Annotated in this window: 45 protein-coding genes, 1 tRNA gene and 1 pseudogene; 28 read left to right on the top strand and 19 right to left on the bottom strand. The window is 64.1% G+C overall.

The annotated features are described in order from the left end of the window. The 5 genes from ACS5Q1_RS04125 to ACS5Q1_RS04145 all read left to right on the top strand — a co-directional run. Window positions 1-351: nuclear transport factor 2 family protein (locus tag ACS5Q1_RS04125; RefSeq protein WP_473097009.1), on the top strand; the 351-nt coding region annotated here is incomplete at its 5' end. A gap of 201 nt (window positions 352-552) precedes the next feature. Further along, a complete protein-coding gene (locus ACS5Q1_RS04130) occupies window positions 553-1,098 on the top strand; it encodes a (2Fe-2S)-binding protein (protein ID WP_473097117.1) in 546 nt (181 codons plus the stop codon). A gap of 2 nt (window positions 1,099-1,100) precedes the next feature. After that, window positions 1,101-2,078, top strand: coding sequence for an FAD binding domain-containing protein (locus tag ACS5Q1_RS04135; RefSeq protein ID WP_473097010.1), 978 nt, complete (start codon window positions 1,101-1,103; stop codon window positions 2,076-2,078). Beyond that, on the top strand, window positions 2,075-4,309 hold the full coding sequence (locus ACS5Q1_RS04140) for a xanthine dehydrogenase family protein molybdopterin-binding subunit (protein ID WP_473097011.1): 2,235 nt from the start codon (window positions 2,075-2,077) through the stop codon (window positions 4,307-4,309). The genes ACS5Q1_RS04135 and ACS5Q1_RS04140 overlap by 4 nt, the downstream gene beginning before the upstream one ends. A gap of 14 nt (window positions 4,310-4,323) precedes the next feature. After that, window positions 4,324-5,412, top strand: a complete 1,089-nt coding sequence (locus ACS5Q1_RS04145) for an XdhC family protein (RefSeq protein WP_473097012.1) — start codon at window positions 4,324-4,326, stop codon at window positions 5,410-5,412. A gap of 39 nt (window positions 5,413-5,451) precedes the next feature. On the opposite strand, the gene ACS5Q1_RS04150 is transcribed toward ACS5Q1_RS04145, so the two are convergent. Both ACS5Q1_RS04150 and ACS5Q1_RS04155 read right to left on the bottom strand, forming a co-directional pair. Continuing rightward, on the bottom strand, window positions 5,452-6,045 hold the full coding sequence (locus ACS5Q1_RS04150) for a nucleotidyltransferase family protein (RefSeq protein ID WP_473097013.1): 594 nt from the start codon (window positions 6,043-6,045) through the stop codon (window positions 5,452-5,454). Window positions 6,046-6,261: 216 nt separating this feature from the next. After that, window positions 6,262-6,891, bottom strand: coding sequence for an FMN-dependent NADH-azoreductase (locus tag ACS5Q1_RS04155; RefSeq protein WP_473097014.1), 630 nt, complete (start codon window positions 6,889-6,891; stop codon window positions 6,262-6,264). 131 nt (window positions 6,892-7,022) lie between these two features. Between ACS5Q1_RS04155 and ACS5Q1_RS04160 the strand changes: the two genes are divergently transcribed. Next, window positions 7,023-7,928, top strand: coding sequence for a LysR family transcriptional regulator (locus ACS5Q1_RS04160; protein ID WP_473097015.1), 906 nt, complete (start codon window positions 7,023-7,025; stop codon window positions 7,926-7,928). Window positions 7,929-8,290: 362 nt separating this feature from the next. After that, the gene (locus ACS5Q1_RS04165) at window positions 8,291-9,610 is read left to right on the top strand and encodes a low temperature requirement protein A (RefSeq protein WP_473097016.1); all 1,320 of its coding nucleotides are present in this window, start codon (window positions 8,291-8,293) and stop codon (window positions 9,608-9,610) included. Between the two features lie 520 nt (window positions 9,611-10,130). On the opposite strand, the pseudogene ACS5Q1_RS04170 reads toward ACS5Q1_RS04165, so the two are convergent. Then, window positions 10,131-10,991: pseudogene (locus ACS5Q1_RS04170) on the bottom strand (YifB family Mg chelatase-like AAA ATPase); the annotation flags it as partial. Between the two features lie 284 nt (window positions 10,992-11,275). Here ACS5Q1_RS04170 and ACS5Q1_RS04175 point away from each other — a divergent pair. Then, window positions 11,276-12,376 carry a sensor histidine kinase gene (locus ACS5Q1_RS04175; RefSeq protein ID WP_473097017.1) on the top strand — a complete coding sequence of 367 codons (1,101 nt, stop codon included), beginning with the start codon at window positions 11,276-11,278 and terminating at the stop codon, window positions 12,374-12,376. Continuing rightward, window positions 12,369-12,821, top strand: coding sequence for a response regulator (locus ACS5Q1_RS04180; protein ID WP_473097018.1), 453 nt, complete (start codon window positions 12,369-12,371; stop codon window positions 12,819-12,821). Before ACS5Q1_RS04175 ends, ACS5Q1_RS04180 begins: the two co-directional genes overlap by 8 nt. Before the next feature lie 10 nt (window positions 12,822-12,831). Here the strand turns inward: ACS5Q1_RS04180 and mutS are convergent, their stop codons facing one another. Continuing rightward, window positions 12,832-15,558 (bottom strand): DNA mismatch repair protein MutS, encoded by a 2,727-nt coding sequence (gene mutS, locus ACS5Q1_RS04185; protein ID WP_473097019.1) that lies wholly within the window; start codon window positions 15,556-15,558, stop codon window positions 12,832-12,834. 149 nt (window positions 15,559-15,707) lie between these two features. Between mutS and ACS5Q1_RS04190 the strand changes: the two genes are divergently transcribed. From ACS5Q1_RS04190 to hrpB, 3 genes are all read left to right on the top strand, one after another. Beyond that, window positions 15,708-17,999, top strand: coding sequence for an NADP-dependent malic enzyme (locus ACS5Q1_RS04190; protein ID WP_203442709.1), 2,292 nt, complete (start codon window positions 15,708-15,710; stop codon window positions 17,997-17,999). A gap of 183 nt (window positions 18,000-18,182) precedes the next feature. Continuing rightward, window positions 18,183-18,794, top strand: coding sequence for an HAD family hydrolase (locus ACS5Q1_RS04195; RefSeq protein WP_473097020.1), 612 nt, complete (start codon window positions 18,183-18,185; stop codon window positions 18,792-18,794). A 189-nt stretch (window positions 18,795-18,983) separates the two neighbouring features. Further along, the gene (gene hrpB / locus ACS5Q1_RS04200) at window positions 18,984-21,449 is read left to right on the top strand and encodes an ATP-dependent helicase HrpB (RefSeq protein ID WP_473097021.1); all 2,466 of its coding nucleotides are present in this window, start codon (window positions 18,984-18,986) and stop codon (window positions 21,447-21,449) included. Between the two features lie 28 nt (window positions 21,450-21,477). Here the strand turns inward: hrpB and ACS5Q1_RS04205 are convergent, their stop codons facing one another. The 5 genes from ACS5Q1_RS04205 to aroA form a co-directional block, all read right to left on the bottom strand. Further along, window positions 21,478-21,984, bottom strand: a complete 507-nt coding sequence (locus ACS5Q1_RS04205) for a GNAT family N-acetyltransferase (RefSeq protein WP_473097022.1) — start codon at window positions 21,982-21,984, stop codon at window positions 21,478-21,480. 7 nt (window positions 21,985-21,991) lie between these two features. After that, the gene (locus tag ACS5Q1_RS04210; protein WP_203442713.1) at window positions 21,992-22,369 is read right to left on the bottom strand and encodes a methylglyoxal synthase; all 378 of its coding nucleotides are present in this window, start codon (window positions 22,367-22,369) and stop codon (window positions 21,992-21,994) included. Between the two features lie 12 nt (window positions 22,370-22,381). Further along, a complete protein-coding gene (locus ACS5Q1_RS04215; RefSeq protein ID WP_203442714.1) occupies window positions 22,382-23,185 on the bottom strand; it encodes a DUF1194 domain-containing protein in 804 nt (267 codons plus the stop codon). A gap of 86 nt (window positions 23,186-23,271) precedes the next feature. After that, complete coding sequence (gene cmk / locus ACS5Q1_RS04220; RefSeq protein ID WP_473097118.1) at window positions 23,272-23,898, bottom strand: (d)CMP kinase; 627 nt, start codon at window positions 23,896-23,898, stop codon at window positions 23,272-23,274. Window positions 23,899-23,906: 8 nt separating this feature from the next. Then, a complete protein-coding gene (gene aroA / locus ACS5Q1_RS04225; protein ID WP_473097023.1) occupies window positions 23,907-25,256 on the bottom strand; it encodes a 3-phosphoshikimate 1-carboxyvinyltransferase in 1,350 nt (449 codons plus the stop codon). A gap of 186 nt (window positions 25,257-25,442) precedes the next feature. On the opposite strand from aroA, the gene ACS5Q1_RS04230 reads away from it, so the two are divergent. The 3 genes from ACS5Q1_RS04230 to ACS5Q1_RS04240 all read left to right on the top strand — a co-directional run bounded on the left by ACS5Q1_RS04230 (window position 25,443) and on the right by ACS5Q1_RS04240 (window position 28,386). Further along, window positions 25,443-25,823, top strand: coding sequence for a TIGR02300 family protein (locus ACS5Q1_RS04230; protein ID WP_473097024.1), 381 nt, complete (start codon window positions 25,443-25,445; stop codon window positions 25,821-25,823). A gap of 80 nt (window positions 25,824-25,903) precedes the next feature. Continuing rightward, window positions 25,904-25,979: transfer RNA gene (locus tag ACS5Q1_RS04235), tRNA-Ala, on the top strand. 193 nt (window positions 25,980-26,172) lie between these two features. After that, window positions 26,173-28,386: a malate synthase G gene (locus tag ACS5Q1_RS04240; protein ID WP_473097025.1), complete on the top strand. Its 2,214-nt coding sequence runs from the start codon at window positions 26,173-26,175 to the stop codon at window positions 28,384-28,386. A gap of 188 nt (window positions 28,387-28,574) precedes the next feature. Here ACS5Q1_RS04240 and ACS5Q1_RS04245 read toward each other — a convergent pair whose 3' ends face one another. Together ACS5Q1_RS04245 and pxpB are read right to left on the bottom strand one after the other, a co-directional pair. After that, window positions 28,575-29,609, bottom strand: a complete 1,035-nt coding sequence (locus tag ACS5Q1_RS04245) for a 5-oxoprolinase subunit C family protein (protein ID WP_473097026.1) — start codon at window positions 29,607-29,609, stop codon at window positions 28,575-28,577. Next, on the bottom strand, window positions 29,606-30,325 hold the full coding sequence (pxpB, locus tag ACS5Q1_RS04250) for a 5-oxoprolinase subunit PxpB (RefSeq protein WP_473097027.1): 720 nt from the start codon (window positions 30,323-30,325) through the stop codon (window positions 29,606-29,608). Before pxpB ends, ACS5Q1_RS04245 begins: the two co-directional genes overlap by 4 nt. A 225-nt stretch (window positions 30,326-30,550) precedes the next feature. Between pxpB and ACS5Q1_RS04255 the strand changes: the two genes are divergently transcribed. Beyond that, window positions 30,551-31,336, top strand: coding sequence for a 3-hydroxybutyrate dehydrogenase (locus ACS5Q1_RS04255; RefSeq protein WP_473097119.1), 786 nt, complete (start codon window positions 30,551-30,553; stop codon window positions 31,334-31,336). A gap of 251 nt (window positions 31,337-31,587) precedes the next feature. Here ACS5Q1_RS04255 and pip read toward each other — a convergent pair whose 3' ends face one another. Further along, window positions 31,588-32,532 carry a prolyl aminopeptidase gene (gene pip / locus ACS5Q1_RS04260; protein WP_473097028.1) on the bottom strand — a complete coding sequence of 315 codons (945 nt, stop codon included), beginning with the start codon at window positions 32,530-32,532 and terminating at the stop codon, window positions 31,588-31,590. 171 nt (window positions 32,533-32,703) lie between these two features. Here pip and ACS5Q1_RS04265 point away from each other — a divergent pair, with 171 nt between their 5' ends. From ACS5Q1_RS04265 to ACS5Q1_RS04280, 4 genes are read left to right on the top strand one after another with little or no spacing between them, the layout of a single operon-like run. Beyond that, window positions 32,704-33,777, top strand: coding sequence for an extracellular solute-binding protein (locus ACS5Q1_RS04265; RefSeq protein ID WP_473097029.1), 1,074 nt, complete (start codon window positions 32,704-32,706; stop codon window positions 33,775-33,777). Between the two features lie 51 nt (window positions 33,778-33,828). Further along, window positions 33,829-34,926, top strand: coding sequence for an ABC transporter ATP-binding protein (locus ACS5Q1_RS04270; RefSeq protein ID WP_473097030.1), 1,098 nt, complete (start codon window positions 33,829-33,831; stop codon window positions 34,924-34,926). Beyond that, window positions 34,923-35,792 carry an ABC transporter permease gene (locus ACS5Q1_RS04275; protein WP_473097031.1) on the top strand — a complete coding sequence of 290 codons (870 nt, stop codon included), beginning with the start codon at window positions 34,923-34,925 and terminating at the stop codon, window positions 35,790-35,792. Before ACS5Q1_RS04270 ends, ACS5Q1_RS04275 begins: the two co-directional genes overlap by 4 nt. Window positions 35,793-35,796: 4 nt before the next feature. Beyond that, on the top strand, window positions 35,797-36,636 hold the full coding sequence (locus tag ACS5Q1_RS04280; protein WP_473097032.1) for an ABC transporter permease: 840 nt from the start codon (window positions 35,797-35,799) through the stop codon (window positions 36,634-36,636). 251 nt (window positions 36,637-36,887) lie between these two features. On the opposite strand, the gene ACS5Q1_RS04285 is transcribed toward ACS5Q1_RS04280, so the two are convergent. The 6 genes from ACS5Q1_RS04285 to ACS5Q1_RS04310 all read right to left on the bottom strand — a co-directional run bounded on the left by ACS5Q1_RS04285 (window position 36,888) and on the right by ACS5Q1_RS04310 (window position 43,215). Then, window positions 36,888-37,955, bottom strand: a complete 1,068-nt coding sequence (locus tag ACS5Q1_RS04285) for a dipeptidase (protein WP_473097033.1) — start codon at window positions 37,953-37,955, stop codon at window positions 36,888-36,890. A gap of 37 nt (window positions 37,956-37,992) precedes the next feature. Then, window positions 37,993-38,772 (bottom strand): ABC transporter ATP-binding protein, encoded by a 780-nt coding sequence (locus ACS5Q1_RS04290; protein ID WP_473097034.1) that lies wholly within the window; start codon window positions 38,770-38,772, stop codon window positions 37,993-37,995. Between the two features lie 16 nt (window positions 38,773-38,788). Beyond that, the gene (locus ACS5Q1_RS04295) at window positions 38,789-39,625 is read right to left on the bottom strand and encodes an ABC transporter ATP-binding protein (protein WP_473097035.1); all 837 of its coding nucleotides are present in this window, start codon (window positions 39,623-39,625) and stop codon (window positions 38,789-38,791) included. Continuing rightward, complete coding sequence (locus ACS5Q1_RS04300) at window positions 39,622-40,554, bottom strand: ABC transporter permease (protein WP_473097036.1); 933 nt, start codon at window positions 40,552-40,554, stop codon at window positions 39,622-39,624. Before ACS5Q1_RS04300 ends, ACS5Q1_RS04295 begins: the two co-directional genes overlap by 4 nt. Then, the gene (locus tag ACS5Q1_RS04305; RefSeq protein ID WP_473097120.1) at window positions 40,554-41,522 is read right to left on the bottom strand and encodes an ABC transporter permease; all 969 of its coding nucleotides are present in this window, start codon (window positions 41,520-41,522) and stop codon (window positions 40,554-40,556) included. Before ACS5Q1_RS04305 ends, ACS5Q1_RS04300 begins: the two co-directional genes overlap by 1 nt. Window positions 41,523-41,619: 97 nt before the next feature. After that, a complete protein-coding gene (locus ACS5Q1_RS04310) occupies window positions 41,620-43,215 on the bottom strand; it encodes an ABC transporter substrate-binding protein (RefSeq protein ID WP_473097037.1) in 1,596 nt (531 codons plus the stop codon). A gap of 206 nt (window positions 43,216-43,421) precedes the next feature. Between ACS5Q1_RS04310 and argH the strand changes: the two genes are divergently transcribed. From argH to ACS5Q1_RS04325, 3 genes are all read left to right on the top strand, one after another. Beyond that, window positions 43,422-44,822 (top strand): argininosuccinate lyase, encoded by a 1,401-nt coding sequence (gene argH, locus ACS5Q1_RS04315; protein ID WP_473097038.1) that lies wholly within the window; start codon window positions 43,422-43,424, stop codon window positions 44,820-44,822. Window positions 44,823-44,994: 172 nt separating this feature from the next. Next, the gene (locus tag ACS5Q1_RS04320; protein WP_203442731.1) at window positions 44,995-45,429 is read left to right on the top strand and encodes an Hsp20 family protein; all 435 of its coding nucleotides are present in this window, start codon (window positions 44,995-44,997) and stop codon (window positions 45,427-45,429) included. Between the two features lie 25 nt (window positions 45,430-45,454). Further along, the gene (locus ACS5Q1_RS04325) at window positions 45,455-45,721 is read left to right on the top strand and encodes a BQ00720 family protein (protein ID WP_473097039.1); all 267 of its coding nucleotides are present in this window, start codon (window positions 45,455-45,457) and stop codon (window positions 45,719-45,721) included. 22 nt (window positions 45,722-45,743) lie between these two features. On the opposite strand, the gene ACS5Q1_RS04330 is transcribed toward ACS5Q1_RS04325, so the two are convergent. Further along, on the bottom strand, window positions 45,744-46,499 hold the full coding sequence (locus ACS5Q1_RS04330) for an alpha/beta hydrolase (protein ID WP_473097040.1): 756 nt from the start codon (window positions 46,497-46,499) through the stop codon (window positions 45,744-45,746). Window positions 46,500-46,599: 100 nt separating this feature from the next. Here ACS5Q1_RS04330 and ACS5Q1_RS04335 point away from each other — a divergent pair, with 100 nt between their 5' ends. The 5 genes from ACS5Q1_RS04335 to pheS all read left to right on the top strand — a co-directional run bounded on the left by ACS5Q1_RS04335 (window position 46,600) and on the right by pheS (window position 50,557). After that, the gene (locus ACS5Q1_RS04335; RefSeq protein WP_203442734.1) at window positions 46,600-47,814 is read left to right on the top strand and encodes a glycosyltransferase family 4 protein; all 1,215 of its coding nucleotides are present in this window, start codon (window positions 46,600-46,602) and stop codon (window positions 47,812-47,814) included. Between the two features lie 136 nt (window positions 47,815-47,950). Beyond that, complete coding sequence (gene infC / locus ACS5Q1_RS04340; protein ID WP_246776758.1) at window positions 47,951-48,472, top strand: translation initiation factor IF-3; 522 nt, start codon at window positions 47,951-47,953, stop codon at window positions 48,470-48,472. A gap of 199 nt (window positions 48,473-48,671) precedes the next feature. Further along, the gene (gene rpmI / locus ACS5Q1_RS04345) at window positions 48,672-48,872 is read left to right on the top strand and encodes a 50S ribosomal protein L35 (RefSeq protein WP_009494553.1); all 201 of its coding nucleotides are present in this window, start codon (window positions 48,672-48,674) and stop codon (window positions 48,870-48,872) included. Between the two features lie 42 nt (window positions 48,873-48,914). Then, window positions 48,915-49,283 (top strand): 50S ribosomal protein L20, encoded by a 369-nt coding sequence (rplT, locus tag ACS5Q1_RS04350; protein ID WP_203442736.1) that lies wholly within the window; start codon window positions 48,915-48,917, stop codon window positions 49,281-49,283. A 191-nt stretch (window positions 49,284-49,474) separates the two neighbouring features. Continuing rightward, window positions 49,475-50,557 carry a phenylalanine--tRNA ligase subunit alpha gene (pheS, locus tag ACS5Q1_RS04355; RefSeq protein ID WP_473097041.1) on the top strand — a complete coding sequence of 361 codons (1,083 nt, stop codon included), beginning with the start codon at window positions 49,475-49,477 and terminating at the stop codon, window positions 50,555-50,557. Window positions 50,558-50,683 lie beyond the last annotated feature (126 nt).

Raw genomic sequence — 50,683 nt, forward strand, 5'->3', positions numbered from 1 at the left:
ACCGGCAGTCCCTACGATCTGCTCGCGGAGAATGTGAAGTGGACCATCACCGGGCATTCGTTGGCTTCGAAAACCTATGACAGTCGTGACGCCTTCATCGGCGAAGTCATCCGGCCCTTCAATGCGCGCATGAGCGTTGGTCTCAAGCCGACCATCCGCCGGATGTACGCGGACGGCGACACCGTGATCGTCTTCTTCGACGCGAGCGGCACGGCCAAGGACGGCGTCCCCTACGCCAATACCTATGCCTGGTTCCTCCAGTTGAGCGACGGAAAGATCATCAATGCGTCGGCCTTCTTCGACAGCATCGCGTTCAACGACCTGTGGAGGCGGGTAAGTCCCACCCAATAAGCCGTCCCTCTTCGGGCCGACCAAGGCCTTTCGTAGTTCTTCAGGTGTCGATGCGTCCGCGTCCGGGCATACCCGGCATACCAATTAGGAGCCCGCATGACCATGTCCGACCATGATGATGATGCCCCTCCGGGCAAGACACGCTCACCGTCAGGAACCACCGCCTCCCGGAGCGGACTGTCCCGCCGCTCGATCCTGCAAATGGCCGGAGGAGCGGCTTCCCTTGCCGCCACCCCCGGAGCGACCGCGCAACCCGCTTCACCGGACGGTCCGCCAGTCGTGCCGACGGCACGGGTCCGCCTGGTCGTCAACGGCAAGAAACAGCAACTCGAGATCGACCCCCGACAATCGGTACTCGACGTCCTCCGGGAGAGGATGGACCTCACGGGGACGAAGAAGGGCTGCAACCAGGGCGCCTGCGGGGCCTGCACCGTGCTCGTGAACGGAAGGCGCGTGACCTCGTGCCTGACGCTCGCCGTCATGCACGACGGCGCCGAGATCACCACGATCGAGGGCCTGGCGAAGAGTGATGAACTGCATCCGCTCCAGGCCGCCTTCATCGAGCACGACGGGTTTCAATGCGGATTCTGCACCCCCGGCCAGATCATGTCGGGCGTCGCGTGCATCGCCGAGGGGCACGCCACCTCGCCCGAGGAGATCCAGTTCTGGATGAGCGGCAATATCTGCCGCTGCGGCGCCTATCCCGGGATCGTCGCGGCAGTCGCCGATGCGGCAGGGAGGACCTGACGATGCTACCCTTCAGTTTCGAGAAGGTTCGGACCGAGCAGGACGCGATCCGCGCCGCCGCCGCAGGCGGACGGTACATCGCCGGCGGCACCACGCTCATCGACCTCATGCGCGAGGAGGTTGAGCGGCCCGAGCGTCTGGTCGACATCAACGCGCTTCCCTTAGCCGGCATCCGTGCGGAGGGTTCGGATCTCGTCATTGGCGCACTCGCGCGCATGAGCGATGTCGCGGCCCATCCGGAGACGAAGCGCCTTCAGCCCCTGATCGCCGAGTCGCTGATCGAGGGGGCCTCGCCGCAACTGCGCAACATGGCCTCGATGGGCGGCAACCTATTGCAGCGCGTGCGCTGCCCCTACTTCCGGATGTTGGACGCTGCCTGCAACAAGCGTGATCCGGGCTCGGGCTGTTCGGCGATCGACGGTCTCAACGCCGGGCATGCCATCCTCGGAACGAGCGATAATTGCGTCGCCACCCATCCGTCCGACGTTGCCGTCGCCTTGGTCGCGCTCGGCGCCACGATGCGGGTGCGAGGGCCAGGTGGCGAGCGCAGCTTCCCGGTCGAGGAGCTCTTTCGGCTCCCTGGCGACACGCCCCATCTCGAGCACACCCTGCGCCCCGGCGAGTTGATCGTCGAGATCTGGGTGCCGGGTGGGCCATACGCGCGTCAGGCCCGCTACCTCAAGGTGCGCGACCGTGCTTCCTACGAGTTCGCGCTCGTCTCTGCGGCCGTGGCGCTCGAGATGGAAGGCGGGGCCATCCGCCAGGCTCGCGTCGCAGTCGGCGGCGTCGGCACGCGCCCCTGGCGCATGCGCGCGGTGGAGGAGGCGCTGATCGGCAAGGCCCCAGACCGCCTTGCCTTCGAAGCGGCGGCGCAACTTTCCCTCGAGGGAACTCGGCCGTTGTCGCACAATCACTACAAGGTCGAGCTGCTGCCGCGGACCATTGTCCGGGCTCTCGAAATGGCAGGGGAAGTCGCATGACCACGAACGTGATCGGAAGACCTTTGACCCGTGTGGACGGGCCGGCGAAAGTCACAGGCGCTGCCCGCTATGCGGCCGACTTCAACCAGCACGCTCAGCTCTATGCGGTGATCGTCAGTGCGACCGTCGGTCTCGGCCGAGTGACGGGGATCGACCGGGACGCAGTTCTGCGAATGCCCGGAGTCGTCGAGGTCATCAGCCACCTCAACGCTCCGCGCTTGGCCTATCAGCCTCACAAGGCTTCGATTGATCCGGCCGTTGGGGAGCGGCTCCATGTCCTCCAGGACGATCAGGTTCGGTTCTACGGCCAGCCGGTTGCGGTCGTCGTGGCCGACACGATTGACCACGCGGAACGAGCCGCCAATGCACTCCGTATCACCTATGCGGCTGCTCAGCCAGTGGTCACCCCCTCCGATCCAAACGCGAAGGCGATCATCCCAGAGGCTGCCACGCGCCCCGGCACACGTATCCACGCGGACACCGCACGTGGCGATCCGGAAAAGGCGATCGCGGACGCATCTGTAAGGATTGAGGCCACCTTCGATATTGCTCGGGAGAACCATAACCCGATGGAGCCGCATGCGGTCGTCGCCGCGTGGGATGGCGACAGACTGACCCTGTGGAGCAAGAGCCAGTTCGTCGTGAACGAGCAGGCCGAGATCGCGGCGATCTTCGGCATGCCGGTCCAGAACGTGCAGGTGATCTGCCCCTTCATCGGCGGAGCTTTCGGAACGTCCCTGCGCACATGGCCACACGTGACCCTCGCGGCTATGGCGGCCCGGCAGGTCGGGAGTCCCGTCAAGCTCGTGCTGACCCGCAAGCAGATGTTCTTCACCACCGGTCATCGCCCGCGTACCCTGCAACGCGTGGCTCTCGGCGCGACCCGTGACGGCAAGATCACGGCCATCATCCATGAAGGCACCGGCGAAACAAGCCGCTACGAGCAATTCATGGAGGCCCTGCTTTCGGCGACGGAGTACATGTACTCCTGCCCTAACGTGCGCACGAACTATCGCTTGACGCCGCTCGATACCGGCACTCCCAACCACATGCGTGGCCCGGGTGAAGCGAGCGGGATCTTCGCCCTCGAATCGGCGATCGACGAACTCTCCTACGCGCTGGGTATCGACCCGATCGAGCTGCGCCGCCGCAACGAGCCGCAGATCGACGAGGGCGAGAACAAGCCCTTCTCCAGCCGCTCCCTGATACAATGCTATGACCTCGGCGCCGAGCGCTTCGGCTGGTCTCGGCGCACTCCGGCACCGCGTTCGATGCGCGACGGGCGACTGCTGATTGGCATGGGCGTCGCCTCCGCTACCTATCCAGTCCTATTTGGCGCCGCGAGCGCACGTGTGCGGCTGTATGCGGACGGCGCCGTCGCGGTCGAGGTCGCAGCTAGCGACATGGGGCCGGGCACCTACACCTCGATGACGCAGGTGGCGGCCGAGACCCTCGGCATCCCCGTTGAACAGGTTCGCGTGAGCATCGGACGCTCTGACTTCCCGCCCGCGCCCCCGCATGGCGGCTCTATGACGATGGCCTCGGTCGGATCGGCGGTCCGCGCCGCCTGCCTGGCAGCTCGGGATGAGGTCACGCGGCGTGCGATCGCCGACCAGCGCTCACCCGTGTTCGGCGCAGCCCTGGAGGGCGTCGAGTGGGTCGGCGGAAGCGTACGCCGGCTTGGGGACTCCTCCACAGGACACTCCTATCGCGACATCCTTGCGGGCAGCAGTCAGCCGATCGAGGCGCACGCCTCGAACCACCGCGATCCCGAGGTCGCCCAGCGCTACTCCATGCACTCGTTCGGAGCCGTGTTCGCGGAGGTGGCGATCGACCCGGACGTCGGCACGATCCGGGTGAGGCGGGCCCTCGGTGCCTATGGGGCGGGCCGCATCGTCAACCCGTTCCTGGCCTCGAGCCAGTGCACCGGCGGCATGATCGGCGGGATCGGAATGGCCCTGATGGAGCAGACGGCCCTCGATGCGCGGGACGGACGTCCGGTCAACGCCCACCTGGCCGATTACCTCATGCCGGTGAGCCTCGATATCGGGCAACTTGAGGTGCTGTTCGTCGACGAGGACGATCCGCACGTCAACGCGCTCGGGGTGAAGGGCCTGGGTGAGATTGCCCTCGTTGGAACGGCTCCCGCGATCGCCAATGCGATCCACCATGCGACGGGCAAACGTGTGCGTCACCTGCCGATCCGCATCGAAGACGTCCTGACCGCCTAACGCGGAAAGGCTCAATGCGTAGTCGAAGGATCCAGGATCGAGCCGGCTTGATCGTGGGATTGGGACGAACCATGCTTCAATGTGCTCCTGCCATTCGAGTCGATGATCTGCCCGACAGGGTCCCCGGGCCGTTTGCGGTCGCCGACACCGCGAGCCCGCTCGATGTCCTGCGGTTCGTCCTGGAGGCGGGACAGCGCGGTCAGCAGGTTGCCCTGGTGACGATCACCGGCCTGACCGGTTCATCATCCCGTTCGATCGGGGCGCTGATGGGGGTGTCTGCGGATGGTGTTTTTGCCGGCTCGCTCTCGGGCGGCTGCATCGAGGCAGCCGTCGTTGCCGAAGCCCAGGAGGCGATCCGGGACGGGCGGCCCCGGCAGGTTCGCTACGGTGCAGGTTCCCCTTACATCGACATCCGGCTTCCATGCGGCGGCGGGGTGGATCTGCTGTTCCAACCCAATCCTGATCCGGGTGAGATCCGTGAGGCCGTTGTCTGTCTTGAGCGGCGGCAGCCGCTGGTTCTCGCGCAGGGCAGGGCAGGCGGAATATGCATCCTCCCTAGCCTAGCCCGGCAGGTGCCTGGCTGGCAGATGCCAGGCTGGCGGGGAGAGACGTTCATCTCCTGGTATGCGCCTCCGCTGGGGCTTGTTGTCATCGGGCATGGAGCGGAAAGCCTCGCCTTGCTTCGGCTGGGTCTGACCCATGGCACCGAAATGAGGCTGTTCTCGCCCGATGAGCGGATCGTAACGGTTGCCGAGACGCTTGGTGCCCGTGCGGAAGCCCTCACCGTCCCGGGTCCGTTGCCGGACCTCGTTGCGGATCCCTGGAGCGCCCTCGTGTTCATGTTCCACGACCACGCCTGGGAGCCCTTGCTTCTGGAACAGGCTTTGACCCAGCCCTGGTTCTTCATCGGTGCGATGGGGAGTCAGCGGACCCACGCGAACCGGTTGGCGACACTGCGGGAACGAGGGCTGCCGGAAGAGGCGCTCGCGCGCATCGTGGCGCCGCTCGGACTGATCCCGTCGGCGCGCGATCCCGTCACGATGGCGCTCTCGGCGCTGGCGCAGGTGGTTGATCGCTATCGGCAGGCGACGGCCATGACGTAGCAGACGCTCCAGGCGGTTGCCGTCTGCTTCATGGTCATGTCAAGCGCCTGGGGACATCATGCCGAGGTCATCGCTCGTGTCGACGTCGCGGAGGATGGCCGGGTCGTCGACCGGGCACTCCATCACGTCGGCTCGCCCGCGCAGGATCGGCCCCGCGCCGGCATCTCCCGAGAGCCCTTCGATCAGGCCTTCAAGATCTCGCGACAGCACGACGGGGTTGCCGCGCTGCCCGTTCACCGTCGGGACCACCGCCGCTGGTTCGCCCATCGCCATCCACGCGCTCACAAGGGTGTCGATCAGGCTGGCCTTGATCAGCGGCATGTCTCCGAGGAGAACGACAGCCGCCTTGGTGTGGGGCGGCAATGCAGCGAATCCGGCCTTCAGCGATGTCGAAAGTCCGTCCGCGAAAGCGGGGTTCCGAACGCTTTTGATCGGAACTCCTTCCAGCGACGCTTCGATCTCGTCGGCCCGATGGCCCGTGACAACGATCACGGGATCAGCCGAGGAAGTGACCGCGGCCTCGACGACGTGGCACACCGGCGGCCTGCCGTTCAACGGGGTCAGCAGCTTCGGGCCGGAACGAAACCGTGTGCCCCGCCCGGCAGCGAGGACGATGGCCGCGACATCACTCATGTTCCGTCCCTATCGTCTGATGGTTCTGCCGGGGGACTGACCGTAATGAGCCAGCCCCCGCAGCTCAATATGAGGCTACCCGTTAGCCACCAAACATTGCTTGTGGATGGTTATGAGGACAAGGGAGGCGACGGCTGAGCGCACTGCCGACCGATGTTACCTGTTGAGATCGAGCGACAGAAGCCGGCCGTGTTCCGCTCTGAGACCCGTGGCGGGCTAGGCCGCCTTGCGGCAGGCCTCGCCGATCGTCTCCGCAATCTGCTGGCGCGCGGCTTCGATGGCCTGTTCGCGGGCCTCTGGTCCGAAAGCCAGCTTCTCCGCCCGCAGGAAGGTCACGTCGGTGATGCCCATGAAGCCGAGAAGGTTGCGCAAATGCGGCTCCTGCGAGTCCATCGCCTGCGCGGGTCCCTCACTGTAGAGGCCGCCACGGCTCTCGATAATCAGGGCACGCTTGCCCTTGAGCAGGCTCTCGGGGCCGCTCTCGCTGTAGCGGAACGTGATGCCGGCCCGCAGCACGTGGTCGAACCAGGCCTTCAGGGTCGAGGGCATGCCGAAATTGTACATGGGCGCCCCGATGACGAGGGTATCGGCGGCCTTGAGCTCGGCGATCAGCCCGTCCGACAGGGCTCGGGCGGCAACCTGGGCATCATTGCTCGGCTCCGCGCCGCGCAGGGCCGTGGCGGAGTCGATGGTCAGATGCGGAACGGGATCGCGTCCGAGATCCCGGGTGATGATCCGAAGACCCGGATCGTGGGACCGCAGGCGGGAGACGGTTTCCGCAACAAGCTGGCTGGAGACGGAGGCTTCGCCGAGGGCGCTGCTGGTAATCACGAGAGCTGTGGACATATGGCAATCCTTCCAAGGGTTCTGGTCCTTGCGGTACGACCGAGGTAATGGTTCATCGGATGCAGCAGAAGGCGCATATTCGGCACCATGCTGTTGCCAACGGAGGAACACCGCCGTAACCGAACTGGAGGATGAGGACTTTCGTGGAGGTCATCGAGAGCGGCGGTCTCAACCGTGCCGCGGCCCGCCTGGGCGTCTCGAAGTCCATCATCAGTCGGAGAATAACCCGTCTGGAGACGGATCTCGACACCCGGCTGCTCAGCCGCAGCACGCGCGGCATCACCCCAACCGAGGCCGGCATCGAGTTCAAGGCGCGGTGCGACCGGATCCTTGCCGAACTGGACGAAGCACGCGATGCGGTGGCGCAGCAGGGGCGATCCGTGCGTGGGCGCCTGCGCCTGTCCGCACCGCTCGCTTTTGGCGTGCGGCACCTGGTGCCAGTCCTGGCGGACCTCGCCTCGGCCCACCCTGATCTTGAGATTGACGTGTCCTACACCGACCGTGTGGTCGACCTGATCGGCGAGCGGTTCGACGCTGCGGTCCGTATCGGCTCCCTCAGGGACTCCAGCCTTGTCGTCCGCAGAATAGCGCCCGTTCACGCGGTACTGGTAGCAAGTCCCGACTACCTGGTCCGTCACGGGCGGCCAAGGACACCGCAGGATCTCGCTGGGCACGAATGCTTGATCTACACGGGTAGCCTTGTGCCCGAGTGGCAATTCCAGTCGGGCAAGCGCCGGATCTCGATCCGACCGGAGGGGCGCCTGAAGTCAGACAGCGGGGAAGCCATTCTCCAATGGGCGATCGCGGGCCTCGGGATCGCGGACGCTCCATCGTTCCTGATCTCCGACGCCATTGAGAGCGGTGCCCTCGAACCCATCCTGCTGGACTATCCAAGACCCGAGTACGGCATCCACATCGTGCGCCCGCCGGGCTCCCATGTCCCGGGCAAAGTCCGGGTTCTGATCGACACACTCGTCGAACGTTTCGGAGGCACGCCGGACTGGGATCGATGCCTGACCGTGCGGAGCGATCGTTAGTCCTCCGACGAGAGACATCCTTGTCCGCGCTACGAGTGCAGTCACCGCCAATCGCCAAGCGATACGTGAATGAGCCTCAGGAACACGCGGGCGAGAAGTGGCACTGGTCGCTGAACCCGCAACGGATGGCGATCTCCTTGAAGGTCAGGTTCGGCCTCCGAAGCAGGTCTGGTGGCAGGTGCTGCACCCCCGATGAGCCTTTCCTTGCCTGCCATTCAAGCCTGGAAGGTCCGCCGGCATCGTGGCCAAACGGCGGGTTCTCATCTAGGATCTGGAACGCTGAAGTTTGGATGTCCTGGCCTTTTGAAATCCGCATTCTCGCATGTGGGAAGGCCGCAGTGATCGCCAACGAGAGATCGTCCATGACCGCTACGCCGACCGACTCCGAAACCCTCCACCATCACGCCCGGCGCATGGGCGGACGCAATCCCCACGAGGCTCATCGCGGCGCCACCCCGCTCGAACTGCTGTTCGACCTGACGTTCGTCGTCAGCTTCGGGCTCGCGGCTTCCCAGTTTGCGCATGCACTGGCGGAAGGCCACTACGCCACCGCCCTGATCGGCTTCGGCTTCGCGAGCTTCTGCATCTGCTGGGCCTGGGTCAATTTCTCCTGGTTCGCCTCGGCCTACGATATCGATGACTGGATCTTCCGTCTCATCACCATGGTGCAGATGACCGGTGTGCTGGTCCTGGCGATCGGCCTGCCGCGCATGTTCGCCTCCATCGAGCACGGCGAACACCTCGACAATTCGGTGATGGTGCTCGGCTATGTGATCATGCGCGTCGCCATGGTATTCCAATGGCTGCGCGCGGCCAAGCAGGATCCAGCCCGGCGCCGCGCCTGCCTGACCTATGCCGTCACCATCTCGATCGCCCAGCTCGGCTGGGCGGTGCTGATCTTTGTCGGTTTCTCGCTCGGCGTGACCCTCATCTTCGCCTGCCTCCTCGCGCTCGTCGAACTGGCGGGTCCCGTCATCGCCGAGCACAGGGATGGAGGCACGCCCTGGCACGCCCATCATATTGTCGAACGCCACGGCCTGTTCGCCATCATTGCGCTCGGCGAGGGAGTGGTGGGCACGCTCGCGACCCTCTCGGCCGTGGTCGAGGAACAGGGCTGGACCGTCGATGCGGCACTGGTCTGCATTGCCGGCATCGGGCTCACCTTCGGCATGTGGTGGGTCTATTACATCCTGCCGTCCGCGCCGGTGCTCCGTGCCCATCGCAACCGAGCCTTCGTCTGGGGCTACGGCCAGATGGTGATCGTCACCTCCATCGTCGCGACCGGCGCCGGTCTGCATGTCGCAGCCTATTTCATCGAGCACAAGGCCCATATCGGCGCGCTCGCGACGGTGCTTAGTGTCGCCATTCCGGTCGGTGTCTTCCTCGGATCGATCTATGCGCTCTACACCTATCTCGTTGGCCGGTTCGATCCCTTTCACGTCTGGTTGCTGATCGGTACAGCCGGTGTTGTTGCGCTCGCCGTCATTGCGGCGTTTGCCGACATCGATATGGCGATTTGCCTTATCATCCTCATGTTCGCGCCGGCCGTCACGGTTGTCGGCTATGAAATACTCGGACACCGCCACCAGGCAGAGGCGCTTGCGAAAGAGGGTACGGTTGCTCCAATGGCGGACCCACGCATGCACGTGACCTCACCGTTACCTGATACTCATCGGCAGTAATGCTTCTGGCCATCGATCATCTTTGTTCGCTCGATGTCCCACCGAAGTCATAGGCTGTCCAACGACGAAGCGTCCGTTCCTGGCAGATAGGTTGAAAAAGTCCGCAACTGCCATTTTTCGCGTGATCAGCATACAGGATGCTGCGCCTGATCTGGCACACTGACCCTAGTAATAGACCGATGACGCAGGGCCCGAGAGTTTTTCAACAGTATCGGCACAGGGCGGAAGTAAACCAAAAGTCTCCATTTGCGGGGTGAGCGGACCTTCACACGACCGCGGTTAAAGACTGTCTGTGGCCCTGGCGGTGCCAAGGTGGACCAGCGCAGTTCCCCTTCTGGGCAATAAGCAATCCGTTGCGCAGAATTTTCAATGTGTCGAAACTTTGTTGTCTCTCACAGAGGCGCGTCCGGTTCAAACACGCTCAAAATGTAAGAACTTTCGCCGATCGGGGTCTTTTCGGGTTGGCCGAAGATCAAGGACTTAGAGCCATGTCGTGCCAAAACTTTATTGTCGCGCCATAGGGACGGGCGTTGAGACCGCCGCCGACAAGTGCCGCCATGGAGGCCGAATGATGCGGCGCCCGGAACGGACGGCGATTGGACAGCGCGCCATCCGCCAGAAGTCCCGCGACCGACTGGATCATCGAGACTTCCAAGAGTTCCCGCGGCGAGAGCGGTGGCAGGATGGAGGGAAGGCGTTGGGCGAGCATCGACTTGCCGGCACCCGGTGGACCGTTCATCAAGAGATTGTGCGATCCCGCAGCCGCGATCTCCAGCGTCCGCTTGGCGCTCTCCTGACCCTTGATGTCGCGCAGGTCGGGCAACGAGCCGGAGGTCGGCATGATGGCGGGTTCCGGCCGCGCCATGACCTGCGCGCCCTTGAAATGATTGGCGAGCTGGATCAGGGAGCGCGGCGCCAGGATCTCGATGTCGCTGCCGGCCCAGGCGGCCTCCGAGCCGCAGGCCTCGGGGCAGATCAGTCCGTGCTCGCGCTCATAGGCCGCCATCGCGGCGGGCAGGGCGCCGGCCACCGACGTGATGGAGCCATCGAGGGCCAGTTCGCCCAGCACCGTGAAGCCATTGAGTGCATCCGCCGGAATGGCGCCGATCGCCGCCATGACGCCGAGCGCAATGGGTAGATCGTAGTGACTGCCTTCCTTCGGCAGGTCTGCTGGGGCGAGGTTGACCGTGATGCGTTTCGCCGGCAGGGCGAGGCCCGAGGCGATCAGGGCAGACCGGACCCGCTCGCGGGATTCCGCCACCGCCTTGTCGGGCAGGCCGACGATCATGAAGGCGACCGCGCCGGGCGAAATCTGAACCTGCACATCGACCGCACGCGCCTCGATCCCTTCGAACGCAACAGTGGAAACGCGCATGACCATCCCCTCGACCTCCCACAGAGGTTCGATGTTAGCGTGGTGTTTTGAAACGCGATAGTGTTGCTCTGGCTATTCCGGTGGAGCCGGTGCGACTTGATGTGCCGACCACGGAACCCTGCCGCCATCGTCGCGTTGAGTCCCACTATATCGCGAGCCGCATCTCGAAAACTCGCGCAGGCGCAAGGGTTCTATATCGACGGGGCAGGTCCTGACATGGGACGAATTCTCTTCTCAAGCAAGCAATCATCGTGGGTCCATGAGATCTCAAGTGGCGCCTTGAGATCGTAATGTTGGCCGAAACCCGCCTCTCTCCTTCAGAGCGAATGGCAGACCTTGCGGAGGCCCCTTTCAGGACAGCCTTCCAGTCCCTGCGCATCCCCGTCCTGATGGTCGACCCACATCAGGTGCACGCTCCTGTCATTTTCGCCAATGAGGCTTCCCTCGATCTGACTAGGTATTCCCCCGATGAGGTGCTGGGCCGCGGCTGGCATTTCCTTCATAAGCTAGGTGCGGGTTCAGCCTCCCTGGATGCCATCAGTGTCGCCATGCACGCTGGAGAGGCTTTCGAGACCGAGTTTCTCGGTCGCCGGAAAGACGGTTCCTCTTTCCGGTGTTCTCTCTCCATGTCACCCGTCCATGACGAAGCCGGTCACTTTCGGTGGGTCACCCTGGTGCTGACCAATGTCAGAGCAGAGAAAACCGCCGAGCAGGACCGCATCGAGATCGAGGAAGAAGTCGGGCGCCGGACCAGGGATCTTCAAACCGCCCTCGACCGGAAGACGGCGCTTCTCCATGAGGTCGAACACCGGGTCAAGAACAGCCTCCAGATGACAACGTCCCTGGTTCTGCTCAAGGCACGCCGTCTGCAGAATCCGGAGGCGCGCAAGGTCCTGCAGGATGTCGCCGAGCGGGTCAGCGCGCTCTCGGCTGCGCACCGGCTTCTCTCTACGGCCGGTGATGTGAGCCGATTCAACCTGAATGACCTAACGGCGGAACTCGCCAGCGAGCTGATCACGGCTTTGCCGAAGGGGCAGGTCGATCTCACCTTCCATCTCCAGCCCCTGTCCGTCCCAGCCTCCAAGGCGGCGGCTCTCGCTCTCCTGCTCAACGAGGTCATCGGGAATGCCGTCAAGCATGCTTTCCCCAAGGGGCGTCAGGGACGACTGACAATCGAGATCGGACGGACTGACAACGGCGTGATGATCGCCGTCGAGGATGACGGCGTGGGTCTCGGTCATTCGTCCCCGCCCGAGGGCAGTTTTGGAAAAACGCTGATCACGATGTTGGTCCATCAGTTGAAGGGGCGGTTGACTTGGCACGATAGGGAGCCAGGTACACGCGCGGAGATCGTGATGCCCATCGAGGCGAAGGAGACGCAGGTTGAGTAGCGAGAAGCCGTTGCGCATCCTCATCGTCGAGGATGAAATCCTGATCGCGCTCGAGCTCGAAAGCCTGCTGCAGGATCTGGGTCATGAGGTCGTCGGGATGGCCACCTCGTCCGAGGAGGCTCTCTCCCTCGGCCAGGATGTCAAACCCGATCTCGCCTTCGTCGATGTGCACCTGTCCGATGGGCCGACCGGAGTCGATGTGGCGCGTGTCCTCGCGGCCCAGCATCAGGTCACCGTGCTGTTCATGACGGCAAACGCCAAACGGATCCCGGAAGATTTCGCAGGAGCCTGGGGTGTCATCGCAAAGCCTTACACGGAGCGCGGCGTTCGCGAAGCCTTGAGCTATCTCATGGCTGGTCAGCCCCGCGAGCCTGAGGATGCCCGGACGGTTACATTCGTCCCATTCGACATAGCCTCCCGCGAGCGCAGCTCCCAGGTCTCCTGACCGTGTCCTGCTATTTCTGCGCCTTCAGCCGGTAGAGCGCATCGAGCGCCTCCCGCGGCGTCATCGCGTCGGGATCCATGGCGTCGAGGGCTTCCCGCAATCCATCCCGCTTCGGTGCTGGTGCCGGCTCCGTGCGAACGGGAACGGCGAAGAGCGGCAGGTCGTCGACGAGCGCGCGCTTCGGCGCCTCGCGATCCGACTTTTCCAGTTCGCTCAGGATGGTTTTCGCCCGCTCGACCACGGGAGCCGGCAGACCGGCAAGGCGCGCTACCTGCAGGCCATAGGAACGGTCGGCGGCGCCGGGCACGACTTCATGCAGGAACACCACCTCGCCGTTCCATTCGGTGACCTTCAGGGTCGCGTTGGAAATCCGCTTCATCCGCTCGGCGAGCGCCGTCAGTTCATGAAAATGCGTGGCGAACAGGGCGCGGCAGCGATTGGCCTCATGCAGATGCTCGATGGCGGCCCAGGCGATGGAGAGACCGTCGAAGGTGGCGGTACCGCGGCCGATCTCGTCGAGGATGACCAGCGAGCGGGCCGTCGCCTGATTGAGGATCGCGGCGGTTTCCACCATCTCGACCATGAAGGTCGAGCGGCCGCGTGCCAGATCGTCGGCGGCGCCGACGCGCGAGAAGAGCCGGTCGACGATGCCGATATGGGCCTCTTTCGCCGGAACATAGGATCCCATCTGCGCCAGCACCACGATCAGCGCGTTCTGGCGCAGATAGGTGGACTTACCGCCCATGTTCGGGCCGGTGATCAGCAGGATGTGGCCCGCATCTTTTCCTGAGAGATCCGAATCATTGGCGATGAAGGGAACGCCCTCGCGCTTGAGCGCCGCCTCGACTACCGGGTGGCGGCCGCCCTTGATGGTAAAGGCGAGGTTGGTGTCGACAACAGGCCGCGTCCAGTCGAGACGCATGGCGAGATCGGCGAGAGACGCGGTCACGTCGATGACCGCGATGGCTTCGGCGGCAGCGGCGATGTCGCTGGCGAGATCGAGCAGCGCCTGCACCATCTCGTCGAACAACGCGAGTTCGATCTTCAGCGCCCGGTCGGCGGCGGAGGCGATCTTCGATTCGAGCTCGCCGAGTTCCATGGTCGAAAAGCGCATGGCGCCCGCCATGGTCTGGCGATGGACGAAGGTATCTTTCCATGGCTCCTTCAAGAGGTCCTCGCCCACATTCTGCGGCACTTCCACGAAGTAACCGATCATGTGGTTGTGCTTGACCCGTAAGGTCCGGCAGCCGGTCTCGGTGGCGTAGCGTGACTGGAGCGCAGCGATGAAGCGGCGTGAATCCTGCTGCAGCTCGCGCAACTCGTCGAGATTGGAATCGAAGCCCGCGCGGATGAAGCCGCCATCGCGCTTGAGCAGCGGCAAATCGTCGGCCAGGGCGGCCGCCAGCCGGTCCGCCACATCCGTGCGCAGGCCCTGGAGCACCTGCGCGGCCTCAAACAGCTCCTTCGGCAGATCGGGAGCGATTGCGAGCTCGAGCCCGAGTTCTCGGGCGGCGAAAAGGCCGTCGCGCACGCAGGCCAAGTCCCGCGGTCCGCCACGTCCGAGGCTGAGACGCGACAGCGCCCGCGCCAGATCGGGCGAGCGCTTGAGGATGCGCCGCAGGCGGTCGCGCAGGTCGTTGTTCTCGACGAGCGTCGTGACGGAATCCTGCCGGTCGCGGATCTGGTCCGGATGGGTGAGGGGACCGGCGAGCCGCTCGGCGAGGAGCCGTGCGCCGCCCGGCGTCATCGTGCAGTCGATGGTGGCGAGAAGGCTCCCCGCCCGCTCGCCGGACAGGGTGCGGGTGAGTTCCAGATTGGCACGGGTCGCCGCATCGATGGCGAGAGCGGCGCCCGAACTATCGCGGGAAGGCGGGTTCAGCGTCGGACGGCTGTCGATCTGCGTCTTCTCGACATAGAAGAGCGCGCTGCCCGCTGCCGTGATCTCGGCCGGGCTGAAGGCGCCAAAGGCATCGAGCGTCGCGACCCCGAAATAATCCTTCAACCGCCGCTCGGCGGAAGCCGGGTCGAGCCCCTCGCGGGAGAGCGGCGTGATGGAGGCGCGGGTCTCCTGCCAGAAGCTCCGGAGTTCCGGATCGTCATGGATGACGTCGGGAACCAGGATCTCGCGCGGCTCGAAGCGGGCGATCTCGGCGGAGAGACCGGTGCCGTCCGTCTCGCTCAGCACGAAATGCCCTGTGGATATGTCGACGGCGGCAAGGCCATAGGACCAATGCGTGTCGGAGGCGCGGCGGCGGGCGATGGCGAGAAGGTAGTTGGCCCGGCCGGGCTCGAGCAGGCGCTCCTCGGTGATCGTGCCGGGAGTGACGAGGCGGACCACGTCGCGGCGCACGACGGATTTGGAACCGCGCTTCTTGGCCTCCGCCGGGTCCTCGGTCTGCTCGCAGACGGCGACCCGATGGCCGAGGCCGATGAGGCGCTGGAGGTAGTCGTCCGCCCGCTCCACGGGCACGCCGCACATGGGGATGTCCTGCCCCTGGTGCTTGCCGCGCTTGGTCAGCACGATGCCGAGCGCCTGGCTCGCGATCTCCGCGTCCTCGAAGAACAATTCGTAGAAGTCGCCCATCCGGTAGAACAGCAGGCTGTCCGGATTGGCGGCCTTGATCTCGATATACTGCGCCATCATGGGCGTGACGCGGCTGTCCTGCGGAGGAATGGGTGCAGGAGCGGCGCTCGGATCGATGGTCTCGGGAGACTTGTAGACAGCTTGGGACGACATCCGTCCTGTGTAGCAAAGCCTCGAGACCCTTTCATCCGTGTCATAGGGTCCGAAGGAAGAATGTGGACAAGTCTTGAGGAGGGCGCCACCTATGCCTTAAGGTCGCATCCCCCTTTGGAAACGCTCCGCATCAAAAGAAACCATATCTCATGACCGACGATCAGCGCCCGATCCGCCGCAAACGCCCCACCTTCACCGATCAGGAGGCGCTGCAGTTCCACGCGCAAGGGAGGCCCGGTAAGCTCGAAGTCGTGCCGACCAAGCCCATGGCGACCCAGCGCGACCTGTCGCTGGCCTATTCGCCGGGTGTCGCGGTACCGGTGCTAGCCATCGCGGAAAATCCGTCCTGCGCCTTCGACTACACCACCCGCTCCAACATGGTGGCGGTGATCTCGAACGGGACCGCGATCCTCGGCCTCGGCAATCTCGGCGCTCTTGCTTCGAAGCCGGTGATGGAGGGCAAGTCCGTTCTCTTCAAGCGCTTCGCGGACGTGGATTCCATCGATCTTGAGGTCGACACGGAGGATGCGGACGCCTTCATCAATTGCGTACGCTATCTCGGGCCGTCCTTCGGCGGTATCAACCTCGAAGACATCAAGGCGCCGGAATGCTTCATCATCGAGGAGCGGTTGCGCGAATTGATGGACATTCCCGTCTTCCATGACGATCAGCACGGCACGGCGATCATCGCGGCGGCGGGCCTCATCAACGCCCTGCATCTGACCGGCCGCGACATGGCGAAGACCAGGCTGGTGGTGAACGGCGCGGGCGCTGCCGGCATCGCCTGCACCGAGCTTCTGAAAGCCATGGGCTTCGCACCGAACAACGTCATTCTCTGCGATACCAAGGGTGTGATCTACCAGGGCCGCACCGAGGGCATGAACCAGTGGAAATCGGCCCATGCCGCCGATACCAGTGCCCGCACGCTCGCGGATGCGCTCAACGGCGCCGATGCGGTGTTCGGCCTCTCGGCGAAGGGCGCTTTCACGGACGAGATGATCCGCTCTATGGCACCGAATCCCATTATTTTCGCCATGGCCAATCCCGATCCGGAAATCACGCCAGAGGAAGTGGCCCGTATCCGTGACGACGTGATCATCGCCACAGGACGCTCCGATTATCCGAACCAGGTCAACAACGTTCTCGGCTTCCCTTACATCTTCCGCGGCGCGCTCGACGTGCAGGCGACCACGATCAACATGGAAATGAAGATCGCGGCCGCCCAGGCGCTGGCGGAACTCGCCCGCGAGGATGTTCCCGATGAAGTGGCGGCGGCCTATCAGGGCTCGCGTCCGCGCTTCGGGCGCGAATACATCATTCCCGTTCCCTTCGATCCGCGCCTGATCCACACGATTCCGATGGCGGTGGCAAAGGCTGCCATGGATACGGGCGTCGCGCGCCGCCCCATCGTCGACATGCGCTCCTACAAGGCGCAGCTCTCCGCCCGGCGCGACCCGGTGGCTGGCACGCTCAATCGGATCTTCGAGCGCGTGCGCAAGTTCCCGAAGCGCGTCGTGTTCGCGGAAGGCGAGGAGGAGCAGGTGATCCGCGCCGCCCTGTCCTTCGTCAACCAGGGACTCGGCAAGGCCATTCTCGTCGGTCGCGAGGATCGCATTCAGGAAACGGCCACTCATGCCGGCATCGAACTCGAAGGCCGCGAGGGCATCGAGATCCACAATGCGCGCCTGTCGCACCGCAATGCGACCTACGCACAGTTCCTCTACGAGCGCCTGCAGCGCAAGGGTTACCTGTTCCGCGACTGCCAGCGCATGATCAACCAGGACCGCAACCACTTTGCCGCCTCCATGGTGGCCCTGGGCGATGCGGATGCCATGGTGACAGGCGCGACGCGTAACTATTCGACGGCCTTGACCGACGTGCGGCACGTGATCGACGCCAAGCCCGGACATCGGGTCATCGGCGTGTCGCTCTGCCTTGCGCGCGGCCGCACGGTTCTCGTGGCGGATACGGCTATCCACGAGATGCCGAGCGCACAGGAACTCGCCGAGATCGCTATAGAGGCTGCCGGTGTCGCACGCCGTCTCGGCTATGAGCCGCGCGTGGCGCTTCTTTCGTTCTCGACCTTCGGACATCCGAAAGCGGAGCGCGCCGAGAAGATCCAGGAGGCTGTGCAGATTCTCGACGATATGCGCGTCGATTTCGAATATGACGGCGAGATGTCCGCCGATGTGGCGCTCAACCGGGACGCCATGGCGCAGTACCCGTTCAGCCGCCTCAGGGAGCCGGCGAACGTGCTCGTCATGCCTGCGTTCCACTCGGCCTCCATCTCGACCAAGATGCTGCAGGAACTCGGCGGCGCGATGGTGCTGGGCCCGCTCGTGGTGGGGCTCGACAAGCCAATCCAGATCGTCTCCCTCGGCGCGACCGACAGCGACATCGTCAACATGGCAGCACTCGCAGCCTACAACATCGGCGGATAAGCCTGATGATCGGCTCCCTCGATATCGAGGGAGCCGGCTCCGGCCAAGCTTCAGCCTCGGTTCAGATCTACGCCTGCCCAGTCGCTCGGATTTCGGAGGCAGCCCGTTAGTCCTTAAGAGTGGCGCGGGTGCCTCCGGACGGCTAAACATCGTCGACGAGAGTCGAAGGAAAGCAGCTTGACCATGGGGCAGCCTAAAACCGTCGTGTTCGATATCGGCAACGTTCTGCTGCGATGGGACCCGCGCAATCTCTATCGCCGCATCTTCGATGACGAGGAGCAGATGGAGTGGTTCCTCGCCAATGTCTGCACCCATGACTGGAACCTGGAGCAGGACCGGGGCCGCGACTGGGACGAGGCGGTGGCCTTGCTCGTCAAGGATCATCCGAAGCACGAAATGCAGATCCGCGCCTTCCATGAGCGCTGGGACGAGACCGTCTCCGGCGTCTTCGATGATCATGTCGCCCTGCTGCTGCGCCTGAGAGAGGCGGGCGTGCCGAACTACTGCATCACGAACTTCTCCGGCCCGAAGCTTGTTCTGTCGCAGCAGCGCTTCCCGTTCCTGGCCGGCTTCGACGGCATCATCGTGTCCGGCGACGAGCGTCTGCTCAAACCCGATCCGGCGATCTACCACCTCCTGCTCGACCGCTATGGGCTCAAAGCGGAGGATTGCGTGTTCGTCGACGATTCCAAGGCCAATGTGGAAGCGGCCCGTGCCGTCGGCAAGCACGCGATCCATTGCGTCGAGCCCATCGATTTGGCGGCGGAACTGCGGGGGTTCGGGTTTCCGATATAGCCACACCCTCACGTCATCACCGGCCTTGTGCCGGTGATCTGGATGAAGAAAAGCGCGGCGTTTCAAAACATCGGGATGGCCGGCACAAGGCCGGCCATGACATGAGAGGGTGCCATTCCCGGCGGCTGCAGGCCGGAAATGACAAGCGATCACACTTGCTCTCTCCGCCCGCTTGAGCCATCAGGCGGCATGCGGGTTTTCGACACCTCCCTTCCCATCGACGCCGTCCTCGACGATCTGACGGCGAGCCTTCGCGCGCGCTCCAACGCCGTGCTGGTTGCCCCTCCGGGTGCGGGCAAGACCACGCGGGTGCCGCTGGTGCTGCTCGACGAGCCCTGGGCAAACGGCAGTAAGATCATCGTGCTAGAGCCGCGGCGCTTGGCGGCCCGCGCGGCTGCGGCGCGCATGGCGCAGACGCTGGACGAGGCCATGGGAGACACGGTGGGCCTGCGTGTTCGCCTGGGCTCGAAGATCAGCCGCAAGACGCGGATCGAGGTGGTGACCGAGGGCGTCTTCGCGCGCATGATCCTGGATGATCCATCGCTCGATGGTGTCGCGGCCGTTCTCTTCGACGAGTTTCACGAGCGCTCCCTCGATGCGGATCTCGGCCTCGCCCTGGCGCTCGATGCACAAGGCGGGTTGCGGGACGACCTTCGTCTCCTCGTCATGTCCGCGACGCTCGACGGTGCCCGCGTGGCGCGGCTGTTGAGCGAGGCACCTGTCATCGAATCCGAGGGCCGCGCCTATCCGGTCGAGACCCGCTATCTCGGGCGCGACCCCAACAGGCGCATCGAGGAACAGGTGGCGGATGCGGTCACGCGCGGCTTGAGAGCGGAAAGCGGCTCCCTGCTGGTGTTCCTGCCGGGGCAGGGAGAGATCCGCCGGGTCGAGACGATGCTGCGAGAGCGTGTCAGCGATCCCGCTGTCGATATCGCGCCGCTTTATGGTGCGCTGGAGCGGGGCGAACAGGATCTCGCGGTGAGCCCGGCGAAGCCCGGACGTCGCAAGGTGGTGCTCGCCACCTCCATCGCCGAAACCTCGCTCACCATCGAGGGCGTGCGCGTCGTGATCGATTCAGGGCTTTCCCGTGTGCCTGTCTATGAGCCGAATATCGGTCTCACGCGTCTCGAAACGGTGCGGGTCTCCCGCGCCGCTGCCGATCAGCGCCGGGGCCGTGCAGGCAGAACGGAGCCGGGCGTGTGCTATCGCCTCTGGGAAGAGGCCGCAACCGGCGCGCTCGAACCCTTCGCCCGCCCTGAAATTCTCTCGGCCGATCTCGCGCCCCTGCTGCTCGATTGCGCCGCCTGGGGCGTTACCGATCCGGCCTCGCTCGCCTTCCTCGATCCGCCGCCTGCACCGGCCCTGAAGGAGGCGCGGGCGCTGTTGCAGCAGCTCGGCGCCCTCGATGGCGAGGGACGCATCACGGATGTGGGCCGCCGCCTGCGCGATCTCCCCCTCCCGCCGCGTCTCGCGCGGATGGTGATGGTTGCGGGCGAGAGCGGACAGGCGCGCGATGCGGCGGACCTTGCGGCTGTTCTCGTCGAGCGCGGTCTGGGCGGCGACGCGGTCGATCTCGCCGAGCGCGTCGAGCGCTTCCGCCGTGATCGGTCTGGCCGGGCGCAGGATATGCGGCGCATGGCGGAAGGATGGGCCAAGGGCGGTGCCCGCGCATCCACCAGCGAGCCACATTCCATCGGCGCTCTGCTGACGCTGGCCTATCCCGACAGGCTCGCCAAAGCGCGCGGCAAGACGGGCGAATATCTCATGGCCAATGGGCGCGGTGCCGTGCTCGAAGCCCATGAGCGGCTGGCGAAGGAGCCTTATCTCGCCATCGCCGAGATCGCGGGCGGTGCCGCCTCGGCACGGATTCTGGCTGCGGCCTCCATATCGCCGGATGAGATCGAAAGCCTGTTCGGCGAGACAATCGAGCAGCGCGATGAGATTGCCTTCGACCGTCAGGCAAAGGCGCTGCGCGCGCGTGGCGTGCGCCGCCTCGGTGCTTTGCTCCTGAACGAGCGCCCCTTGAAAGTTCCGGCCACGGAAGAGGCGGCGCGGGCGCTTGCCGAAGGTCTCGTCTTGCTGGGGCTCGATGCCTTGCCATGGTCGAAGGCGCTGGCGCAATGGCGCGAGCGCGTGATGTTTCTTCGGAAAGCCGAGGGCGACGAATGGCCGGACCTGTCCGATGAGGCGTTGAGCCGGACGGCGGAAGAATGGCTCGCGCCGCATCTCGTCGGCAGGAGTGGTCTCACCGACATCGGAGCTGACCTCCTGAGCGAGGCGCTGCGCAGCCTTCTGCCCTGGAACCTGCAGCGCCGTCTCGATGCCGAGGCGCCGACCCATATCGAGGTGCCGACGGGCTCTCAGATCCCAATCGATTACGGAGCGGAGGAGGGGCCTGTCCTGGCTGTGCGGGTGCAGGAACTGTTCGGTCTCGACAAGCATCCCACCATCGCGGCCGGGCGCGTGCCGCTCATCCTGCATCTGCTCTCGCCGGCGCAGCGTCCGATCCAGATCACCCGCGACCTGCCGGGCTTCTGGCGAGGTTCCTGGGCGGCTGTGCGGGCTGACATGCGGGGGCAATATCCGAAACATCCCTGGCCGGAGGATCCGCTCACCGCGCCGCCCACACGGCGCGCCAAGCCGCGCGGGACATAGGCTCAAGCCGTGCGGATGCTCCGATGCTCTATGCCGGCCCGGCAGTATCGAAGCCAGCATGGTAAGCCACCTCGCCCTTGGGCTCGACGCCGGTGAAACTCAGCCGCTGGAAGTATTCAGGCGGCACCTCACCGTAGCGCAGCTTCGGATCGCTGACGAAGCCGAAGCGTCGGTAATAGGCAGGGTCGCCAAGCAGAACGCAGCCTTCCGCACCCATGGCCTTGAGGCGCTCCAGCCCCTCTCGAATAAGCGTCTGGCCGATTCCGTGCCGCTGCTCCGCAGGCTCGACCGAAACGGGTCCCAACCCGAACCAGCGACCTGCCTCACCATTGATCGTGACAGGCGAGAATGCCACGTGGCCGACGATCCGGCCCTGCGTCTCGGCGACGAGGGAGAGCGTCAATGCGCCCGCATCCCGCAACGCATCGACGATGGCAGCCTCGGTGCCGCTGCTGTGGGACGCGCCCTCGAACGCTGCTGCAGTGAGCGCTCGGATGGTGGGAGCATCCTCGGCCATCTCGGGACGGATGATCATGGGAAGCCTAATCCCTGAACGACTCGATCAGCCGCTCGGCCGTCGCGGGATTGAGCGCCATCGGGATGTTGTAGACGAGGGCGAGGCGCATCAAGGCCTTCACGTCCACGTCATGCGGATGAGGCGAGAGCGGATCGACGAAGAAGAAGAGCGCGTCGATCTTTCCTTCCGCGATCATCGCGCCGATCTGCTGATCGCCGCCGAGCGGGCCGCTTTTCAACCGTGTGACCGACAGGGACGGGCAGCGCTCCATCACGCGCCCGCCGGTCGTGCCGGTGGCGAAGAGAGCGAAAGGGCGGAGGTCGTTTTCATACTTGGCCACGAACTCGGCCATATCGTCCTTCTTGGCGTCGTGGGCCACGAGCGCCAACGTCATTTGCTTCATGGGAGAGACAGCTCAATTGCTCCAGCGATCACGCCACTGCATCTCGCCGGCCATGCAGTTGGTGCGCGGAGTGGTCTGAATGCGGTTGAACAGGGACTCTTGAGGCATCAGGTTGGCGACTTCGAGCAGGATCTTGGTCTTGATCGCCTCGATGAACTGGTCGCGTTCGCGGACCGGTACCGTGAACGCGCCCTGGCCGCCGATGACGCAATCCTTGTAATAGATGTCGAGGTCCGGGATGTCGAGATAGCCGGGCTGGCGCAGCATGATCGGCAGACCGTTGATCGTGATGCCCTTGGCGAGCGCTGCATCGCGGGCTTCGATCACGAGCCGTCCCTGGTTGTTGGGGCCGTCGCCCGAGACGTCGATGACCCGCCTCGTCGGACTGACGCTGCTTTCATCGAGGAGCTTTACGCTGAAATCGATGGCGCTGGAAATCGAGGTTCGCTGCGCACGGCGTAAAGGGGTTGAGGCGATCTTGTCCGCGAAGGCCATCAGGCTTTCGGAATTGTCGAGAACGGTCCAGGGAACGATCACCTTCTGGTCCGGTGAGCCGGCCCATTCCATGTAGGTCACGGCAATCTTGCCCAGCATCCCACCGCGGATCGCATCATGGACGAGCTTGGAGCGAAAGGCCTGGGCGAAGCCCTCCCGCTGCAGGGCTTGCTCGTCCGTGTCCATGGAGAAGGAGATATCGACGGCGACGACAAGGGCGAGGTCGACCTCCGTCTCGCTCTGGGCCTGAGCCGGCAGGGCCAGAATCCCCCAGAGGCAAGCCAGCACTGCGGCAAGGCGGGTGAAGCCGGAACGAACCATCGGTATCTCCTTTTCGGGAGCCGGATTGGTTTTTTAAGTGTGCCAGCTTCTGAAACTAAGGCAAGGCCACGCCCGGACCAGGGGTGTCAGGAGCGCGTGCGCTCCACGAGATCGAGCGCCGCCAGGAAGGCGCCGTCGGCGTCCAGATGCGTCGTATCGAGGGTCATGGCATCGGCCGCAGCCTTGAGCGGGGCCGTGCTGCGGTTCATGTCGCGCTCGTCGCGGCGGCGGATATCCACAAGGATGGTCTCGTATTCCGCCTGCTCGCCCCGGCTCAGCAGCTCCCGGTGGCGGCGCCGCGCCCGCTCCTCGGGGGCGGCGGTGATGAAGAGCTTCACCTCCGCATCGGGGCAGACCACCGTTCCGATATCCCGCCCGTCGAGCACGGCGCCCGGCTCCTGGGCCCCGAACTGGCGCTGGAAGGCGAGAAGGGCATCGCGGACAGGCTGATAGGCGGACACGACCGAGGCGGCCTCACCCATGGCGGCGCCGCGCAGGCGGGAATCGTCGTCCAAGTGGGAGACGTCCAGGTTCTGCGCCACCTGCATCGCGGCGTCCTGATCAGTAAGCGGGATGTTCCGGTCCATGAGCACGCGGGCGACCGCCCGGTAGAGCAAGCCGGTGTCGAGATGGGCGAAGCCGTAATGGTCGGCGAGGCGCTTGCCCAGGGTACCCTTGCCCGAGGCGGCGGGGCCGTCGATGGCGATGATCATGGGGCGGCTCAATCCTGGATCGCGGCGCCAAGCTCGCGCATGAGCGGGATGAAGGAGGGGAAGCTTGTCGCGATCATGGCACCATCGTCGACCGTCATCGGCTCGGTTGTGGCGAGGCCCATGACCAGGAACGACATGGCGATGCGGTGGTCGAGGTGGGTCGCCACCGGATTGCCGCCGCCGCGAACCTTGCCACTTGAGCCGTGAACAAGGAGGTCGTCACCCTGGATCTCGTGCTCGACGCCAGCCTCTGCGAGACCAGCCGCGACAGCGGCGAGGCGGTCGGATTCCTTCACGCGCAGCTCGTGGAGCCCCTGCATCCGGGTCGTGCCTTCGGCGAAGGAGGCCGCGACGGCCAGGATCGGGTACTCGTCGATCATGGCCGGGGCCCGGGCGTGCGGAACCGTGACACCGGTAAGCTTGCTGTGGCGGACGCGCAGATCGGCGACCGTCTCGCCGCCCTCGTCGCGCTCATTCAGGCGCTCGATGGAGGCGCCCATCTCGATCAGCGTCGTGATGAGGCCCGTCCGCAGCGGATTCATCATCACACCTTCCAGCACCACGTCGGAGCCGGGGGTGATCAGGGCCGCCACCAGGGGGAAGGCGGCCGAGGACGGATCGGTCGGCACGACGATATCGGTGCCGCGCAACTCCGGCTGTCCCTGAAGCGTGATGGCACGTCCATCGGCGCCGTGGGGCGCAATCTCGACGCTCGCTCCGAAATGGCGCAGCATCCTTTCCGTGTGGTCGCGGGTCGCCTCGCGCTCGATCACGGTGGTTTTGCCGGGAGAGTTGAGGCCGGCGAGCAGGATCGCCGACTTGATCTGGGCCGAGGCTGCCGGGGTCTCGTAGGTGATCGGGATCGTCTCATTCGGGCCGCGCAGGGTCAGCGGAACGCGTCCGCCCTCGGCCTCGCTGACGACGCTCACGCCCATCTTCGTCAACGGATCGAGAATCCGGCGCATGGGACGCTTGCGCAGCGAAGCGTCGCCGTCGAAGGTCGAGGTGATCGGGTGGCTGCCGGCCACGCCCATCATGAGGCGAGAGCCGGTACCCGCATTGCCGAAATCGAGAACATCCTTGGGTTCTGTCAGGCCGCCGATGCCGGCCCCGACGATTCGCCACCGGCCGGGCGCCTCGCGGGTGATGGTGGCGCCGAGGGCCCGGCAGGCCTCCGCGGTGCGCAGCACGTCGTCCCCCTCCAACAGCCCCTCGACCCGGGTCTCGCCGATAGAGAGCAGCCCGAAGATCATAGAGCGGTGGGAAATCGACTTGTCGCCGGGGACGCGGATGCGCCCCTTCAGGGGCGTTCCAGGCCTGCTGGCGACCGGGGAGGGCGTTCCGTGCGCGTGCGACATTGTCGGTTCCTTGCTCGGGTTCCTTGAGACTTCTTATCCGGGCGGGCTCCTAACACGGGGTTTTGCCGCCGTCACGCGCAAGCTGGCTCAGGGCTCCGACGCCTCTTGCAATTTCCTATTTGACAAGCCATTCCCTCACGACTAACGGAGCGTTCCCAACCATTCACTTCCTAAAGGCAATCACCCGTGGCCAAACCGGAACTCGGCTTGAAGCGCCAGTGCATGAGCTGCGGCGCAAAATTCTACGATCTCAACAAGGACCCGGCGGTCTGCCCGAAATGCGGCACCGTCTTCCAGGCCGCGGCCCTGAGCCGCGTCGCCGCGCCCGTGGTGGCCCGCGCCGCCGCCGATGACGATGAGACCGAACTCGAATCGACCGGTCCGGAGATGGTCTCCCTCGACGAGGTCGAGGCCGGCGAGAACGAAAAGGACATCCCGGTCGATGACGATATCGACGTGGGTGACGATGTTGCCGACGATGACACCTTCCTCGAGGACGAGGAGGAGGGCGACGACGACGTGTCCGACCTGATCGACAGTGATCTGGAAGACGACGAAGAGGCTTGAACCTCAAAGCAGAGGCGACTATAGAAGCGCCTCTGCTTCGACAAAGACCGCCGCGGTACCCCAAAGGCCGCGGATTTCAAGGGGCCATAGCTCAGCTGGGAGAGCGCTTGCATGGCATGCAAGAGGTCGGCGGTTCGATCCCGCCTGGCTCCACCAAATCTTCAAAAACGGCCGCCGCTCAGGCGGCTTTTTTGTTGCAAGATTTCATCCGGGGAGCCGGATCTACTTCCAAAGCATAGGACCACGCCCGATCCTTCGTCCTTTTTTCCATGGAAAGGGCGTCGATCTTCATTTTTAGTCGCAGCGCCTTAAGCTAAGGCTGGTCCTTTAGACACCGAAAGCGGGAACGATGACGCGCGTCCAGACGAACGGCCTCCAGGTTGCACCGGTTCTTCACGATTTCATCGAACGGGAGGCGCTTGCCGGCACGGGCCTGTCGAGTGCCGTTTTCTGGAGCGGCCTGGCCGGTCTCGTCAAAGAGTTCGCAGCACGCGACCGCGAGCTGCTCGCGGTCCGCGACAAGATCCAGACGCAGATCGACGAGTACCACCGCGGCCGGGCCGGCAAGGCCTTCGATCAGGCGGATTACGAGCGCTTCCTGCGCGACATCGGCTATGTGCTGCCCGAGCCGGAGGACTTTTCGGTCCAGACGCTGCATGTGGATGACGAGATCGCCCGCATCGCCGGACCCCAGCTCGTGGTGCCGGTCTCCAACGCCCGCTATGCGCTCAATGCCGCCAATGCCCGCTGGGGCAGCCTCTACGATGCCCTCTATGGCACCGATGCCATCCCGGAGGAGGACGGCACCACCCGCTCCGGCGGCTACAACGAGGCCCGCGGCGCCAAGGTGGTCGAGCGCGCCCGCGAGGTGCTCGACCGGGCGGCTCCTCTGGCTGGCGGCAGCCACCGGGATGCGGTCGCTTACGCCGATCGGGATGGGGCTCTTCTTGTCACGCTTAAGGACGGCACCGAGACCGGCCTGATCGATCCGACCCAGTTCATCGGCTACCAGGGCGAGGCGGCCAATCCGTCCGCCGTGCTCCTGCGCCACAACAACCTGCACCTGGACATCCGCATCGACCGCTCGCACCCGATCGGCGCCGACGATCCGGCCGGCATTGCCGACGTGGTGCTGGAGTCAGCCATCTCCACCATCATGGACCTGGAGGATTCGGTTGCGGCGGTGGATGCCGAGGACAAGGTCCAGGTCTACCGGACCTGGCTCGGGCTCATGAAGGGCGACCTCATCGAGAGCTTCGAGAAAGGTGGCAAGACCATCGAACGCCGTCTCAACCCGGACCGGGTCTACACCATGCCGAACAGCGGCGAGCTGCGGCTGCACGGGCGCAGCCTCATGCTGGTGCGCAATGTCGGCCACCACATGTTCACCGATGCGGTGCTGGACGAGGGCGGCCAGGAGATTCCCGAGACCATCCTCGACGCCGCCGTCACCTCGCTGATCGCCATCCATGACCTGCAGGGCAAGGGCGAGCTGCGCAACAGCCGCGCGGGCTCGGTCTATATCGTGAAGCCCAAGATGCACGGCCCCGACGAGGTGGCCTTCGCCAACGATCTCTTCGGTGCCGTCGAGGACATGCTGGGCGTTGCCCGCAACACGCTCAAGATGGGCATCATGGACGAGGAGCGGCGCACCACCGTCAACCTCAAGGCATGCATCAAGGCGGCATCCGAGCGCATCGTGTTCATCAACACCGGCTTCCTCGACCGTACGGGCGACGAGATCCATACCTCGATGGAAGCCGGCCCGATGATCCGCAAGAACGACATGAAGTCGACCGCCTGGATCAAGGCCTACGAGGACAACAACGTCGACGTGGGTCTCCTCTGCGGCCTGCCCGGCAAGGCGCAGATCGGCAAGGGCATGTGGGCCGCACCCGACAAGATGGCCGACATGCTGGCGCAGAAGATCGGCCATCCGCAGGCCGGCGCCAACACCGCCTGGGTGCCGTCGCCCACCGCGGCGACGCTCCATGCGCTGCATTATCATCAGATCGACGTGCCGGTCCGCCAGGAGGATCTGAAGGCGCGTCCGCGCGCGAAGCTCTCCGACATCCTGACCATTCCAGTGTCGCAGTCGAACTGGGCGCCGGATGCGGTGCAGCAGGAGCTGGACAACAACTGCCAGGGCATTCTCGGCTATGTGGTGCGCTGGATCGATCAGGGCGTCGGCTGCTCCAAGGTGCCGGACATCCACGATGTCGGGCTGATGGAGGACCGCGCGACCTTGCGCATTTCGAGCCAGCACCTCGCCAACTGGCTGCGCCACAGCATCGTCTCGAAGGACCAGGTGATGGAAACCCTGCGCCGCATGGCCGAGGTGGTGGACCAACAGAATACGGGCGATCCGCTCTATCGTCCGATGGCACCAAAATTCGAGGGCCCGGCCTGGAACGCCGCCTGCGACCTGATCTTCAAGGGCGCGGAGCAACCGAACGGTTACACCGAATGGGTCCTGCACGCGCGCCGCCGCGAGGCGAAGGCCGCAGGGGCCCCCGACCGTGCTGAGGAAAGCGGCGTCAAGACGAAGACGAAAGCGAAATAGGATGAGAAGGCGTCGCTAGAGCATCGTGTGGACCCAGAGGGCCGCGTCAGCGACCCGAAGGGCCACGCCAGTAAAAAGTGGATCCGGTTTTCCGCACGATGCTCTCATCAAGGAAGGAAGCATCGGATTGGATCCCAAAAGTGGGTCCACTTTTGGGTTCGATGCTCTAGTGCGACGGCCTTTTCCGTTCACTCGTTCGAATCGGCCACCGCGGGAGTCAGCGCGTTGACCGTGCCGCCGATCAGGTTGCGGCTCAAAAGATGCTCGGTCGTGAGCGCGAAGCGAACGGGCGTGAGGCTTGAGGGCAGGGAAGTGATCCATTCCTTCAACCGGCGTGCGGCGGCCAATGCTTCCCCCCGCTCGACGGCCTTGAAGCGCACGGTCGATCCTGGACGCATCTGTGCGAAGCGCGCGAGATCGGCGCTGATCACGGTGGCGATCTTTGGATAGCCTCCGGCGGTCTGCCGGTCGCGCATGAGCACGATGGGCTGGCCGCTGCCCGGCACCTGGATATGACCGTCCACGATGCCGTCCGAGACGATGTTGAAGCCTTTGGCATGTTCGAGGCGCGGGCCGGTCAGCTGAAAGCCCATGCGGTCGGCCTGGGGGCTGATGGTGAATTCACTTTCCAGGAACAAACGAATTGTTTCCAACGGAAAGTAATCGTCCTGCGGCCCAAGCATCACGCGGATCGGGCCGCTCTCCTCGATCGGATCGACGGCCAGCTGCATCGGTTCACGATCCTGAGATTCTGCTCGACAGGGCAGACAATCTCCTGCCTTCAGTGCCGCTCCCTTCAGGCCGCCGAGGCGGGACCGCAGATGGAACGAGAGGCTCCCCAGTTCCGGCTCAACCGCAAAGCCGCCGGACACCGCAAGATAGGCGAAGGTGCCGGCTCGTGGGTGCCCGATCTCCAGGCTCTGCCCCTCCTTGAGGAGCACGGAGGTCTGCGGAGTGACAGGCGTTCCATCGATGCTCATCGTGCAGCCTGCACCGGCGAGCGCCACATGAAGATCGCCGCCCTCGCAGATGAAGGCGCCGCCGAGATTCATGAATTCGATGGCAGCCGTCTCTGGCGGATTGCCGACGAGCGCATTCGCCATCGCCAGTGCACGGCGATCCATTGCACCGGAGGGCGAGACACCGAAGCCCTGGTAGCCGAGACGCCCGCGATCCTGCAGAGAGGTCATGGGACCGCAGGATTTCACCACGAGATCGATCATGGACGCACCTCCTCGGCCACGGGTTCGCCCGCCAAGGCGGCTCTTTCCAGCGCTTCCCAGCGAGAGGCGTTGACGGGCTCGAAGACGATCTCGTCGCCGGCCGCGAACAGAAAAACCGGATCGCGTCCTGGCGCATAGGGTCGAACGGGCGTCAGGCCGAGGTTGTGCCAGCCGCTCGGCATGTCCATGGGGGCGATGCCGGCCTGCTCGCCGCCGATCATGATCGTGCCGGCCGGGATCTTGGCGCGGGGATGAAGCCTGCGGGACGTGGCAATCCTCTTGTCGAGGCCGCCGAGATAGGTGAAGCCCGGGAGAAAGCCGATCATGTAGATGCGATAGACCGCCGAGGAATGGATCTCGATCACCTGGTTCGGTGTCAGGCCGTGGACGCTCGCCACCTCGTCCAGATCGATGCCGTATTCGCCGCCATAGACCACTGGCACGCGCCAGCGCCGGCCGATCGCCTTGCGGGGCGCGAGATCTCGCGTTTCCTCGTGCAGAAGTTGGGCCAAGGCCTCATAATCGGTCGCCACCGGGTCGAACTGGATGGTGAGGGAGCGATAGGTCGGCACCGTCTCGATCAGGCCGGCCGGGGAGCGGGCCCGGATGATGTCATCGAGAGCGAGAACCATGCCGTTGATGTCCGGATCGATCGTTTCGCCGAACTCGACGGTCACGGCACTGTCGCCGCAGGGGAGTATTTTCGGTGTCGGCACGGTGCACCTGTTGACGATCCGGAACGGCCCGATCTCCGCATCTCACATTGGGGCCAATCCGGCAACGGGCCTCTGATCCATCGGGCCATGCATCGGAAGCAGGCGAGGGTGGTGCCTGGGGATCAGCCTTCCATGCTCCTATTTGTTAGGCTCACCCTCGCAGTGCCCTTCATGCTATCCACCTCTGAGATGATGCCTGGAGTCCAGGCCTAAACGGAGCAGATGATGACTTTGACATCCAAGACAGCCGTCGTGACCGGCTCGACTAGCGGCATCGGCCTCGCCATCGCCCAAGCTCTTGCAAAGGAAGGCGCCAATGTCGTCATCAACGGCTTTGGCGATGCGGCCGAGATCGAGAAGACCCGCGCCGGTATCGAGAGCGAGTTCGGGGTCAAGGCGATCTATTCGCCGGCCGACATGTCGAAGCCGCACGAGATCGAGGAGATGATCCACCTCGCCGAGCGGACATTCGGCAACGTCGACATCCTCGTCAACAATGCAGGCATCCAGTTCGTCTCGCCGGTGGAGAATTTTCCGGTCGAGAAGTGGGATCAGATCATCGCCATCAACCTGTCTTCCGCCTTCCATGCGATCCGCGCCGCGGTGCCGGGCATGAAGGCGCGCAAATGGGGCCGCATCATCAACACGGCCTCTGCCCATTCGCTCGTGGCCTCGCCGTTCAAATCGGCCTATGTGGCGGCCAAGCACGGTATCGCAGGCCTCACCAAGACGGTGGCGCTCGAGGTTGCGGCCGACGGCATCACGGTCAATTGCATCAGCCCCGGCTATGTCTGGACGCCTCTCGTCGAGAAGCAGATTCCCGACACCATGAAGGCGCGCGGGCTGACCAAGGAGCAGGTCATCAACGACGTGCTTCTGGAAGCGCAGCCTACCAAGCAATTCGTGACCGTCGATCAGGTGGCGGCGCTCGCGGTCTTCCTGTGCTCGGACGCGGCAAGCCAGATCTCGGGTGCAAACCTGTCGATGGATGGCGGCTGGACGGCGAAGTAAATCACACCATCGTCATCCCGCTTCTAAAAGATCGTCATCCCGGACGAAGTGCGGCGGAGATCCGGGAACGCTTCTAGAATAGAGCACTGTCATCCCGGCGAAGGCCGGGATCCATAACCACTACGGTGATTTATCCTGGTGCTGTCAGCGTTTATGGATTCCCGCCTGCGCGGGAATGACAGCGTTGCTGACGCCATGTTCTGAGAACGATCCCGGGTTCCGCTCGCGCGGCCCCGGGATGACAAGACTCGCTATCGCTCCGCAAATGCGTCCGTCGCCTCGATGAGATGATGCGTAATCCCCGGCTCGCTCACTGCGTGGCCTGCATCCGGCACCATGATGAACTTCGCCTCGGGCCAGGCCTTGTGCAGCTCCCAGGCGGTCTTCGGTGGTGTGGCGATGTCGTAGCGGCCCTGGATGATTACGCCGGGAATGTCTTTCAGGCGATGAGTGTTGCGGATGAGTTGTCCGTCCTCGAAGAAGCCTTCATTGACGAAGTAGTGGTTCTCGATCCGCGCGAAGGCGATGGCATAATGCTCGTCGCCGAACTGGTCGCTGTATTCCTGGTTGTGCAGGAGCGTGATCGTTTCGCCTTCCCACAGGCTCCAGGCGCGTGCGGCCTTGGCCCGGACAGCCGGGTCGGGATCGATCAGGCGCTTGCGATAGGCCGCCATCAGGTCGCCGCGCTCCGCCTCCGGGATCGGCGCGAGGAAGCCTTCCCACTTGTCCGGGAAGATCCAGGAGGCGCCCTCCTGGTAGTACCAGAGCAGCTCCGAGCGACGTAAGGTGAAGATGCCGCGCAGCACGAGTTCGGTCACGCGCTCGGGATGCGTCTCGGCATAGGCCAGCGCCAGGGTCGAACCCCAGGAACCGCCGAACACCATCCACTTGTCCACACCGATCATCTCGCGCAGCCGCTCGATATCGGCCACGAGATGCCAGGTGGTGTTGGCTTCCAGGCTCGCATAGGGCGTCGAGCGTCCGCAGCCGCGCTGATCGAAGAGCAGGATGCGGTATTTCTCTGGATCGAACAGCCGGCGCTGAGTCGGCGTGCAACCTCCGCCCGGGCCGCCATGAAGGAAAACCACGGGTTTGCCCTGCGGGTTGCCGCACAATTCCCAATAGACCCGATGGCCGTCCCCGACATCGAGCATGCCATGATCGTAAGGTTCTATTTCGGGGTAGAAGGTGCGCATCGCTGAAGGCTCCGACAGAGGAAGCCTATCCATATCGATGAGATGCGGGCCTGTCAGCCGTTACGTCATTTCGTGAGCCGGCTTCGCACCCCCTGGCGCGTCGTGCAACTGTCATATAGTTTTGCAACTGGGGAACATGGGTAAAAGCCCAGCCACATTGGAGGACTTAAGATGTTGACCAAACGCGCCAGCCTGAAGCTGGCTACGGCTCTCGCCGCTCTCATGGTCGTCGGCTCGGCCGAGGCCGCCGAAAAGCTGCGGCTTCTGACCTGGTCGGGCTATGCCCCGGCCGATGTCGTCGCCCAGTTCACGAAGGAAACCGGCATCGAGGTCGAGGTGACGACCTCGAACAACGAGGAGATGATCTCCAAGCTGCGTGCGACGCAGGGCGCGGGCTTCGATCTTGCTCAGCCGAGCCAGGACCGCATCGCCGGCCCGCAGACTGAGTTCGGCATCTACAAGCCACTCGATCTCTCCAAGCTCAAGTCCGACCAGTTCATTGCCTCCATGCTGGAGGCGACCAAGAAGAACACCTCTGTCAACGGGAAGGTCTACGGCGTTCCCCACATCTGGGGTACGGACGGCCTCGTCGTGAACACGAAGGCTGCGCCGAAGGTCGCCGATTACAACGACCTCTGCGATCCCGCTCTCGCCGGCAAGACCAGCTTCCGCGCCAAGCGCCCCGCGCTGATCGCTTTCGCCTTCGCCAACGGCATGGATCCCTTCGCCGCTTATGGCGACGCCAAGGCCTATGCCGCCCTGATGGATAAGGTCGGCGCCAAGCTCGCCGAGTGCAAGAAGAACGTGAAGTTCTTCTGGGAAGGCACCGATCAGCTCCTCAATGCCGTGCGCTCGGGCGAGATCGTCGCCGCCATGGCGTGGGATACGGGCGGATGGAAGCTCAACGCCGAAAACCCGGACATGAAGTTCATCGCGCCGAAGTCCGGGGCTCTGGGCTGGGTCGATACCTTCGCGATTCCCGCCAAGGGCCGCAACGACGATGCCGCCTACAAGTGGATCAACTTCAACATGCGTCCCGAGATCGCCGCGAAGGTCGCCGCCGCTGCCGGTAACTTCACGGCTTCCAACGGTGCCGACAAGCTCATGCAGGGCAAGCTGAAGGATCAGTTCGCCGAGAGCTTCCCGAAGGCCGCCATCGACAACATCAAGTGGTATCCGGCGGTGCCGGCCGGTCTCGAAGAGATCGAGGGCAAAGTCCTCGACCGTCTGAAGGCCGGTTCGTAAAAGCTCAATGTGTTGTATCATCATCCCCCGGCTTGCCCGGGGGATGACTTTTTGCGTGACAGCGTCATGGCCCATTCCACCGATCTCGACATCGTCAATGTCACCAAGCGCTTCGGCTCCCATGCGGCCGTCGATGACGTGACGTTCAGCGTTGCTCCCGGCGAGTTCTTCTCGATCCTCGGTCCCTCCGGCTGCGGCAAGACCACCCTGATGCGCATGATCGCCGGGTTCGAGCATCCGACCTCCGGCGATATCCGCATCCGCGGACAATCGATGATCGGCGTTCCGGCCAACAAGCGGCCGGTCAACATGGTGTTCCAGAGCCTCGCGCTATTTCCCATGATGAGCGTCGGCGAGAACGTGGCCTATGGTTTGACCTGTCGCGGCGTGTCCCGCGCGGAGGCCGATGAGCGCGCGGGCCGCATGCTGGAGCGTGTCGGCCTGAAAGGTTTTGGCGAGCGCCGCGTGACGGCGCTTTCGGGCGGTCAGCGGCAGCGCGTGGCGATTGCCCGTTGTCTCGTGCTTGAACCGACCCTCGTGCTCCTCGACGAGCCGCTCGGCGCGCTCGATCTCAAGCTGCGTGAGCATATGAAGATCGAGCTGAAGCAATTGCAGGGCACCTTCAACACCACCTTCGCCTACATCACGCACGACCAGTCCGAAGCGCTCGTCATGTCCGATCGCATCGCCGTGATGAACCAGGGCCGGTTCGAGCAGGTGGGAAGCCCGCGCGAACTCTATCACAGTCCGGCCACGCCCTTCGTGGCGAGCTTCGTCGGCGAGACGAACCGCTGGCAGGGTGAGGCCGCATCGGCTTCCAATGGAGCCATTGCCGTGCGGCTGCCATCCGGTGCCGTCGTGCAGGGGCAGGGGAGCGGTGCCGCACAGGCGCTTGCCTTCGTGCGGCCCGAGGCCGTGGCGCTCGCGCAGGATCCCTCGTCGCTCGGCAATCTACCCAACCGCTTCGAGGGCCGCGTCTCAGCCGTGCTGTTCGACGGCGCCGCTTCGAGCCTGCTCATCGACACGGCAGGCTTCGCCGAGCCCGTGCGCGCCGTGCTGCCTCAAGCGGGTCCACTCGCCGGCATCGAGGTCGGCGCGCCAGTCCATGTGGGCTGGACGGCGGATGCGATGAAGGTCTTTGCCGCATGATGACGAAACAGGCCCGGCGCCTCACGCTCTTCCTGCTGCTCGCTCCCGCGATCCTGTGGCTGGGGCTTCTCATCGTGCTGCCGCATGTGGAGATTCTCATCCTCTCCTTCAGTGAGCGCGTGGCGCCGCGGGTCTATGCTTTCGGCTTCGGCAATTATCTCGAATTCTTCACCGAGCCGCTCTACTGGCGCACCTTTGCGCGTACGGCTTTCATGTCGATCTTGGTGACTGCGCTCACTCTCTTACTCGCCTTTCCCATCGCGCTCTACATCGCCCGTGTGGCGCAGGGACGCCTGAAGGCGATGCTGCTGCTGCTCTGCCTGCTGCCATTCTGGGTGTCAGAGCTCGTGCGCACGCTCGGCTGGATGATCCTGCTGCGCGAGAGCGGCGTCATTTCCTATGCGTTGCAAGCGGTTGGCGTTGCGAGCCAGCCGGTCGAGCTTCTCTACAACGACGGCGCGGTGATCCTCGGTCTCGTCTATGGCGGCCTGCTCTTCATGATCGTGCCGCTCGCCAATGCGCTGGAGAGCCTGGAACCCTCCGTCGTCGAGGCAGGCTTCGACCTCGGCGGCAGCCGCTGGACGGTTCTGCGCCGCATCGTCATTCCGCATGCGATGCCCGGCATCGTTGCGGGTTCGATCATCGTGTTCATGCTCACCGTCGGCAATTTCGCGACGCCGGTGCTGCTCGGCGGCAAGAACGGATTGTGGTTCACCGAGCAGATCTACGCGCAGTTCATCACGCGCTTCAACTGGCCCCAGGGTGCTGCCTTCGGCATGCTGCTCCTGCTGCTCTCGTCCGCCATCGTGTGGCTGGGCCTGCGCCTCACCGGCCAGAGCCTCGGCACCACCTTGAAGCAGGCATGACGCCATGAACCGTCCGTCCATCGCCTGGAAGCTCTACATCGCGGCGTTCTACCTCTTCCTGTTCGCGCCGCTCCTCGTCGTGGCGATCTTCGCCTTCAACGCGAGCCCGTTCCCGTCGCCGCCCTGGCGCGGCTTCACACTCGAATGGTTCACCGGTTCCGGCACTGTGACCGGCAAGCCCGGCGTGCTGATGGACCCGATCTGGCTGAGCAGCATCGGCAACAGCTTCAAGGTCGCGATACCCGTCGCGCTGCTCGCCGTGCTCATCGGCACGGTGAATGCCTTGGTGCTGGAGCGGGCGGAGTTCCACGGCAAGACGTTCTTCGCCATGATGATGCTCTGGCCGCTCGTCATCCCCGGCGTGGTGCTCGGCATCTCGATCCTCGCCTTCTTCTCGCGCGTCGCGAACGGGCTCGAGGATTGGCTTCAGACGGATCTCGATTTCCTGCGGCCGGGCCTGTCGCTCGTGATCCTCGGACAGCTGTCCTTTATCCTCACCATCTCGACGCTCATCATCGCTGCGCGCCTGCGCAAGTTCGACCGATCGCTGGAGGAAGCCGCCTTCGATTTGGGCGCCAGCCGAGCGCGCGTGCTGCGGACGGTCACGCTGCCCTTCCTGAGCCCCGCGCTGATCGGAGCCGGACTCGTAGCCTTGCTGATGTCGTTCGAGAACTTCAACACGACGCTGATGCTCGTCGGTTCCGACGCCCCGCTGCCGATCGCCATGTATGGCCAGATGCGTGAGGGCGCGTCGCCGGCGATCAATGCGGTGAGCCTATTGCTGATGCTCGGCGTCGGTGGGATCGCAAGCGTCTTTGCCCTGACCTCGAAGGCGGAGCGGTGAGTGGCCTCAGAGAGTGTCATCCCGGACGCCGTAGGCGATCCGGGATCGCTATCAGGATAGAACGTTGTCATCCCGGCGAAGGCCGGGATCCATAACCATGACCTTCGACCAATCCGGCATCGTCAGCGGCTCTGGATCCCCGCCTGCGCGGGGATGACAGTATCGAGGTTCATGCGCTGCTCATTCCAGGCGATCCCGGGTTCTGCTTCGCAGCCCCGGGATGACCACTGGGCGACAATGGCCTGAAAGTCTCACCGCCCCCAGGTGCGCTCCAGAACGTTCACCCAGTTCTCGTAGCAGAGCTTGCGCAGGGTCGCTTCGTCGTAGCCGTGGCGGCGCATGGCGTCGACGAGACGGGGGAGGCCGCGCACATCGCCGATCTCGGCAGGAATCGTCGCGCCGTCGAAATCGGAACCGAAGCCGACGCCGTCGACGCCCACATGCTCGATCAGGTAATCCATGTGGCGGATCATCTCTTCCAGCGGCGTGTCGTCGTTGCGCTGGCCGTCGGGGCGGATGAAGGAGGTGGCGAAGTTCACGCCGACCATGCCGCGGCTCTCGCGGATCGCCGCGAGCTGCCTGTCGGTGAGATTGCGCGAGTGCTGGCAGATCTCCCACGCGTTCGAATGAGTGGCGACGAGCGGCGCATCCGAAAGCCGCGCCACGTCCCAGAAGCCCTTCTCGTTCAGGTGCGAGAGGTCGATCATGATCTTGAGGCGATTGCAGGCGCGGACCAATTCGATGCCGCGATCCGTCAGACCGGGGCCGGTGTCCGGCGTCGAGGGGTAGCGGAACGGCACGCCGTGGCCGAAGATGTTGGAGCGACTCCATACCGGGCCGATGGAGCGCAGCCCGCTCTCATAGAGCACGTCCAGCATGTGCAGATCGGGGTCGATGCCTTCCGCGCCCTCGATGTGCAGGATCGCTGCGAGCCTGCCGGTATCGATGCATTGGCGGATGTCGGCGGCCGTACGGCAGATCTTCACCTCGCCCTTCGAGGCGTGCTCGATGCGGATGAGGAGCGAGGCCATGTGCACGGTGACCTGTTGGCTCGGCGCGAGCGGCAGCTGCGCAGGCAGGGGCACGTCATAGCGCGATTGCGTCATCAGCGCATCCACATCGACGCCGACGCTGTCGGACGGCACATAGACGGCGAAGAATCCGCCGACAAAGCCGCCCTCCTTCATGCGCGGCCAATCGAGGTGTCCGATATTGTCGCCCTCCAGAAAAGCCTGTTCCGGCTGAATCTTGCCGCGCATCAGGCGGAGGAGGACGTCGTTATGGCCATCGAAGACGGGCATCAGGGAAGAGCGGGACATGGATCTCGTGCCAAGCAGTTAGAATTGAAAATCAGGTTCAACCGGCCAGAGCTTCGGCCGGCTGTTTCGCATCCCTCTTAAAGCCCTGGCTCGCCTGGATCAGGGACTGAGTGTATTCGTTCGATGCCGCGCCCGAGCGCAACGCCGTAGAGGTGGTTTCCTCGACGGCCTCGCCATGGCGCATGACCAGAAGACGCTCGCACAGATGCGCGACGACTGCGAGATCGTGACTCACCAGGATATAGGTCAGTCCCAAGCGGCGGCGCAGATCGTCGAGCAGGTTCAGGATCTCCGCCTGCACGGAGGCATCGAGCGCCGAGGTCGGCTCGTCGAGCAGCAGCACCTTCGGACGCAGGATCAGCGCACGGGCAATCGCAATGCGCTGACGCTGGCCGCCCGAGAGCTGGTGCGGGTAGCGGAAGCGGAACGAAGGGCCAAGGCCGACCTCGCGCAGAGCCTGGAGAATGCGCGCCTCCGCATCCTTCTCGCCGTGAATGGCGAGCGGCTCGGAGAGCGTCCGATCCACCGTATGGCGCGGATGGAGCGAGGCATAGGGGTCCTGGAAGACCATCTGCACCGTGCGGTAGAATTCCTTGCTGCGCGGCGTGGTGACTTCCTTAGCCTCGACGAGCACGTGTCCATCACTGATCGGCGCCAGGCCGCAGATGGCGCGCAGCACCGTCGACTTGCCGGAGCCGGATTCGCCGACGAGTCCATAGGCCGCGCCGGGCTCCACGTGGAAGCTTACGTCCTTGACCGCATCGACCCTGAGGCGGCCGGTGCCGAAGACGACTTGAAGATTCTGGATATCGAGCATTGTTACAGCGCCTAAGTCACAATGCCCAAGCGGGATCGCGGTTCAACGTGGGAAGCGGGCGAACGTCGTTCGCGAGCGTCGGCAGGCAGCGCATCAGCCCTTGAGTATAGGGATGCTGCGCCTCGCGCAGGTTCCTTGCCTCCAGCTCCTCGACCACGCGCCCGGCATACATCACCAGCACCCGGTCGCAGAAGGACGAAACGAGCTTCAAATCGTGCGAGATGAAGATCAGCCCCATGCCGCGTTCGGTGACGAGCTCGTCGAGGATGCGCAGCACCTCCATCGACACGGTCACGTCGAGCGCCGAGGTCGGCTCGTCGGCGATGAGGAGATCCGGATCGGTCACGAGCATCATGGCGATCATGGCACGCTGACCCATGCCGCCGGAGACCTCGTGCGGATAGAGCGAGAAAACGCGGGACGGATCGCGCATCTTCACCGCCTCTAACATGGCAAGCGCCTTGTCGCGGGCCTCGCTGCGGCCGGCTTTGGCGTGCGCCTGATAGGCCTCGATGATCTGCTCGCCGATGGTCATGACCGGGTTCAGCGAATATTTCGGATCCTGCATCACCATGCTGATGCGTCCGCCGCGCAAGGTGCGAAGCGTGCGCTTCGAGGCATTGAGCAGATCGATCCCGTCGAAGGCAAGGCGCTTGGCCGTCACCTCACCGGGGGGAGGGGTGAGCCCGAGGATCGCGCGGCCCGTCTGCGACTTGCCGGAGCCCGACTCGCCCACGATGCCGAGGCGCTCGCGGCCGAGCTGGAAGGACACGCCGCGCACCGCTTCCACGGTGCCCGTGCGCAGGTGAAAGCGGACGCGGAGATCTTCGACGTCGAGAAGCGGCTTGGTCATTTGGCGGCCTTCGGATCGAGAACGTCACGCAGGCCGTCGCCGAGCAGGTTGAACCCGAGGCTCACCACGAAGATGGCAAGACCCGGCATGGCGGCGACCCACCATTGATCGATGAGATAGTTGCGGCCCGTAGCGACCATCGCGCCCCATTCTGGCATCGGCGGCTGCGCGCCGAGACCCAGGAATCCGAGGCCCGCGGCAGTCAGGATGATGCCCGCCATGTCGAGCGTCACGCGCACGATGAGCGAGGAAACGCAGAGCGGCACCACGTGGCCCATGATGATGCGCGGCGTGGATGCGCCCTGCAACTTTACGGCCGCGATGAAATCGCTGTTTCGGATCATCAGCGTCTCGGCGCGCGCGATACGGGCATAAGGTGGCCACGAGGTAATCGCAATCGCGATGATCGCGTTCTCGATGCCGGGGCCCAAGGCCGCCACGAAGGCGAGTGCGAGGACGAGGCGCGGGAATGCGAGGAAGATGTCGGTGGTCCGCATCAGGACCGTATCGACCCACCCGCCGAGATAGCCGGAGACAGTGCCGACCAGGAGGCCGATGGGCGTTGCGATCAGCGCCACCAGCACGACGACGAAGAGCGTGATACGTGAGCCGTAGACCACGCGGGAGAAGATGTCGCGCGCCTGATCGTCCGTGCCGAACCAATAGGTTTCGCTCGGCGGCAGCAGACGCTGTGTGCGCAGGTCTCCGCCGGCGATCGGCGAATAGGGCGCGATGAAATCGGCGAAGATCGCCACGAGGATCAGCAGAATGACGATGCCGAGACCGACGACGGCGAGCGGATTCCGCGAGAAGGCGCGCCAGCCGAGATAGAAGCGGCCGAGCCGTGCCTGCCAGCGGGAGTGCGGTTCTGCGGAAAGCAGCCAGGCCCGAAGACCTGCGGGTTGTTCAGCGAGAGGGGCGCCGGCCATCAGCGGGTCCTCGGATCAAGCAAGCGGTAGAGCAGGTCGGAGACGAGGTTGAGCAGCACGAAGACGGTCCCGATCACGAGAGTTCCGCCGAGCACTGCATTCATGTCCGCGTTCTGCAGCGAGTTGGTGATGTATTGGCCAAGTCCGGGCCATGCGAAGACCGTCTCAGTAAGCACGGAGCCTTCGAGAAGGTTGGCATAGGACAGAGCGATCACCGTCACGAGGGGAACGGCCGCGTTGCGCAGGGCATGGCGCCAGATCACACGCATCTCGGACAAGCCCTTCACGCGCGCGGCGATTACGTATTCCTGTGCTAGTTCGTTCAGCATGAACGAGCGCGTCATGCGGCTGATATAAGCGAGCGAGAAATAGCCGAGCAGGCAGGCGGGCAGGATGATGTGCGAGACCGCATCCCAGAACGCATCCCATTGGCCCTGCATGGCGGTGTCGAGAAGCACGATGCCCGTGACGGGCGTGTAGAGATAGGAATAGGTCACGTCGATGCGGCCCGGGCCTGCGACCCAGCCGAGCTTGGCATAGAACAGCAGGAGTCCCATGAGGCCGAGCCAGAAGATCGGCACCGAATAGCCGACGAGGCCGAGCACACGCACGAACTGGTCGATCAGCGTGCCGCGCTTGACTGCGGCGAGGACGCCGAGCGGAATGCCGATGATGACACCGATGAGCGTGCCGAGCGTCGCGAGTTCGAGCGTCGCCGGGAAGACGTTGATGATATCCATCATCACCGGATTGGTGGTGAGAACGGAATTGCCGAAATCGCCGGTCGCGGCCTTCTTCACATAGATGACGAACTGCTCGATCAGAGGGCGGTCAAGCCCGAGCTCGGTCCGGATGCGCTCATAGACATGAGCCGGCGCGCGGTCGCCGACGATGGCGATGACAGGATCGATCGGCACGACGCGGCCGATGAAGAAGGTGACGGCGACAAGGCCGAGGAGGGTCGTCATCAGGACGATGACGAACTGGGCGGCTTTCTTAAGGAAGGAGCGGAGGGCACCAACGTGCCCTCCGCCCCCGTTCATGACTGCTGAAACCATCGAAGCGTCAGTTCTTCTTCGCCTGTGACACGTCGTTGTCGCTGAACGACGGACCGAGAACGAAATTGTCCACGTTCTTGCGCACGGCAGCGACTTCTGTCTGCTGCAGGAAGATCACGAACGGACCATCGTCGAGAACCGACTTCTGCAGTTCCTTGTACATCTGCGCGCGCTTCTCGCCGTCACGTTCCATCACGGCGGCGCGGGTCTTGGCGGTCAGCGGGCCCGGATCCCAGGCATTACGCCATGCGAGCGGCTTCGCCTTCGCATTGTCCGAGTTGTCTTCGTTGGCCGCGAAGGTGTCCGCGTTCGAGTTCGGGTCCTGATAGTCCGAGCCCCAGTTGCCGATATAGATATCGTGCTGGCGGGCGCGGTACTTGGTCAGAGCCTGCTTGGAATCCATCGGCAGGATCTCAAGCTTGATGCCGGCCTGCGCGAAGGTGGCCTGCATGGCCTGGGCGATGCCGGTGATCTCGGCGGTAGAGCGGGTATCCATCGTCACCGTGAAGCCGTCCTTCAGGCCGGCCTTGGCGAGAAGCTCCTTCGCCTTGGCGACGTCGAGCTTGTAGGGGTTGTTCGTCTCGGCGCCGAGGAAGCCCTTGGGCAGGAAGTTCTGGTGAACGTCGCCCTTGCTCTTCATGATCGTGTCGGCGATCGCCGAGTAGTCGACGAGCCACTTCAGGGCCTGGCGAACCTCAGGCTTGGCCAGGTTCGGGTTCTTCTGGTTCAGGCCGAGGTAATAAACCGTACCCTTCGGGCCGCTCTGGATCTTGATGTCCGCATTCTTGGAAACCGCGGCGATCTCTTCCGGGTTCAGGTTGCGGGCCACGTCGATGTCGCCCTTCTCGAGCAGAAGGCGCTGGCTCGCGGTTTCCTTGATATGGCGGAAGATGACACGGGCGAGAGGGGTCTTCTTCTCGTAGTTCGGGTTGCGCTCGAGGACGAGGACCTCGTTGGCCTTCCAGTCGCGCATGATGTAGGGGCCGGAGCCGGCATACTTGGTCTTGAGCCAGTTATAGCCGAAATCGCCGTCCTTCTCGTTCTGGACCAGCAGCTTTTTGTCGACGATCGAGGCGACCGAGTTGCCGAGGCAGTAGAGAACCAGGGTCGGCGCATAAGCCTTGTCGACCTCGAAGGTCATCTCGAGCGGGCCGGTCTGCTTGACCTTGTCCTTCACGTTGTCCTTCGTCAGGCCGAACTGGCCCAGGATGAAGGCCGGGGACTTGTCGAGCGCCACGGCACGGTGGAGTGAATACACCACGTCTTCGGCCGTGATCGGATTGCCGGAGGCGAACTTGCGGTTGGGCTTGATCTTGAACGTATAGGTCTTGCCATCCGGAGACACCGTCCAGGACTCGGCGACCTGTCCGGAGATCTTCGACACGTCCTTGATGTCGTACGAGATCAGGCGCTCATAGGTGTTGCCGATGATCTCGGACGCGCTGAACTCGAACACCTCTGCCGGGTCGAGCGAGATGATGTCGTCGCTCTGCCAGGCCTGGACGAGGGTGTCCGGCGGGGTTGCTGCCATGACGGCAGAGAAGGAAGTCGCCATGGTGGCAACCATGGCTGCGGATAGGAGAAATTTCGGAAGTCGCTTCATTGGCCATTCCCTTACAGCGCTCAGAGCGCTTTTTGTTGCGCCAGTATGAATGCAAATCACACAAGCGCTGTCGAGTCTAGCAACTGGTTTTAAACTGGCAAACATTACGCACCATGCTTAATGGTCGGGCAGGATGCCGATCCGGGTTGGCCTGAAGGGGCAACTTGTGGCAAAGGCTCTCCAACCCTCTTTCCGGATGAACGACAGTGTCTGAAGAAGCCAAAAAATCGGGTGCCAACACCATGTGGGGCGGGCGGTTCTCGTCCTCCCCCAGCGCGCTCATGGAAGCCATCAACGCCTCCATCGACTTCGACAAGCGATTGGCCTCCCAGGACATCCAAGGATCCATCGCCCACAGCACCATGCTGGCGCAGCAGGGGATCATCGCCGAGAGCGACCGGGACGCCATCCATCAGGGGCTCCAGCGGGTCCTGGGCGAGATCGAAACCGGAAACTTCTCCTTCTCCAGGGCGCTCGAAGACATCCACATGAACGTGGAAAGCCGCCTGCGCGAGATCGTCGGTGATCCGGCAGCCCGCCTGCACACGGCCCGCAGCCGCAACGATCAGGTCGCTGTCGATATCCGCCTCTGGGTGCGCGATGCCCACGACCGGACCGACGAGCAGCTGACCAGCCTGATGAAGGCGCTTCTGGCCAAGGCCGAGGCCCATGTGGCGACCGTGATGCCTGGTTTCACCCATCTCCAGAGCGCGCAGCCGGTGACCTTCGGTCATCACCTGATGGCCTATGTGGAAATGTTCGCCCGCGACCGCAGCCGCATCCGCGACTCGCGCAGGCGCCTGAACGAATGCCCCCTCGGCGCCGGGGCGCTTGCGGGAACGTCCTTCCCCATCGACCGGCACATGACCGCGAAGGCGCTCGGCTTCGACGGTCCGACCCGGAATTCGCTCGATTCCGTCTCCGACCGCGACAGCCTTCTGGAGTTCATGGCAGCGTCTTCCATCTGCGCCATGCATCTGTCACGTCTGGCGGAAGAAGTTATCATTTGGATGTCAGCTCCCTTCGGCTTCGTCCGCCTGCCGGACCGCTGGACCACCGGCTCCAGCATGATGCCGCAGAAGCGCAATCCGGATGCAGCCGAGCTGGTGCGCGGCAAGTCGGGCCGGATTTTCGGCTCCCTGATCTCGGTCCTCACCATGATGAAGGGCCTGCCGCTGACCTATTCCAAGGACATGCAGGAGGACAAGGAGCAGGTCTTCGACGCTGCCGACAGCATCGAGATCGTGCTCGCAGCCATGACCGGCATGATCCAGGACCTGGAGCCAGTGCCGGAGCGCATGGCCGCCGTTGCCGGAGCGGGTTTCTCCACGGCGACCGATCTTGCCGACTGGCTCGTGCGCAGCCTCAACATCCCCTTCCGCGATGCCCACCACATCACCGGGCGCATCGTCTCGGAGGCGGAGAAGCGGGGCTGCACCCTCGAAGAGCTTCCCCTCGATGCCATGCAGGCGGTCGAGCCCAAGATTCACGAGGGTATCTACGACGTGCTCGGCGTCGAGAATTCCGTCCGCTCGCGGACAAGCTTCGGCGGTACCTCGCCGGTCCGGGTGGCCGAGCAGGTCGCCTGGTGGCGGGAGCGGGTCTGATCCGCCTGCCGTTAACCTTTGATTTTAAGCCCTTGCCGGCGCGACTTGGCAGGGGCTTGATAGGGCATGACGCCATAACCATATTGCTGACAGCGGCCCCTCGCGGGGCCGCTTGAGCGCCGCATGAGCGGGCTCAAAATCACCGAAGTGCCTCTAACCTTGGGCTTCGAACATGTCGCGTCAGTCGCCCTTTGGGCATCCGTTCCTGTTAGGCTTCGATGAGATCGAGCAGGCGCTCGACCGCGTCGCAAAGGCGGCAGGAGACGGCTATCCGCCCTACAATATCGAGCGTCTGGCTCGCACCGAACACGCCCCCGAGCGTCTCCGCATTACCTTGGCCGTCGCCGGATTCACCCGGGATCAGCTGGAGGTGACCCTGGAGGAGAGCCAGCTCGTCATCAGGGGGCGCCAGTCCGACGACAAGACAAGGCACTTCCTTCATCGCGGCATCGCCGCCCGTCAGTTCCAGCGTACCTTCCTCCTTGTCGACGGCATGGAAGTGATGGGCGCGGACCTGTCCAACGGCCTTCTGTCGATCGATCTCGCCCGGCCCGAGCCGGAGCGGATCATCCGCAAGATCGACATTATTGCGTCGGACAAGGTGTGACGGCATCCGCAAAAAGGAGATGTCCATGAACTTCGATATCAAAAATCATACCGTGCCGGCCCTGGACGTTGCCGAACTGGCGACCCTGGGTTTGGGGCAGATGGCCTATGTGAAGCCGCTCGAATCCGACGAGGTGGCGCGGCTGTTCCCGCAGGCGCCGAAGCTCCAGCCCGGCATGCGGCTGTTCGCGCTCCTGTCCGCCAGCGGCGAGCCCATCCTGCTGACCGACAACCACGATACCGCCGTGGCCAATGCCTGGGCGCATGACCTGACGACGGTGAGCCTGCATTAGGGCTCACCTCTTTTCACTTTCTTCAGGCAATCGCCGCCACAGCCGCAATCAGCCGCTCGATGTCTTCCGGCCGGGAGAGCCGGTGGTCGCCGTCCTTGATCAGGGTCAACGACACGCTGTCTCCCGGCAGGTGCTCGACGAGCTGGAGTGCATGATCCCAGGGCACGTCGGGGTCCTCCATCCCCTGCAGGATGTGAACCGGGCAGCCGGTCTGGATCGGCTTGTCGAGCAGAAGGTGCCTGCGCCCGTCCTCGATCAGCTTCCAGGTAATCGGGTAGGGATCGTCGGAATAGGCCGAAGGCCGGTGATAGACCCCGATCTCCTGCACGCCCTTCTTGAGATCTTCCGGAAAACGGTCCCACATCAGCCGCTCGGTCATATCGATGGCCGGCGCGATGAGGACGATGCCCGCGGGAGCAATCTCGGGCCGGGTCTTCATGAGATGGCGGGCGGCCAGCAAACTGATCCAGCCTCCCATGGACGAGCCGACGAAGATCGGGCGCTCGTTGACGAAAAGCTCGATCACGGCCAGCGCATCCTCAAGCCAGCGGGAAATCGTCCCGTCCTCGAAGGCTCCTTCCGATTCGCCGTGGCCGCTATAGTCGAAGCGAAGGAAGGCGCGGCCGTTCTCCTTCGCCCAGTCGTCGAGGGCGGTTGCCTTGGTGGCGCGCATGTCAGACTTGAAGCCGCCGAGCCATACGGCGGGTGGTCCCTTTCCCTCGCGGGACAAGACGGCGATCGAGCGGGCATCCTGGCCAGCCGTGACGCTTTGCGGCATGGTTAACTCATCCTCAACTGCTTTGAAGCAACCGTTTCTAGACGATTCTTTTGAGAAGGCTCTTACATCCGTGAGTTTTTCAACACGACCCGGCGGAGGGATGGCTTTTCCGTCCTCTCATGTTCATCCGCTGGAGGGCCGGACCATCCTGCAGATCGTGCCCGAACTCGAAGCCGGCGGAGCCGAGCGCACCACGGTCGATATTGCCGAAGGCCTGGTCCATGCCGGGGCCCGCGCCCTTGTGGCCACGGAGGGCGGGCGGCTTGTCGGCGAGCTCCAGACCAAGGGCGGTGTCTGGATTCCGTTTCCGGCGGCGACGAAGAACCCGTTCTCCATGCTCGTCAACGTGCGAAAGCTCGCCCGGATCTGCCACAACGAGCGGGTTTCGCTCGTACATGCCCGCTCGCGGGCACCCGCCTGGGTGGGCTTGGGCGCCGCGCGCTCCCTCAACCTTCCCTTCGTGACCACTTATCACGGCAGCTATTCCGGCCGTTCGTCCGTGAAGGTGCTCTACAATTCCGTGATGGCGCGGGGTGATGCGGTGATCGCCAATTCCCATTATACGGGGGAGCTGATCCGCTCGGTCTATCCCCAGTCTGGAGACCGCATCCGCGTCATCCACCGGGGAACGGATTTTTCGGTCTTCTCGCCCCAGGCCATCGCGCCGGAGCGGATCGAAGCCTTGAGAAAGGCCTGGGAAGTTTCTCCGCACGAGCGCGTGGTGCTGCTCGCCGCCCGTCTCACCGGCTGGAAAGGCCAGAAGGTGCTGATCGAGGCGGCGGCCAAGCTGCGCGATGCGGGCCTCACCGACGTGGCCTATATCCTCGCCGGCGACCCGCAGGGGAGGGACTCTTATGTGAAGGACCTCGACAACCTGATCGAGGCACGCAAGTTGAAGGGCGTCGTGCGCCGGGTCGGCCATTGCACCGACATGCCGGCGGCCTTCCTGGCGGCCTCCGTCGTCACCGTGCCCTCGACCGAGCCCGAAGCCTTCGGCCGCTCGGCCGTGGAGGCGCAGGCCATGGGAACGCCGGTCGTGGTGTCCGATCTCGGAGCCGTGCCGGAGACTGTCCTGTCCCCGCCGGCTGTGCCTCCGCATGAGCGGACGGGCTGGCGGATCCCGGCCGGAGACGCCGATGCTCTGGCCGAAGCGGTCGGAGCCGCGCTGAATCTGGGTGCCAGCGCCAGGATCGCCCTGGGCACCAGAGCGAGGACTCATGTGGAGCGTCATTTCTCGCTCGAACGCATGGTGTCCAGTACCCTCGATGTGTATTCGGCTCTTCTTGAGAGTCGTTTTACCCATCGAACAAGTTGACTTCCCGCGCATTTGCGCGAAATGTCGATTCATTCGTGGCAAGGCTGAGCATTCAAAGCAGGGATCCCTTGGGATCTCCGATCCTCGGCCTAGCCTTTAACAGGAGATACGAGCCATTCGCAGACCAATGAGAGCCATGCCGGTGCCGCAAAAGGACGGACCGCGCGCCAACCGAGATATTCGCGGTGTTCGCGAAGTGCAGCTGATCGACGATGCAGGGCAGAACCGAGGCGTAGTGCCTTTCTTCGATGCCCTGAAGGTTGCTGAAGAGGCAGGCCTTGATCTCGTGGAGATCTCGCCGAACGCAACCCCTCCCGTCTGCAAGATCCTCGATTACGGCAAATTCCGCTTCCTGGAGCAGAAGAAAGCCTCCGAGGCGCGCAAGAAGCAGAAGACGGTCGAGGTCAAGGAAATCAAGCTGCGTCCCGGCATCGACGACCACGATTACGAGGTCAAGATGAAGGCGATGAAGGGCTTCTTCGAGGAAGGCAACAAGGTGAAGATCACCCTGCGCTTCCGCGGCCGTGAGATGGCGCACCAATCCCTCGGTCTGAAGGTCCTGGACCGGGTCAAGGCCGATGTGGGCGATCTCGCCAAGGTCGAGATGGAGCCGAACTTCGAAGGCCGTCAGGTCGTCATGGTCCTGGCGCCGCGCTAAGGGGCTCCCTATACAGTGAAATTCATGGCCGTCGGGGTCCCGGCGGCCATTGCTTTTTGGGCGGCCTTCTGTCATAAGCCGCCCTTCATTGAACCGCCCGGCTGTTAGGGCTGCCGTGGCGGTTCGTTTTGCTCATGCAGCAATGAAAAGGCCAAGGTGCGGCTTTGCCGCTCCGGAAGCCTGTCCAAAGGAGAGCCAAATGCCCAAGCTGAAGACGAAGTCTGGCGCTAAAAAGCGCTTCAAGATCACTGGCACCGGCAAGGTCGTTTACGCCCAGGCCGGCAAGCGCCACGGGATGATCAAGCGGACCAAGAAGCAGATCCGCAACCTGCGCGGCACCACGACCCTGTTCGAGGGCGACGCGTACAACGTGAAGAAGTACTTCCTGCCGAACGGCTAAGGCGGTTCTTTCCCACATCCCGGATTTTGAAGGAGTTTTTAAATGGCCCGCGTCAAACGGGGCGTTACCGCCCACGCCAAGCACAAGAAGGTTTTTAAGGCAGCCAAGGGTTTCTACGGCCGCCGCAAGAACACCATCCGCATCGCCAAGCAGGCGGTCGAGAAGAGCATGCAATATGCCACTCGCGACCGTCGCAACAAGAAGCGCACCTTCCGCGCGCTCTGGATCCAGCGTCTCAACGCTGCCGTCCGCATGCATGGCTTGACCTATTCCCGATTTATCGACGGTCTCGGCAAGGCTGGGATCGAGGTCGATCGCAAGGTCCTGTCCGAGCTGGCCATCCACGAGCCGGCGGCTTTCGCCGCTTACGTGGAGCGCGCCAAGGCCGCCCTGCCGCAGCAGGCCGCCTAAAGCCGGATAGACTAGCTTCGGTGCGGCTGGCTTTTCAGCCGCACCGCCTTTACCCCCTTCTCCGAGACCATTCGCGCTGACGGCCTTATGCGCTGTCGGTTGCTATTACGCGGCTCGGACGACTTGACGGTTCCCGCGCCGCGCCTCACTCAAGGCGCCTGCATTTGGCGCTTGCATCTGGCCAGGGACCGATGACCGATCTCAATCAACTCGAACATGACCTGCTTTCCCAGGTCGATGCCGCCGGCGACGAAGCGGCTCTGGAATCCGTGCGCGTCTCTGCGCTCGGCAAGAAGGGCTCCGTCTCCGACCTCCTGAAGACCCTCGGCGCCATGACGCCCGAGGAGCGGAAAGAACGCGGCCCCCTCATCAATGGCCTGCGCGATAAGGTGCAGGGCGCTATCTCCGCCAAGAAGGATACGCTCGCCGAGGCAGCCCTTGAGGCAAGGCTGTCCGCCGAGCGCATCGACGTCACGCTGCCCGTGCCGGAGGCGCCCGAAGCCCGTGGTCGCCTCCATCCGATCAGCCAGGTGATCGAGGAGCTGACGGCGATCTTCGCCGATATGGGCTTCTCCGTGGCCGAGGGGCCGGACATCGAGACCGATTACCTCAACTTCACGGCGCTGAACTTCCCCGAGGGCCATCCGGCTCGCGAGATGCACGATACCTTCTTCCTCGCCCCCGACGAGAAGGGCGAGCGCAAGGTGCTGCGCACGCATACCTCGCCGGTCCAGATTCGCACGATGACGTCCAAGGCGCCGCCGATCCGGGTGATCATCCCGGGCCGGACCTACCGTCACGACTCGGACCAGACCCACACGCCGATGTTCCACCAGGTGGAAGGCCTCGTCATCGATAAGCAGGCCAACATCGCGCACATGAAGTGGGTGCTGGAGGAGTTCTGCAAGGCCTTCTTCGAGGTCGAGCAGGTGAAGATGCGCTTCCGCCCGTCCTTCTTCCCCTTCACTGAGCCCTCCGCCGAGGTCGACATCCAGTGCTCGCGCAAGGGCGGTGAGATCCGCTTCGGCGAGGGCACCGACTGGCTCGAAATCCTCGGCTGCGGCATGGTCCATCCGAACGTGCTGCGCAATTGCGGGCTCGATCCGGACGAGTATCAGGGCTTCGCCTGGGGCATGGGTATCGACCGCATCGCCATGCTGAAATACGGCATGCCGGACCTGCGTCCGTTCTTCGAGGCCGATGTGCGCTGGCTGAACCATTACGGCTTCCGCCCGCTCGATATCCCGAGCCTCGTCAGCGGCCTGACGTCGTAATGATTGCGCGCGAGCCCATAGAGCCCTCTCCCCCCTTGTGGGGGAGAGATGGAGAGGGGGGTAGCCACGGGTCGAGCGGGAATGCCGATCGACCCGATGGCGTCGTGGGGCCCTCCCTGGCCCTCC

The sequence above is a fragment of the Microvirga sp. GN3 genome, from assembly GCF_055792825.1.

Excerpts from the sequence above, each read along its gene's own strand:
- ACS5Q1_RS04130 (WP_473097117.1), top strand. The coding sequence starts at position 553 with ATGGCCGGAGGAGCGGCTTCCCTTGCCGCCACCCCCGGAGCGACCGCG.
- ACS5Q1_RS04290 (WP_473097034.1), bottom strand. The coding sequence starts at position 38,772 with ATGCTCGATATCCAGAATCTTCAAGTCGTCTTCGGCACCGGCCGCCTC.
- ACS5Q1_RS04280 (WP_473097032.1), top strand. The coding sequence starts at position 35,797 with ATGAACCGTCCGTCCATCGCCTGGAAGCTCTACATCGCGGCGTTCTAC.
- ACS5Q1_RS04145 (WP_473097012.1), top strand. The coding sequence starts at position 4,324 with ATGCGTAGTCGAAGGATCCAGGATCGAGCCGGCTTGATCGTGGGATTG.
- ACS5Q1_RS04325 (WP_473097039.1), top strand. The coding sequence starts at position 45,455 with ATGAACTTCGATATCAAAAATCATACCGTGCCGGCCCTGGACGTTGCC.
- ACS5Q1_RS04140 (WP_473097011.1), top strand. The coding sequence starts at position 2,075 with ATGACCACGAACGTGATCGGAAGACCTTTGACCCGTGTGGACGGGCCG.
- rpmI (WP_009494553.1), top strand. The coding sequence starts at position 48,672 with ATGCCCAAGCTGAAGACGAAGTCTGGCGCTAAAAAGCGCTTCAAGATC.
- cmk (WP_473097118.1), bottom strand. The coding sequence starts at position 23,898 with ATGATCATCGCCATCGACGGCCCCGCCGCCTCGGGCAAGGGTACCCTG.
- ACS5Q1_RS04155 (WP_473097014.1), bottom strand. The coding sequence starts at position 6,891 with ATGTCCACAGCTCTCGTGATTACCAGCAGCGCCCTCGGCGAAGCCTCC.
- ACS5Q1_RS04150 (WP_473097013.1), bottom strand. The coding sequence starts at position 6,045 with ATGAGTGATGTCGCGGCCATCGTCCTCGCTGCCGGGCGGGGCACACGG.
- ACS5Q1_RS04245 (WP_473097026.1), bottom strand. The coding sequence starts at position 29,609 with ATGATCGATCTCGTGGTGAAATCCTGCGGTCCCATGACCTCTCTGCAG.
- ACS5Q1_RS04255 (WP_473097119.1), top strand. The coding sequence starts at position 30,551 with ATGACTTTGACATCCAAGACAGCCGTCGTGACCGGCTCGACTAGCGGC.
- ACS5Q1_RS04285 (WP_473097033.1), bottom strand. The coding sequence starts at position 37,955 with ATGTCCCGCTCTTCCCTGATGCCCGTCTTCGATGGCCATAACGACGTC.
- ACS5Q1_RS04135 (WP_473097010.1), top strand. The coding sequence starts at position 1,101 with ATGCTACCCTTCAGTTTCGAGAAGGTTCGGACCGAGCAGGACGCGATC.
- ACS5Q1_RS04175 (WP_473097017.1), top strand. The coding sequence starts at position 11,276 with ATGTTGGCCGAAACCCGCCTCTCTCCTTCAGAGCGAATGGCAGACCTT.
- ACS5Q1_RS04190 (WP_203442709.1), top strand. The coding sequence starts at position 15,708 with ATGACCGACGATCAGCGCCCGATCCGCCGCAAACGCCCCACCTTCACC.
- ACS5Q1_RS04310 (WP_473097037.1), bottom strand. The coding sequence starts at position 43,215 with ATGAAGCGACTTCCGAAATTTCTCCTATCCGCAGCCATGGTTGCCACC.
- aroA (WP_473097023.1), bottom strand. The coding sequence starts at position 25,256 with ATGTCGCACGCGCACGGAACGCCCTCCCCGGTCGCCAGCAGGCCTGGA.
- ACS5Q1_RS04300 (WP_473097036.1), bottom strand. The coding sequence starts at position 40,554 with ATGGCCGGCGCCCCTCTCGCTGAACAACCCGCAGGTCTTCGGGCCTGG.
- ACS5Q1_RS04265 (WP_473097029.1), top strand. The coding sequence starts at position 32,704 with ATGTTGACCAAACGCGCCAGCCTGAAGCTGGCTACGGCTCTCGCCGCT.
- ACS5Q1_RS04295 (WP_473097035.1), bottom strand. The coding sequence starts at position 39,625 with ATGACCAAGCCGCTTCTCGACGTCGAAGATCTCCGCGTCCGCTTTCAC.
- ACS5Q1_RS04240 (WP_473097025.1), top strand. The coding sequence starts at position 26,173 with ATGACGCGCGTCCAGACGAACGGCCTCCAGGTTGCACCGGTTCTTCAC.
- infC (WP_246776758.1), top strand. The coding sequence starts at position 47,951 with ATGCCGGTGCCGCAAAAGGACGGACCGCGCGCCAACCGAGATATTCGC.
- pip (WP_473097028.1), bottom strand. The coding sequence starts at position 32,532 with ATGCGCACCTTCTACCCCGAAATAGAACCTTACGATCATGGCATGCTC.
- hrpB (WP_473097021.1), top strand. The coding sequence starts at position 18,984 with ATGCGGGTTTTCGACACCTCCCTTCCCATCGACGCCGTCCTCGACGAT.
- ACS5Q1_RS04330 (WP_473097040.1), bottom strand. The coding sequence starts at position 46,499 with ATGCCGCAAAGCGTCACGGCTGGCCAGGATGCCCGCTCGATCGCCGTC.
- rplT (WP_203442736.1), top strand. The coding sequence starts at position 48,915 with ATGGCCCGCGTCAAACGGGGCGTTACCGCCCACGCCAAGCACAAGAAG.
- pheS (WP_473097041.1), top strand. The coding sequence starts at position 49,475 with ATGACCGATCTCAATCAACTCGAACATGACCTGCTTTCCCAGGTCGAT.
- ACS5Q1_RS04320 (WP_203442731.1), top strand. The coding sequence starts at position 44,995 with ATGTCGCGTCAGTCGCCCTTTGGGCATCCGTTCCTGTTAGGCTTCGAT.
- mutS (WP_473097019.1), bottom strand. The coding sequence starts at position 15,558 with ATGTCGTCCCAAGCTGTCTACAAGTCTCCCGAGACCATCGATCCGAGC.
- ACS5Q1_RS04305 (WP_473097120.1), bottom strand. The coding sequence starts at position 41,522 with ATGACGACCCTCCTCGGCCTTGTCGCCGTCACCTTCTTCATCGGCCGC.
- ACS5Q1_RS04165 (WP_473097016.1), top strand. The coding sequence starts at position 8,291 with ATGACCGCTACGCCGACCGACTCCGAAACCCTCCACCATCACGCCCGG.
- ACS5Q1_RS04205 (WP_473097022.1), bottom strand. The coding sequence starts at position 21,984 with ATGATCATCCGTCCCGAGATGGCCGAGGATGCTCCCACCATCCGAGCG.
- ACS5Q1_RS04335 (WP_203442734.1), top strand. The coding sequence starts at position 46,600 with ATGGCTTTTCCGTCCTCTCATGTTCATCCGCTGGAGGGCCGGACCATC.
- ACS5Q1_RS04215 (WP_203442714.1), bottom strand. The coding sequence starts at position 23,185 with ATGGTTCGTTCCGGCTTCACCCGCCTTGCCGCAGTGCTGGCTTGCCTC.
- ACS5Q1_RS04275 (WP_473097031.1), top strand. The coding sequence starts at position 34,923 with ATGATGACGAAACAGGCCCGGCGCCTCACGCTCTTCCTGCTGCTCGCT.
- ACS5Q1_RS04160 (WP_473097015.1), top strand. The coding sequence starts at position 7,023 with ATGAGGACTTTCGTGGAGGTCATCGAGAGCGGCGGTCTCAACCGTGCC.
- ACS5Q1_RS04195 (WP_473097020.1), top strand. The coding sequence starts at position 18,183 with ATGGGGCAGCCTAAAACCGTCGTGTTCGATATCGGCAACGTTCTGCTG.
- ACS5Q1_RS04210 (WP_203442713.1), bottom strand. The coding sequence starts at position 22,369 with ATGAAGCAAATGACGTTGGCGCTCGTGGCCCACGACGCCAAGAAGGAC.